General features: G+C 39.6%; 45 protein-coding genes and 1 rRNA gene (1 of these 46 only partly in view). 32 read left to right on the top strand and 14 right to left on the bottom strand.

The annotated features are described in order from the left end of the window. The first annotated feature begins 92 nt into the window (after window positions 1–92). Window positions 93–207, top strand: a 5S ribosomal RNA gene (rrf, locus tag H5115_RS11695). Between the two features lie 331 nt (window positions 208–538). Then, the gene (locus H5115_RS11690; protein WP_182755409.1) at window positions 539–1,132 is read left to right on the top strand and encodes a hypothetical protein; all 594 of its coding nucleotides are present in this window, start codon (window positions 539–541) and stop codon (window positions 1,130–1,132) included. 2 nt (window positions 1,133–1,134) lie between these two features. On the opposite strand, the gene H5115_RS11685 is transcribed toward H5115_RS11690, so the two are convergent. After that, entirely contained in the window at window positions 1,135–1,515 is a 381-nt protein-coding gene (locus H5115_RS11685; RefSeq protein WP_182755407.1) for a hypothetical protein, read from the bottom strand. A 99-nt stretch (window positions 1,516–1,614) separates the two neighbouring features. Here H5115_RS11685 and H5115_RS11680 point away from each other — a divergent pair, with 99 nt between their 5' ends. Continuing rightward, window positions 1,615–2,055: a TerB family tellurite resistance protein gene (locus H5115_RS11680; protein WP_002959645.1), complete on the top strand. Its 441-nt coding sequence runs from the start codon at window positions 1,615–1,617 to the stop codon at window positions 2,053–2,055. 17 nt (window positions 2,056–2,072) lie between these two features. Here H5115_RS11680 and H5115_RS11675 read toward each other — a convergent pair whose 3' ends face one another. Continuing rightward, window positions 2,073–2,639 (bottom strand): NADPH-dependent FMN reductase, encoded by a 567-nt coding sequence (locus H5115_RS11675; protein WP_002959643.1) that lies wholly within the window; start codon window positions 2,637–2,639, stop codon window positions 2,073–2,075. Between the two features lie 119 nt (window positions 2,640–2,758). Here H5115_RS11675 and H5115_RS11670 point away from each other — a divergent pair, with 119 nt between their 5' ends. After that, complete coding sequence (locus H5115_RS11670) at window positions 2,759–3,643, top strand: LysR family transcriptional regulator (RefSeq protein WP_182755405.1); 885 nt, start codon at window positions 2,759–2,761, stop codon at window positions 3,641–3,643. 36 nt (window positions 3,644–3,679) lie between these two features. Here H5115_RS11670 and norR read toward each other — a convergent pair whose 3' ends face one another. Continuing rightward, window positions 3,680–5,236 carry a nitric oxide reductase transcriptional regulator NorR gene (gene norR, locus H5115_RS11665; protein WP_182755403.1) on the bottom strand — a complete coding sequence of 519 codons (1,557 nt, stop codon included), beginning with the start codon at window positions 5,234–5,236 and terminating at the stop codon, window positions 3,680–3,682. Window positions 5,237–5,515: 279 nt separating this feature from the next. Between norR and H5115_RS11660 the strand changes: the two genes are divergently transcribed. Beyond that, a complete protein-coding gene (locus tag H5115_RS11660) occupies window positions 5,516–6,748 on the top strand; it encodes an NnrS family protein (protein ID WP_182755401.1) in 1,233 nt (410 codons plus the stop codon). Window positions 6,749–6,769: 21 nt separating this feature from the next. After that, complete coding sequence (hmpA, locus tag H5115_RS11655; protein ID WP_182755399.1) at window positions 6,770–7,951, top strand: NO-inducible flavohemoprotein; 1,182 nt, start codon at window positions 6,770–6,772, stop codon at window positions 7,949–7,951. Between the two features lie 71 nt (window positions 7,952–8,022). Here hmpA and H5115_RS11650 read toward each other — a convergent pair whose 3' ends face one another. From H5115_RS11650 to H5115_RS11640, 3 genes are all read right to left on the bottom strand, one after another. Further along, window positions 8,023–8,394, bottom strand: a complete 372-nt coding sequence (locus tag H5115_RS11650) for a hypothetical protein (protein WP_039489149.1) — start codon at window positions 8,392–8,394, stop codon at window positions 8,023–8,025. Next, window positions 8,394–10,001: a S41 family peptidase gene (locus H5115_RS11645; RefSeq protein ID WP_165724160.1), complete on the bottom strand. Its 1,608-nt coding sequence runs from the start codon at window positions 9,999–10,001 to the stop codon at window positions 8,394–8,396. Before H5115_RS11645 ends, H5115_RS11650 begins: the two co-directional genes overlap by 1 nt. Window positions 10,002–10,101: 100 nt before the next feature. Next, the gene (locus H5115_RS11640; RefSeq protein ID WP_029753119.1) at window positions 10,102–10,755 is read right to left on the bottom strand and encodes an endonuclease; all 654 of its coding nucleotides are present in this window, start codon (window positions 10,753–10,755) and stop codon (window positions 10,102–10,104) included. A 231-nt stretch (window positions 10,756–10,986) separates the two neighbouring features. Between H5115_RS11640 and H5115_RS11635 the strand changes: the two genes are divergently transcribed. Beyond that, window positions 10,987–11,955, top strand: coding sequence for a DnaJ C-terminal domain-containing protein (locus H5115_RS11635; RefSeq protein WP_182755397.1), 969 nt, complete (start codon window positions 10,987–10,989; stop codon window positions 11,953–11,955). Continuing rightward, window positions 11,955–12,275 carry a chaperone modulator CbpM gene (locus H5115_RS11630; protein WP_002959626.1) on the top strand — a complete coding sequence of 107 codons (321 nt, stop codon included), beginning with the start codon at window positions 11,955–11,957 and terminating at the stop codon, window positions 12,273–12,275. The genes H5115_RS11635 and H5115_RS11630 overlap by 1 nt, the downstream gene beginning before the upstream one ends. Before the next feature lie 62 nt (window positions 12,276–12,337). Here H5115_RS11630 and H5115_RS11625 read toward each other — a convergent pair whose 3' ends face one another. Beyond that, on the bottom strand, window positions 12,338–13,063 hold the full coding sequence (locus tag H5115_RS11625) for a hypothetical protein (RefSeq protein WP_182682738.1): 726 nt from the start codon (window positions 13,061–13,063) through the stop codon (window positions 12,338–12,340). 313 nt (window positions 13,064–13,376) lie between these two features. On the opposite strand from H5115_RS11625, the gene H5115_RS11620 reads away from it, so the two are divergent. Next, window positions 13,377–13,757: a hypothetical protein gene (locus H5115_RS11620; protein WP_024595094.1), complete on the top strand. Its 381-nt coding sequence runs from the start codon at window positions 13,377–13,379 to the stop codon at window positions 13,755–13,757. Here H5115_RS11620 and H5115_RS11615 read toward each other — a convergent pair whose 3' ends face one another. Next, entirely contained in the window at window positions 13,758–14,198 is a 441-nt protein-coding gene (locus H5115_RS11615) for a PaaI family thioesterase (RefSeq protein ID WP_002959621.1), read from the bottom strand. 167 nt (window positions 14,199–14,365) lie between these two features. Here H5115_RS11615 and lexA point away from each other — a divergent pair, with 167 nt between their 5' ends. The 5 genes from lexA (at window position 14,366) to H5115_RS11590 (ending at window position 19,643) form a co-directional block, all read left to right on the top strand. Further along, window positions 14,366–14,983 (top strand): transcriptional repressor LexA, encoded by a 618-nt coding sequence (lexA, locus tag H5115_RS11610; protein ID WP_007584941.1) that lies wholly within the window; start codon window positions 14,366–14,368, stop codon window positions 14,981–14,983. Window positions 14,984–15,467: 484 nt separating this feature from the next. Further along, a complete protein-coding gene (gene coxB / locus H5115_RS11605; protein ID WP_138489793.1) occupies window positions 15,468–16,610 on the top strand; it encodes a cytochrome c oxidase subunit II in 1,143 nt (380 codons plus the stop codon). Continuing rightward, on the top strand, window positions 16,610–18,202 hold the full coding sequence (ctaD, locus tag H5115_RS11600) for a cytochrome c oxidase subunit I (RefSeq protein ID WP_182755395.1): 1,593 nt from the start codon (window positions 16,610–16,612) through the stop codon (window positions 18,200–18,202). Before coxB ends, ctaD begins: the two co-directional genes overlap by 1 nt. After that, window positions 18,202–18,732 (top strand): cytochrome c oxidase assembly protein, encoded by a 531-nt coding sequence (locus tag H5115_RS11595; protein WP_182755393.1) that lies wholly within the window; start codon window positions 18,202–18,204, stop codon window positions 18,730–18,732. The genes ctaD and H5115_RS11595 overlap by 1 nt, the downstream gene beginning before the upstream one ends. Before the next feature lie 35 nt (window positions 18,733–18,767). After that, window positions 18,768–19,643 (top strand): cytochrome c oxidase subunit 3, encoded by an 876-nt coding sequence (locus tag H5115_RS11590; protein WP_002959610.1) that lies wholly within the window; start codon window positions 18,768–18,770, stop codon window positions 19,641–19,643. Here H5115_RS11590 and H5115_RS11585 read toward each other — a convergent pair. After that, window positions 19,546–19,854, bottom strand: a complete 309-nt coding sequence (locus tag H5115_RS11585; protein ID WP_081824568.1) for a DUF2909 family protein — start codon at window positions 19,852–19,854, stop codon at window positions 19,546–19,548. The two genes, H5115_RS11590 and H5115_RS11585, sit on opposite strands and share 98 nt — an antisense overlap. Before the next feature lie 14 nt (window positions 19,855–19,868). Here H5115_RS11585 and H5115_RS11580 point away from each other — a divergent pair, with 14 nt between their 5' ends. The 13 genes from H5115_RS11580 to H5115_RS11520 all read left to right on the top strand — a co-directional run bounded on the left by H5115_RS11580 (window position 19,869) and on the right by H5115_RS11520 (window position 31,952). Continuing rightward, entirely contained in the window at window positions 19,869–20,609 is a 741-nt protein-coding gene (locus tag H5115_RS11580) for an SURF1 family protein (protein WP_182755391.1), read from the top strand. After that, complete coding sequence (locus H5115_RS11575) at window positions 20,599–21,093, top strand: transmembrane cytochrome oxidase associated protein (protein ID WP_182755389.1); 495 nt, start codon at window positions 20,599–20,601, stop codon at window positions 21,091–21,093. Before H5115_RS11580 ends, H5115_RS11575 begins: the two co-directional genes overlap by 11 nt. A gap of 28 nt (window positions 21,094–21,121) precedes the next feature. Continuing rightward, window positions 21,122–22,111, top strand: coding sequence for a heme A synthase (locus H5115_RS11570; RefSeq protein ID WP_138489789.1), 990 nt, complete (start codon window positions 21,122–21,124; stop codon window positions 22,109–22,111). A gap of 12 nt (window positions 22,112–22,123) precedes the next feature. Further along, window positions 22,124–23,053 carry a heme o synthase gene (cyoE, locus tag H5115_RS11565; protein ID WP_182755388.1) on the top strand — a complete coding sequence of 310 codons (930 nt, stop codon included), beginning with the start codon at window positions 22,124–22,126 and terminating at the stop codon, window positions 23,051–23,053. Continuing rightward, window positions 23,050–23,667, top strand: coding sequence for an SCO family protein (locus tag H5115_RS11560; protein ID WP_182672562.1), 618 nt, complete (start codon window positions 23,050–23,052; stop codon window positions 23,665–23,667). Before cyoE ends, H5115_RS11560 begins: the two co-directional genes overlap by 4 nt. Before the next feature lie 151 nt (window positions 23,668–23,818). Beyond that, window positions 23,819–24,091: an STAS domain-containing protein gene (locus H5115_RS11555; RefSeq protein WP_182755386.1), complete on the top strand. Its 273-nt coding sequence runs from the start codon at window positions 23,819–23,821 to the stop codon at window positions 24,089–24,091. A gap of 8 nt (window positions 24,092–24,099) precedes the next feature. Further along, window positions 24,100–24,462 (top strand): response regulator, encoded by a 363-nt coding sequence (locus H5115_RS11550; RefSeq protein WP_002959593.1) that lies wholly within the window; start codon window positions 24,100–24,102, stop codon window positions 24,460–24,462. A gap of 10 nt (window positions 24,463–24,472) precedes the next feature. After that, window positions 24,473–26,563: a chemotaxis protein CheA gene (locus tag H5115_RS11545; protein WP_182755384.1), complete on the top strand. Its 2,091-nt coding sequence runs from the start codon at window positions 24,473–24,475 to the stop codon at window positions 26,561–26,563. Then, complete coding sequence (locus tag H5115_RS11540; RefSeq protein WP_002959588.1) at window positions 26,560–27,045, top strand: chemotaxis protein CheW; 486 nt, start codon at window positions 26,560–26,562, stop codon at window positions 27,043–27,045. Before H5115_RS11545 ends, H5115_RS11540 begins: the two co-directional genes overlap by 4 nt. A gap of 45 nt (window positions 27,046–27,090) precedes the next feature. Then, window positions 27,091–29,397: a methyl-accepting chemotaxis protein gene (locus H5115_RS11535; RefSeq protein WP_182755382.1), complete on the top strand. Its 2,307-nt coding sequence runs from the start codon at window positions 27,091–27,093 to the stop codon at window positions 29,395–29,397. Window positions 29,398–29,480: 83 nt separating this feature from the next. Then, entirely contained in the window at window positions 29,481–30,305 is an 825-nt protein-coding gene (locus H5115_RS11530; protein WP_182755381.1) for a protein-glutamate O-methyltransferase CheR, read from the top strand. After that, a complete protein-coding gene (gene cheD, locus H5115_RS11525; RefSeq protein WP_039489124.1) occupies window positions 30,295–30,912 on the top strand; it encodes a chemoreceptor glutamine deamidase CheD in 618 nt (205 codons plus the stop codon). The genes H5115_RS11530 and cheD overlap by 11 nt, the downstream gene beginning before the upstream one ends. Window positions 30,913–30,920: 8 nt before the next feature. After that, window positions 30,921–31,952 (top strand): chemotaxis response regulator protein-glutamate methylesterase, encoded by a 1,032-nt coding sequence (locus H5115_RS11520; RefSeq protein ID WP_182755379.1) that lies wholly within the window; start codon window positions 30,921–30,923, stop codon window positions 31,950–31,952. Here H5115_RS11520 and H5115_RS11515 read toward each other — a convergent pair. After that, a complete protein-coding gene (locus H5115_RS11515; protein ID WP_024596108.1) occupies window positions 31,942–32,979 on the bottom strand; it encodes a polysaccharide deacetylase family protein in 1,038 nt (345 codons plus the stop codon). The two genes, H5115_RS11520 and H5115_RS11515, sit on opposite strands and share 11 nt — an antisense overlap. Window positions 32,980–33,021: 42 nt before the next feature. On the opposite strand from H5115_RS11515, the gene H5115_RS11510 reads away from it, so the two are divergent. Further along, entirely contained in the window at window positions 33,022–34,293 is a 1,272-nt protein-coding gene (locus H5115_RS11510) for an MATE family efflux transporter (protein WP_182755377.1), read from the top strand. Window positions 34,294–34,302: 9 nt separating this feature from the next. On the opposite strand, the gene H5115_RS11505 is transcribed toward H5115_RS11510, so the two are convergent. Then, window positions 34,303–34,572, bottom strand: coding sequence for a hypothetical protein (locus H5115_RS11505; RefSeq protein WP_002959572.1), 270 nt, complete (start codon window positions 34,570–34,572; stop codon window positions 34,303–34,305). Window positions 34,573–34,581: 9 nt separating this feature from the next. Continuing rightward, the gene (gene nfuA, locus H5115_RS11500) at window positions 34,582–35,157 is read right to left on the bottom strand and encodes a Fe-S biogenesis protein NfuA (RefSeq protein ID WP_002959571.1); all 576 of its coding nucleotides are present in this window, start codon (window positions 35,155–35,157) and stop codon (window positions 34,582–34,584) included. A 146-nt stretch (window positions 35,158–35,303) separates the two neighbouring features. On the opposite strand from nfuA, the gene H5115_RS11495 reads away from it, so the two are divergent. After that, window positions 35,304–37,859 carry a M14 family zinc carboxypeptidase gene (locus tag H5115_RS11495; protein ID WP_182755375.1) on the top strand — a complete coding sequence of 852 codons (2,556 nt, stop codon included), beginning with the start codon at window positions 35,304–35,306 and terminating at the stop codon, window positions 37,857–37,859. A gap of 223 nt (window positions 37,860–38,082) precedes the next feature. Here H5115_RS11495 and H5115_RS11490 read toward each other — a convergent pair whose 3' ends face one another. Then, window positions 38,083–38,760: a ComF family protein gene (locus H5115_RS11490; RefSeq protein WP_182755374.1), complete on the bottom strand. Its 678-nt coding sequence runs from the start codon at window positions 38,758–38,760 to the stop codon at window positions 38,083–38,085. A gap of 74 nt (window positions 38,761–38,834) precedes the next feature. Between H5115_RS11490 and bioH the strand changes: the two genes are divergently transcribed. The 3 genes from bioH (at window position 38,835) to H5115_RS11475 (ending at window position 40,830) form a co-directional block, all read left to right on the top strand. After that, window positions 38,835–39,572, top strand: coding sequence for a pimeloyl-ACP methyl ester esterase BioH (gene bioH, locus H5115_RS11485; RefSeq protein WP_182755372.1), 738 nt, complete (start codon window positions 38,835–38,837; stop codon window positions 39,570–39,572). 90 nt (window positions 39,573–39,662) lie between these two features. Then, the gene (locus H5115_RS11480) at window positions 39,663–39,971 is read left to right on the top strand and encodes a hypothetical protein (protein ID WP_182755370.1); all 309 of its coding nucleotides are present in this window, start codon (window positions 39,663–39,665) and stop codon (window positions 39,969–39,971) included. 4 nt (window positions 39,972–39,975) lie between these two features. Next, a complete protein-coding gene (locus tag H5115_RS11475) occupies window positions 39,976–40,830 on the top strand; it encodes a putative metalloprotease CJM1_0395 family protein (RefSeq protein WP_182755368.1) in 855 nt (284 codons plus the stop codon). Between the two features lie 72 nt (window positions 40,831–40,902). Here H5115_RS11475 and H5115_RS11470 read toward each other — a convergent pair whose 3' ends face one another. Further along, window positions 40,903–42,893, bottom strand: partial view of a Tex family protein gene (locus H5115_RS11470; RefSeq protein ID WP_154904138.1) — the 3' portion only. 337 nt of this gene lie beyond the right edge of the window; 1,991 of the gene's 2,328 nt are visible here — the last part of the coding sequence; its start codon lies beyond the right edge, outside the window — the gene reads right to left on this strand; the stop codon is at window positions 40,903–40,905.

Genomic DNA, 42,893 nt, shown 5'->3' with positions numbered 1-42,893 from the left:
AAGTAGATATTTACTGAAAGACTTAAAAAATATTATCAGATATTTTCCAAATTCAGTTAGTGCGTAGTAATACGGATTAACGCCCAAATTTGCTTGGTGACAATAGCGTTTTGGACCCACCTGATTCCATGCCGAACTCAGTAGTGAAACGAAACAGCGCCGATGATAGTGTAGCATTTGCTATGTGAAAGTAGGACATTACCAGGCTTCAAATTGAAGAGAGCCCGATTCGAAAGAGTCGGGCTTTTTTACGTCTGCAGAAAAATGAAATACGCGTAATTAACATCCACTTACAGCAACACACATCACGTAGGTCGGGCGAGCGTAGCGACTCCCGACGCTAAAATCACATCTAGAAGTGTGCAATTAATATTTTAAAAGTAGGATTGTTAATGAAGGCTGAGATATTTAATTGTTAATCGCTACTTAAAATTTTATCTAGTTGTCCTGTTCTCAGTTTTATATAGATACTTCTAATAAAGTACTTAAGAAAACTGTACTATTACAGGTGCTTTAAAATAACTATTACGAGAAACATATGAAATTATTAACTGCAGCAACTTTAATACTTGCCTCATCGACAGCTTTTGCTCGCCCTGCACCGTTAGTGTCTATTCCTACTCATGATGCCTTTTTTAATAGTATAGCAGCGCATTGCGGTAAAGCTTTTGAGGGTGGAGTAGCGGTAGATAATGCAAAAGGGCCAAGCTCATTTACAGATAAAAAACTGGTTATGCATGTACGTAAATGTAGTGAGACTGAGTTACAAGTACCGTTTCATGTAGGAGACGATGCATCACGTACGTGGATCATAACTAAAACGGGTAGCGGCTTGAGTTTAAAGCACGATCATCGTCATAAAGATGGAACAGACGACGCATCAACTATGTATGGTGGCCATACGCTTGATGCAGGGTCTGCGCAGATACAGTCGTTTCCAGCAGACCAATACTCTAAAGAGTTATTTGTAAAACAAGGTCTTGCGCAGTCTGTAGGTAATACATGGCAAATGTATATTTACCCAGAAGTATTTACTTATCGATTAATTCGCCAAGGACGTGAGTTTAAGGTGGATTTTGATTTAACTAAACCGATTACTCCACCATCAGCACCTTGGGGTTATAAAGACTAAGGTTACTTACCCTTACTTGTATTTTCTTTAGTTTCGCATTGGAGTAAAACACTTAAATCTGGTTGGTAAGCGCGTGGTTTTGTTGGAAAGCGTTCGTACTCTTGCACGCCTTCAAGTACTTTCAACATAAAGGTATTGCCGCGGCATAGACGGTCAGCATGACGTAACAAAAATACACTTTGATTGGTAAAGTGTTTGTAATCGTCTGACTGGATTTCTATTTTATAGTTGTCTTCGCCAATTTGTGTTTGGTAGTAATGTACTTTGTTATCGAAGTCGTAGAGCTTCTCGGTTTCGGCTTTTTCAGCAAGTGCAGTATTTGCACTCGAAAGGGCCACCAGCGTAGCGCCTATAAATAAGTGTGGTGTGTTTATTCCTTTCATAGAATGTATCCTTTAATTTGCGAAATTTATACCCATTAATAAGAGTAATAAGGTCGATTTCTTTACGTATTAGTCTAACACCCAAAAAGGGAAAGTGTGATGTTCAAACAAATAAAACAACTTTTTGCTGTATTCGATGAACAGCAGCCAAGTATGCAAGAGCACGATTTAAAAACAGCGGTTGCTGCATTATTAATTGAAGTTATGCGCGCAGATACCAAGCTTGAACATGATGAACAACGAACCCTGACTGTAACCTTAAAAAAGTACTTTAATTTAACAGACACTGAGGTTAATGAGCTTACTAATAATGCGGCAAGTAGCTTAGATGATTCGATAGATTACTTTCAGTTTTCAAAGCAGATTAATGAGCATTGTAGCGCGGCGCAGCGAATAGAAATAATAGAGTTATTATGGCGCTTAGCGTATGCCGATGGAGAAATAGATCCCCAAGAAGACTACGTTATACGTAAAGTAGCAGGGCTTTTATATGTAACGCATACCGACTTTATCGCCGCCAAAATAGCAGCGACAAAGTAAGTAGGCGTGCGTGCAAGTTATTTTAACTTACTTGCAACGCTTACTAACTGATGAGCGAGGGCTGATATTTTTTCAGCCGTTACAGGTTCATTTATTTGCCCATTTTCATTAAACAATGTGTGCACAGCGGGTACTGCAAGTTGATCGGCAAGTACTAACGATCCAATGCCGCTTAATATATCACGCACATGATTTAAACCGCGTAAGCCGCCAAGCCCACCAGGCGATGCTGCAAACAAAGCAACCACTTTATTACGAAAAGCAGGAACAGCACCTTGTTCTGTGCGCGATGCCCAATCAATCGCATTTTTTAGTGCTGCGGTAATAGAGCCGTTGTACTCTGGGCTTGCTAGTAAAATACCGTCGGCTGTACGTAGCTTATCTTTTAAAAGCTGTACATCGCTTGGTGTACCTTGCGCTTCAATATCTTCGTTAAATAGTGGGATGTTTAATTCGTTTAGTTTTATTACTTCTACTTCAGCACCTGTTTGTAGAGCAAAGCGTGCTGCCTCATTAATAATTTTTTGATTAAAGCTTTCTTGGCGAAGGCTTCCAGCTAGGGCGATAATTTTTGGTGCTGACATGGTAGTGGCCTTTTAATGATTTAAGTTACATGACTAATGTAGCAAAATTTCACTTGTAGAAAACCCTAATAAGCGCAACACTTGTGTGCGTATATGCACATAAGTAAAAGGTAGGCAGCATGGCGATAAAATTTGAAGATTGGCAAGACGTTAAAGTTGCGTTTGAAGTGGCACGGTTAGGCACGCTAACAGCAGCGGCCGAGGAGCTTAATGTGCACCACAGCACAGTGCTTAGGCGAATTAATAATCTTGAAAAAAACTTAAATGCACGGCTTTTTCATCGCCATGCTCGTGGCTACAAGGTTACTGAAATTGGCACCAAGTTATTTGCAACAGCACAAACAATCCATAGCTCCTTAGAGCAGTTACATAACGATATAGTAGCGGCCGATAGCACCCTTAGAGGTAGTTTGTTGCTAACGACGGTAAGTGGCTTCATGGATGTCCTTGGTGATGTATGTGAGCAATTTCAGGCGCTACATCCACAAGTGCAGCTTGAGGTTATTTTAGAACAAAAAAGGCTAAGGCTCGATCACGGACAAGCACATATTGCAGTACGTGCAGGCCCAAGACCTGATGAAGGCGATTATATTGCTCAGCATTTGGCGCAGCTTTCATCGGGTTTATACGCTAATAAACGTTACATTAATAAATACGGTATGCCTAAATTATTAATTGATTTACAACAACATAACTTTGTATCGGGCGTGGCAGGTTTTAATGCCCGCGTGCCTTATTTTGCATGGGCTGATGAGCACATTCCTGCATCGCAAATAAAGCTGCGAGTATCTGAAACTGCAGAAGCGACTCGTGCAATCATTAAAGGGCTAGGCATTGGCGGATTACAACATGACGTAGCGGCGCAATATCCTGATTTAGTGCCTATATTGCACAGTGAGTTAAGCTGGCCTACCGATGTATGGTTAGTCACGCATCACTTAGTGCATCGTACTGCTAAAGTACAAGCTTTTGCAGGGTTGTTAAAAACACACTTTAGTAAGTGAGCTGCTAATCAATAGTTTTAGCTGTATTTTAAATGATTATAGTATTTTTTTTACTTCTATTCCTAGGCGTTTAGCCAAGCGTACTAAGTTTGCTCTATCTAATTCAAGTACTCTTGCTGCTGCCGACCAGTTGTAGTTATGCTGTTTTAATTGCTCGGTAATTATGTTGTATTGCAACGATTCTACAGCTTGTTTTAAAGGTTGGTTGATTAAGGCGTTCGCTGTACTTCGGCTCTCTGCTATAGGGGGTTGCAGCGCACTCGGTGTTAAATCACAGTGCTCGCTTGTAATGGTTATTATTGGATTTTGCCATTGGCTTTGTTTTGCTTTTAGGGCGCTGCGGCTAATGACATGTTCAAGCTCGCGAACGTTACCTGGCCAGTTGTACTGATTAAGCAATGCTTGCGCTTCGGGGCTTAGTTTTAATTGTTTTATCCCTAATTTACGGGCAGTTTGCTCAATAAAATAACCAGCTAAGAGTGTTATGTCGTGCTCGCGTTTACTAAGTGGTGGCACAGTAATAGGGTAGACACTGAGGCGATGGTATAAATCGGCTCTAAAGCGACCTTGAGCTACTTCTTCTTTTAAATTTCTGTTGGTTGCAGCAACGACGCGTACATCTACGTACTTTGGCGTGTCTTCTCCTACCGTTTGTATTTCACCACTTTGTAGCACTCGTAATAGTTTACTTTGCATGGCCAGGGGCAGTTCGCCAATTTCATCTAAAAATAACGTGCCGCCATCAGCTAATTGAAATTTACCTTGGCGCGAATTTTGTGCGCCTGTAAAAGCCCCTTTCGCATGACCAAAAAATTCACTTTCGGCAAGATTTTCGGGAAGCGAGGCACAATTTAAGTGAATAAGCGGTTGATCTTTTCGGGTTGAGTTTAAGTGAATGTTACGCGCAACAAGTTCTTTCCCTACCCCTGTTTCACCTAATATCAGCACGCTAAAGTTAGATGCTGCAACGAGTTTAATGTCGTTTTTAAGTGTTTGCATTAGCGGACTTTGGCCAATAATTTCACCGCCGTCCCGTGTTAATGCTTCACGATTTAGTTCTTGTACTAATGCACTTGAGTGCTGTGCATGCTGTTTGTAATGGGCAAGTTCTAAGGCCGTTTTAAAGTGCGCGCTACACAGCGTTTGTAAGGTATTGAGTGTATCAGCGCTTATGCTGTTAAATGCATTGGCGTTAAGGCTATCAAACGTAAGTACGCCAAGTAGCGCGTTTTTATCATAAAGAGGTAAACCTAAACATGCATGTACCGGTATGTCGCCGGTTTTAGCTAATAGCAATCCGTCGTATGGATCGGGTAGTGGGCAGTCGTGCGCAAATTGAAGCGCGAGTGTGCTTTTGCAAATAGCTTCTAGGCGAGGGTGTTCTACTATTTTAAATCGTCTGCCTAAACTGTCGGGCATTAATCCTTTAATTGCCAGGGGTTTTAATTGTTCGCCCTGAAGCACTAATAACGCACTTGCATCACTAGGAATAACCCGCTCAACCGTTGCTAGTAATTGATCAAAGCTATGCTCGTGTAGTGTACTTTGAGCAAGCTCTAGAGCAACTTGTGTAAGGTTGAATTGCTGGTTCACGTCAAAATGACCTATTTGTGTTTTTATGAGTTAATTTATAGTAGGTCATAAAGACTCACACTGTAAAGTGATTTAATTTAACTTGTTGAATTTAATTAATTAAACTTGTTGGCACAGTATGTGTAATAGCTAAGTAACGTAGTTAGTTACAGAGATCGCCATGACCACACTAATGCTGAATAATTTAAATAATCAAACACAGTTTAGTTCACTGCATGAGGCACTAGCGTGCGCTGAATACTTTTTTGCTCAGTATGGTGTAGGGCAGGAAATAAAATAATGCGCCCTATAAACTTAACAGAGCCAATGCCAGCACGCGTTGCTATTCATCAAGTATCTCAATGGCCGTTATGGATGCTAGCTTTTAGGCCTTTCTTTTTAGGCGGTGGCTTATTGGCATTTTTGTCAGTGGGGTATTGGCTACTTATTTTAACAGGCCATACAAGTTGGCACTTATCGATACCTGCGACATTATGGCACGCGCACGAAATGCTGTTTGGCTTTGCAGGAGTTGTAGCTGTTGGCTTTTTACTTACCGCAGCACAAACGTGGACAGGCGTGCCGAGCATAAGTGGCAAAGCCCTTATGTGGCTTACGTTTATATGGCTTGCAGCGCGCTTAGCATTTTTTGTAGCACTGTCAGATATTACTCATTTTAATTTATATGCTGCACTTACATTACAAGTTATTTGGTGGTTAGGCGCCATAGCCGCGTTGGCTAATATGTTATTAAAAGCCAATAGCAAAAGTAACTATCCGTTTTTAGCTATTTTAGCTGTGCTTTGTGGGCTCAATGTATTGTATTTAATACTTGTTTTACAACAAAACATGCAGCTTGCACTTGGTGTGGTTGATACCGCAGTACTGGTAATTACTTTACTAGTTGGCATTGTTGCGGGCCGCGTTTTACCATTTTTTACCGCTAAAGGTCTAGGTTTAGCCGCACAAGTTCGCACTCCTAAAATAGATAAAGCGGTGATGTATTTATCTATTGTGGCTATCACTTTATTTTTCATTAACAAGTTGTTTTTGAACACGATTAATCCTGCGTTAGTTGTGGCAACTATTGCTGCGCTTCACCTGCTTAGGGCTGGTTGTTGGTGGGATAGCAAGGTATTGAGAGTGCCGTTGTTATGGTCTTTACATTTTTCCTACTTAGCGTTAGGCGTAGGATTAATGATGGTTGCATTTAGCTTTTATAGCAGTGCAATGCAATTTAAAGATGCGCTGCACTTAATCACTATTGGCACAATAGGTATGATGATTTTAGCAATGATGACGCGTGTATCGCATGGTCATACAGGGCGTACACTCGCTATTCCTCATTACATGGCTGTTGCTTTTGCACTTGTGTTAGTAGCCGCTATTACTCGCTCATTACTCCCTTTTGTTATTAGGCCTCACCTTGCTTGGCAAATAAGTGCTTTGCTGTGGTTAGTAGCTTTTTCATTATTTTTAATTCACTGCACACCTATATTAACGCGGCGTCGTGTTGATGGGCGTCGTGGTTAGTTCACCCATAGGAAAACACATATGTTATCTGATAAAACCATTGAGATCGTAAAAAGTACTGTTCCGTTATTAGCGCAGGCGGGTACGGTTGTTACCAATCATTTTTATAAGCGTTTATTTAGCCATAATCCTGAGCTTAAAAATATTTTTAATATGGTGAATCAAGATACAGGTCGTCAGCAATTTGCACTTTTTAATGCGTTGGCTGCGTATGCACAAAACATTGATAATTTAGCTGTATTAAAAGAAGCACTAACGCGTATTAACCATAAACATACCAGCTTAAATATTTTGCCTGAGCATTACCCTATTGTAGGTGCACACTTAATTGGTACGCTTAAAGAGCTTCTTCCTGAGCAATTTACTCCCGATGTTGAATACGCTTGGCGCGAAGCTTACGGCGTACTTGCTGATATTTGTATAACCGAAGAAGCTGCTTTGTATGAGCACAGTAAAAATAAACACGGTGGTTGGGCGGGAACTCGCCAATTTAAAATAACCAACAAACAGGCTGAATCAGAACTAGTAACAAGCTTTACACTTACGCCAGTTGATGGCGAAGCTGTTATTACACATAAACCAGGACAGTATTTAGGTATTAAAGTTAAGCCAGAGGGCGCTGAATATGAAGAAATTCGCCAGTATTCTATTTCGCAAAAAAGTAACGCTAAAAACTACCGTATTAGTGTTAAAAAAGAGCTACAGCCAAAGCCTGGCATGGTGTCTAATTATCTACACTCATTAGAGCAAGGCACTATTGTTGAGTTATACCCGCCAGCAGGAGACTTCTTTTTACGCAATAACACAAACCCAGCGGTACTCATTTCAGCAGGTGTTGGGCAAACGCCAATGCTGGCTATGCTTGAAACGCTATTAAGTGACAACTCTAATCAAGAGATTATGTATTTACATGCCTGCGAAAATACTCAGCAGCACTCGTTTTCAAAATATTTATATGATCTAACAGCGCAGAATAACCGCTTGAAAACAATAACGTGGTTTAACCAAGCGACAGAGGGCGCTGACTTTACTGGGTTAATGAACCTAAATGCAGTACAAGCACAGCTACCATTAAGTAATGGCGACTTTTACTTATGTGGTCCTGCCGGTTTTATGGCATTTATAAAAAACCAGTTACTTGAACTAGGTGTTAAAAACGAGCAGATTCATTATGAAGTGTTTGGTCCGCATGAAGACTTGTAATAACGCTTTAAAATAGAAAAAGGCGTACAGCGATGTGCTGCGCGCCTTTTTATAAACGCTAATAAAGTGCCTTATAACTCTTTACAGGTCACACCTTCAAGTACTGTAGTAAGCTCTTTTTTAGGATAGTAAAGCTCGCATTGGTTATTACGTAGTTGCAAAATAAACTTCTCAGATTTTATATTATGCGCGCCCATAATTACTCTGCCATCAGACCCTTTACTCATTGCATGATCAATTAGCAGTTCGCTACGTTTAGTAAATACGGAATCGGAAAGTGTTACTAATGCACCTCCCTTAGCTTGTTGAATTGCCTGTTGTAGTGTTGCAATAACGCTGGGATTAACGCTCGTTAATATAGCGGGTTTAGCGGGCTCACTATTTACACTTTGGCATCCTCCCAAAGCGAATAAGGTGGCTAATGGGAGTAATAATTTAGCCATTACCTTTCCTCACTCAGTGTTGGCCAAGTTAAGTCCATATTACGCTGGGTAAATTGCTCAGGCATATTTAAAGGAATGAGAGATTCACGAGAGCTTGAAAAAGTAGCTGGCTCTGCTTTTGCAGCAGCCGTTCTAATTGGGCAACTGCCATTTTCAACATGAAACAATGCGGTGGCTAAAACGGCCTCGTCACTGTCGCCTAACTGATGATCAAAGTCGTCCTCAATTTCACAACCTTGAACATCAGCATCAAATTGTGGCGTAGGGGTTGGTGTAAAACCCGCAGCGTATTCGCCAAATCCTTTGCTATTTACCCCACTAAATTGAATAGTGTAATAGGTTGTTGCGCAGTTATGAGTTGGGGTAAAGCCATAGGGCTTACCGCAGGTTGTATCGCCAATTAAAATAACTTCTGCATCTATACCTTTTAAACCATTAATAAAAGCTTCTGATGCCGAACAGGTGCCTGATGTGCTTAATACATAAACCTTCGATAAGTTTAAATCAGGTAGGTTTTCACCTGTGCTAAAAAAAGTAGAGTAATCTATTTCTTCATCAATAAATGGGAAAGGCGAATCAACGGGTTGTTTATCGTTTTGTTGAGTTTGATAATAAAAGCGGTTGTTAACGTTGGCATTACCGGCAACCATATAAGCCAATTGTGCCGACAGTGCTAATAAACCACCACCGTTATATCTAAAGTCGATTACAAGCTCATCAATACCATCGGTTTTAAACTTATTTACTGCATCAATAAGCCCTTCTTGGGCAATGCTTATATGACTATTAAATTGCATGTAACCCACGCTTGAACCATTTGCGGTTGTAATCGTTTTAACATTTTGAACCGGTGTTTGTTCAATATTGCCAGCGGTTACATTAAATGTTTTTTCGGCGCCATCGTTACTGCGTACAACAATAGTATGTGAGTCGCCGTTAGTAGGACTAAATAAGCCTTCGTTAAGCGTATCTACACCCGACTGTGTATTGGTATTAATGCTAACACCGTCAACTGAAAGTACAGTATCACCACGTTGAAAGCCTATTTGGCTTGCAGGTGAATCATCTTCAAGATAAGCGACGCGTAAAATACGGTCGGCTGTATCGCCAATAAACGCCCAATTTATACCGTAACCAGAAGTAACGCCCGATTGCGCTTCTTGAAAGTAATCTTCAGTAGGTTCTGAAAAATGAAAGTTATCTTTTTTTGCCCCTGAGTCGGTAAGCTGCTCTGTTTTTAATTGGGCAAAATAATCGGCTACTGTGGCAAAGCTTTCAGGATCGTTATCGGCAATCTCATCATACCAAAGGTAGGTTTCGTCGCTCCAAGAGCGAAGCCAGAGTTTTTCGTAAAGGGCAGAACCGGCTTGATCTGGGTAAGGCTCGTTGTTATTAAAGGGATCGTTACCCGTACGCGGGGTTTCGCAAAAGTTTTTTAAATCGTTAGAGGGTTCAAATACACCCGCAGTCCATGTTGGACTGCTACTAACAGGTGTTGTAACTACAGGGGCTGAGTCGATGCCGCTACCACCGCCGCCACAACCGGTCAAAGCAAAGCCCGCAAATGCAGTGAAAATGGCAAGCGAGGTTTTATTATTTTTAAACATAGGTAAGGGCTTTTTTGTAAATAAGTTGTTTAAAATATTACAACACTCGCTCGTTTATTCAACATTTATAACTTTGATTTATGTAAATGAGTGTTAAAGCTTAGAGCTTACTCGCACTACTTGTATCTGCGAATGCTTGCTTTTGCCATGCATTAAATAACTTTTGCTGTTTATCAGAGATTTTTAAACCGTATGTTTTTTGCATGTAAGCGTAGGTGTCAGCTATACGTTTTCGTGCATAAACAGGCGGTTCAACTACACGTTGCTTAAAGTTTACTTTTACTTCGCAACGACCATATTGTGTGGCGTTTTCGCTAAGCATACCAAAACGATAATTAGAGCGATCGGCATTAATTTCGCCAATAGCTGGCGCTAAGTTATTTATATCAGCTTCCATTTTTCTAAATTTAGCACTTACTTTACGGCAGTTTTTACGCCCGCCATCTTGCCAGCATTGTAGCTGGTGACCAAATTCCCACGCCGGAACAATGTGCTCCCACTCAATGCGTAGTGCTCGCACATTTACTTTGCCTGAGCGGGTAAGGGTATTTCGAGGAATGTAACCACAGTTAGACGGATCAGGAACGAGTTTTTTGCCTTCTTTTTTAATGTCGCAACCGCAGTAAATGCTTTTGGCGTTGTCAGGTAGGGTTTTAATTAAATGTCTTTTAGCCGTTGAAAAACGGGTAAATTGTTCGGCTGATACCGAAGCGCACACACAACAAGCCAATAAGGCCAGAATAAATCGAGTCATATCCATCACAAATGTGAACTACAGGAATAGGCAGTTTAAAGCCTTGAAGATAAAAGATAAAGTTAACTTAAGGCCTACGCTTATATTACTAAAAAGTGCCTGATTAATTTTTTACTCAAAGTTATTTTCACTATTCATTTATTTCTCACTATTTATCGTATTTTAACCACACAAGGTTACCCGTTAAGGAGTATGCTTAAAGCTTACTCAATATGAGGATTTGGATTGCAAATGAAATTTGTTGATTATTATGCAGTGCTTGGAATATCGCCTGATGCAGATGATAAAGCGGTTAAAGTAGCTTATAAAAAGTTAGCCAGAAAATATCACCCAGATGTAAGCAAAGAGCCTCAAGCAGAAGATAAGTTTAAAGAAATAGCAGAAGCTTACGAAGTCATTCATAACAAAGAAGAACGTGTAAAATACGACGAGTTACGTCGTCACCAACAAAATCGTGCTCGTCAACAGCAAGGCCATTATGGTGGTAATAATGCCTCTTCGCAAAGTAATTACCAGCAAAGCGATCCTCAAACCGACCAAGAGTTTTCTGACTTTATTAATTCAATGTTTGGCGGGGCTGGTGGATTCGATCGTTCTGGGCAAAGCAGAAGTAACGCCGCTCGCGCGCAAAAAGGACAAGATGTGGAAATAGAGTTCCTAATTTTTCTTGAAGAGACTTTAGTTGATACCGTGAAGCCTGTTGAGTTTATGTTACCGCAGCGAGACAGCAGTGGCCGTGTTACTGAAATTAAAAAATCACTTAAAGTGAAAATTCCTGCAGGCTCAGTAAATGGCGAGCGAATTCGACTAAAAGGGCAAGGCGGGTTAGGGTCAGCGAATGGGCAAAATGGCGACTTGTATTTACAAATTAGTTTAGTGCCTCACCCATTATTTGATGTTGAGGGTCATAACCTAAATATAGTTGTCCCTCTTGCACCATGGGAAGCGGCTCTTGGTACAAAGCTAAATTTACCTACGTTGACAGGTAATATCCAATTAACTATTCCTTCTAATAGTCAGTCTGGTCAACGCTTGCGTATTAAAGGTAAGGGATTAATGAGTAAAAAAGCTAAAGGTGACTTATTTGCTGTGCTTAAAATTGTTAATCCAACATCTGTTGATGATACCAGTAAAAAACTGTGGGAAGAATTAGCCGAAAAAGCTCACTTTGATCCCCGTAATAACTGGAGCAAGCCATAATGCAAATTATCGTGACACAAAAAGACGATTTACTTACTAGCAAAGAGCTATGTTTGAGCAGTGATATTAGCGAAGCAATTTTATATGAGCTAGTTGAGCATAATATTGCGGTTCCAATTGAGGGGGAGCATGTTACGCAGTGGCAATTTACGGTATCTGCAGTGACCTTAGTTAAAAAAGCGGCCCGTATCCAGCATGACTTTTCGTTAGATTGGTCGGCAATAGCTTTAGTTTTACAATTGCTGGATGAGCGTGATGAGTTGATTTTCGAAAACGAAATGTTAAAGCGACATTTGAGTCGATTTAAGCACTTGGAATAAAATAAGCCCTAGGCTTATTTACTCTTTGATAAGTGGGCGCTAGCTCTCAAAAACCAATATGACTACTTTGATTTATTCTTATTTTTAATTCGGATAAATCGTTTTAGTCGTATATTTTGTATAAGTAATAATATTCCACTTAAACAAAAAAGTACGCTGGTTGCTGCAAAACTAATAAGCAGCGGATTATTAAAATCCTCTCGCTCATCGTAATCCATAATATGTAACATCCAAAAAAAGTCGAATATTCGCCATAGCGTGCTGCGAACGGTGACAACTTTGCCGTTATTTTCTGACAAGTACAGTGTTGTGTTAAATGTGTCGTCAAATTGTACCTGCCAAACATTGGTTTTATATCCAACTTCTCGCGTACCTTGCTTTAGTAGTACAGCGCTTGTTACTTGAGCATCAATAAGTAAGTGTGCTTTAGCATTTGCGGTAATTTGTATTTTAGTTGGCGGTTCAAATGGTCGGCCTGTTATGCCATTGAAGCTTTGCTGCTCGTTATTACTAAAGACAGTAATAAGTGGTGTAGTTAAGAAGTTCTCAAAAATTATTTGTGTTGGATTAACCACCTGAGAGGCAATATCGTCAAGGGAAGCAATATAATCAGCCTGCGTAAATGGATTATTGAGAGTACGTGTAGCAAGATGCTCCCCATGAACTTTATCAAGAGGGATTGCACTCATAATCAAACCACCTAGTAACCATGCTAAAATTTGTAGTGCTAATAAATAACCTAACCATTTATGTAACTTGCGAGCATGCTTAAATATTTTTTTATTCATGTTTTAGTCTTATTATTTTTAGAGGCTAGTTTATTACATTAATGGGATAAGTTACTGCGACATTTTGTCGCAGTTTAAACTATAGCTTACTGTAATCATTTAAAAATAAAAAAGATTACACTTAAATTCCTAACATGACTTATCTGTTTAATTGAGCTGAATATTTGATATCCAGCTAGCTTTAAATGCTAAAAAATACTTAAAAGCTGCGAAATATCCATATAAAGTGGTTAATAGAGCATAGTTGATTTGGTATAACGGTAAAACTGCGTTAAAGTTTGCAATGAAATTATTAGAGGATAAATACGAAACGATGTCGGAAATTCAATTTTTAAATGTAGATCTTGAGCTTGAATCAAAGCAAGATATTAGTTTGCTAGTGGCGGACTTGAAAAAAGTCGCGACGATTTTACATTATGACAAAGACGAATACCGTCAACTAGCGCGTATTGAAGCTACAGGTGAGGTGAGCACACCTGATAAAGCCATAAACCATATATGTGAGCTTATTGAATCGTGTTCGCGTAATGCGCTAAAGCAATGGTTAAGCTGTTCACGTAGAACGTTTGATATTGGTTTTGAATCAGGGACTTCTCCTAAGTGCTTTAATCAAGCCTTAGATGCAGATACATTATTGCGTATATCTGCGATTGGTGCGGGTATGGAAATTACCATTTACCCAATCGAAAAGTAACTATCTTCGCTCTACGACTGCTGCGGTCATTTTTGATACGCAGCACAGCTCATTGCGGCTATTTGTAATTTTTATTTCCCATACTGAACTACGTTTGCCAATATGAAACGCTCTAGCCGTTGCTGTTAAAGTGCCGTTGCGAGATGCTTTTAAATGACTTGCGCTAATTTCCTGCCCTACACAGTAAAATTTAGTAAAATCGACAACAAAGTTAGCGGCATAGCTGGCAACTGTTTCGGCAAGTACAACGTTAGCACCGCCGTGAACCATCCCCATTGGGTTATGATGCTCAGGAATTGCCGGCATTGTGGCAACCAAATAATCATCGCCAATTTCTGTGACTTCTATCCCCATAGTTTTCATTAATGTTCCTTGGCCATTAACGCCTTGCTCTAACTGCTTGCACAGCTCTAAGGTGATGGGCTGGTACCAAATACTCATAATGTCTCCTTTGCATTTTTAATCATTTATAAACTCAGCTTTAGTTATATCCCTAAAATGTACACAAGTGAAATTACTTTAGCTATTTTAAGGCTTAATTTAAATTTGCGATTTTTATTTAACTGTATATACTCACAGTTAAATGTACTGTATGGAAAACCAGTTGTATGCGACCATTAACGAACCGCCAAGCTCAAATACTCGAACTAATTAAAGTTTTTATTAAAGACACTGGTATGCCTCCTACACGTGCTGAAATAGCGCAAACATTAGGTTTTAAAAGTGCCAATGCTGCTGAAGAACATTTAAAAGCACTTGCTAAAAAAGGCGCAATTAAAATGAAACCAGGTGCAAGCCGTGGTATTCAATTAATTGAAGAAGAAGAGCCAGAACAATTAGGTTTACCGCTTATAGGGCGTGTTGCTGCTGGTTCACCTATTTTGGCGCAAGAGCACGTTGAAAGTCACTGCAAAATCGATCCATTAATGTTTAAACCGGCTGCAGATTTTTTACTACGCGTTAACGGTATGAGCATGAAAGATATTGGTATTATGGATGGTGATTTACTTGCTGTACATCGTACTCAAACCGCTGAAAACGGACAAGTTGTTGTTGCCCGCCTAGACGAAGACGTAACTGTAAAACGTCTTGAGAAAGCGGGTCGTAAAGTATTACTTCATGCTGAAAACGACGATTTTGAATCTATTGAAGTAGATCTTGAGAATGAGTCTTTTAATATTGAAGGCTTAGCCGTTGGCGTTATAAGAAACGCTGATTGGATGTGACTTTAAAAATAGCTTTTAAACAAGCAGCTTTATAAATGCGTACTAATTAGTACGCATTTTTGTTTTAAAATTTGTACTAAAAAATAGGGCGTAAACAGCCCACTGACTATTTAAGCTGTAAACTTTTTTGCACTTATATTTTCCCCCTCCGAATGCGTTAAACCCCTTTGTTTTGCTCATATTTTGAACTTCCTGTTGCCTAGTTGATTACCGATTTTTTATTAATTATTCAATATCACCTGATTGTTTTTTATACTAAAACTTGCTTGTTGTTCGTTTTTTAGCTAATTGTTAATGTGCTGAGCTAATAATAACTCACAGCTTTTTAGTTTTGAGAACACACAATATACACAAACCCGTTGTTGGCGCAGCAAAACCAATCAATATTAAATGAGATTGGCTAAAAAAATAAAAATAACGAATTGGCGTTTAAGCCGTATGCCTCTTCGCTTTGCATTCGCAATAGCATCAAAGGAGCCGTCACATGGGTAAACTGACCTCTACCTTGTGGCTTATATTATGTGTTTTTACGCACCCAGTTTTGGCTAATAGCCAATACAATATGCGCAAAGGCGTAACCGATATAAGCAATAATGTATATCAGCTGCACATGACCATATTTATAATATGTTGTGTGATTGGGGTGATAGTGTTCGCAATTATGTTTTGGGCACTTATTCATCACCGTAAATCTAAAGGGGCTGTACCTGCCCAATTTCACGAAAGCACTAAAGTAGAAATACTTTGGACTGCAATTCCGTTTGTTATTTTAATTGCTATGGCAGTACCAGCCACTAAAACCCTTATTGCAATGGAAGATGCCAGCAAAGCTGATCTCACTATTAAAATTACGGGTTCGCAATGGAAATGGCATTATGAATATATGGGCGAAGATGTAGAGTTCTACTCTATTTTATCTACCCCGCAAGATGAAATAGCGAATCTTGCAGATAAAAACCCTAACTACTTACTTGAGGTTGATAAGCCTCTTGTACTGCCAATAAATCAAAAAGTACGATTTTTAATGACTTCTGATGATGTTATTCACTCTTGGTGGGTACCTGATTTTGCAGTTAAAAAAGATGCGAACCCCGGCTTTATAAATGAAACATGGACGAACATAAACGAAGAAGGTACTTACCGAGGCCAATGTGCTGAGTTGTGTGGTAAAGACCATGGCTTTATGCCCGTTGTGGTGGTCGCTAAATCTGAAGCTGATTTTAAAACATGGCTTGCAGATGCAAAGCAGGCTAAACAAAAAGCAGCATTAGCAGATGCCGCATTACTTGATAAAACCCTCCCAAAAGAAGAGTTAATGACTTTAGGCGAACAAGTATATATGGCTAATTGTGCTGCATGTCATCAACCTACTGGCATGGGGTTACCGGGTGTCTTTCCTGCACTTAAAGGCAGCCCGATAGTGCTTGGCGATATAAAAGATCACATTGATGTAGTTATCCATGGACGACCCGGTACGGCAATGCAAGCATTTGCCAAACAGTTATCTATAAAGCAATTAGCTGCGGTTATTACTTATAAACGTAATGCGTGGGGTAATGATACGGGTGATGTTATTCAACCGAGTCAAATACAGGCAGCTCTTGATGCCAAAGTGGAGGCGAACTAATGAGTAGCATAGTAGAACAACCTAACGCCAATGAAGCTCATCATGCTCATCACCCAGCTAAAGGTTTTAAACGCTGGCTTTACACAACTAATCATAAAGATATAGGTAGTTTATATTTAATTTTTTCGCTGACCATGTTCTTAATTGGTGGTGGAATGGCCATGGTGATCAGGGCTGAATTATTTCAACCAGGTTTACAGTTGGTCGACCCTCACTTTTTTAATCAAATGACCACAGTGCATGGTTTAATTATGGTGTTTGGTGCGGTTATGCCCGCCTTTACAGGCCTTGCTAACTGGATGATACCACTCATGATTGGCGCGCCAGATATGGCATTGCCAAGAATGAATAACTGGAGCTTTTGGATTTTGCCGTTTGCGTTTTTAATCCTATTGGCATCGTTATTTATGCCTGGTGGGGGGCCTGCATTTGGTTGGACTTTTTATGCACCACTGTCCACAACATACAGTAATGATAATACTGCATTGTTTGTATTTGCCGTACATATTATGGGAATTAGCTCAATAATGGGCGCAATCAATGTGATTGTAACCATAGTGAACTTACGTGCCCCCGGCATGACATGGATGAAGTTGCCCTTATTTGTATGGACGTGGTTAATTACTGCCTTTTTATTAATAGCCGTAATGCCAGTGCTTGCAGGGGCTGTCACTATGGTACTTACCGATAAGTATTTTGCGACCAGCTTTTTTGATGCCGCAGGCGGTGGCGACCCGGTGATGTTCCAACACATTTTTTGGTTTTTTGGTCACCCTGAAGTATACATAATGATTCTTCCTGCCTTTGGCATTATATCGACCATAGTGCCTACCTTTTCTCGTAAAAAACTTTTTGGTTATGCATCAATGGTCTACGCCACATCCTCAATTGCGCTACTTAGCTTTATTGTTTGGGCGCATCATATGTTTACCACTGGGATGCCGGTGGCTGGCGAGTTGTTTTTTATGTACGCGACCATGCTTATATCGGTACCTACAGGAGTAAAAGTATTTAATTGGGTTGCCACAATGTGGAAAGGCTCAATAACTTTTGAGGTGCCAATGCTTTTTAGTATTGCGTTTATTGTGCTGTTTACCTTAGGTGGTTTTTCGGGATTGATGCTGGCAATTACACCTGCTGATTTTCAATATCACGATACTTATTTTGTAGTGGCGCACTTTCATTATGTATTAGTAACAGGGGCTGTATTTTCGATAATGGCAGGGGCTTATTACTGGCTGCCCAAGTGGACAGGCAACATGTTTAATATCACATTGGCTAAATGGCATTTTTGGCTATCGCTGGTGAGCGTGAACGTACTGTTTTTTCCTATGCATTTTGTAGGACTTGCCGGTATGCCGCGTCGAATTCCTGATTACGCTCTTCAATTTGCCGACTTTAACGCAATCATAAGTATTGGTGGGTTTGCCTTTGGTTTATCGCAATTGTTGTTTGTAGCTGTGGTAATTAAATGCGCGCGTTGCGGTGATAAAGTGCCTGCAAAAGTATGGGAAGGGGCAGAAGGCCTTGAGTGGGAAGTTGACTCTCCAGCGCCATATCATACTTTTTCTACGCCGCCGGTTATTAAGTAATGACACACGCACCGCTACTCAAACGTTTGGTACTTATTTGCATAGGCATGTTTGCCTTTGCCTTTGCTTTAGTACCTTTGTATGACGTGTTTTGTGATGTAACAGGGCTTAATGGAAAGCCTTCGCTTGAGCAAGCAGAGCAAAGTACAAAAATAGTACAAAACCGAGAAGTTGGCGTTAGCTTTACTACTCACGCACAAAGTGGTGCACCGTTTGAAGTTAAATCAAAAGAATACAGTGTAGTGGTAAAACCCGGTGCAATGCGTGAAGTAATGTTTAGTGCTAAAAATAACAGCAATCTAGATAAAGTAATGCAGGCTGTACCATCAGTCTCGCCAGGTAAAGCGGCAAAGTATTTACATAAAATAGCTTGTTTTTGCTTTGATCAGCAACCTCTAAAAGCAGGGGAAGAGCTTGAATTTAAATTACTTTTTTATGTTGATACCGCATTGCCAAGCGACATTGAAGAATTAACTTTATCTTATACCGTATTTGATATTAGTGAACAGCTGGTGGCAAGTAATAACTAGCTTTTTAAACTAGTGTGAAACTAGGAGTAAATAAAATGAATCAAGAATATGAGCATTATTACGTACCTGAGCAAAGCCCGTGGCCTATTGTAGGTGCTGTTGCATTGTTTTTTATTGCAGTAGGGGCAGGCTTGACTGTTATGAGTGTAGGTAAAGAAGGTGGTAGCGGGGTTTATCTGCTTTATGCCGGTATTGCTGTGCTTGTGTATATGTTGTTTAGCTGGTTTAAAAATGTAATTAGTGAATCGGACCAAGGTTTGTACTCAGCACAAATGGATCGCTCTTTTAGACAAGGTATGAGCTGGTTTATTTTTTCTGAAGTTATGTTTTTTATGGCCTTTTTTGGTGCGCTTTTTTATGCACGGGTATTGTCGGTACCTTGGCTTGGAGGTGCAGGCAATAATGCAATGACTAACGAGGTTTTATGGCCAACTTTTGAAGCTGTTTGGCCGCTAGTTTCAACACCTGCTGGCGAAACTACTCAGGCTATGGGCTGGCAAGGCTTACCACTTATAAATACCTTAATACTGCTTACTTCCTCAGTTACTTTACATTTTGCCCACGTAGCGATGGAAAACAATAAACGTACTCCACTTAAGGTTTTTTTAGGCGCTACTATTTTATTGGGTGTTTGCTTTTTAGGGCTGCAAGTTGAGGAGTACATGCATGCATATAATGACCTTAACCTAACGCTAGATGCGGGTATTTACGGTAATACGTTCTTTTTATTGACTGGTTTTCATGGCATGCATGTAACGCTAGGAACCGTACTTTTATTTGTAATATTTTTACGGATATTAAAAGGGCACTTTACTAAAGATAAGCACTTTGCTTTTCAAGCAGCTGCTTGGTATTGGCACTTTGTAGATGTGGTGTGGCTGTGTTTGTTTGTATTTGTATATGTGCTGTAGCGTTTATTGGCGAATTATTTGCTTTAATAAAACCAAGTTTAAGCGCTGCAATAACAACAACTAAAACAACGACCGAAAACAATACGCGACGACCTAAAAAGTGAGACATAGGTCGTCCCTCAGTTTTCCCTGACACCATAATAAACAATGCTCTAAATAAGTTAAAAAGTATAAATATTAACAACAGTACGATAATAATTTTAATAATCACTGAGTTGACCCTTTATGCAGTTAGTTTTATGGCACAAACAAAAGCTTAGCTCACTAATCACAATTTGTATGGTTGTGGTTGTTGTACTTGTGTGTGTGCGATTAGGGTTTTGGCAGTTGGAGCGAGGTGAGCAAAAGCAGCAACAACTAACCGCCATAGCTAAGCAACAGACTCGTGGTGTGATGAGCTGGTCTCAATTACTTAACTTGCCTGATAGCTGGAACAAAACTGGTGTATTGGTTGAGTTAAAAGGGCGGTTTGTACAAAACCAATATTGGCTTTTAGATAATCAAGTTTATAACGGACAAGTAGGGTACGACTTACTTGCTTTACTAAAGCCAGACACCGAAGAAAAAGTGATTTTAGTTAATTTAGGATGGGTAAAAGCGCCTATATCTAGAGATACACTGCCAAAGGTTACTCTGCCTACAGGTGGTTTTATTCTTAAAGCGCAAATAAAAGAAAATAACCTAAGTAGCTTTACGCTTGAAGATAAAACGACAAATAACGACTTACCTACAAGAATCCAATCTATCGACTTGAATATGCTGAGCACCCAAAGCCAGCAATCATTAATTAATTTTATGGCTTACAGACAAGGTACTGGTGATGAGATTGCAACACCTCATTATGAGGCCGTTGTTATGAGCCCTCAAAAGCATAATGCCTACGCCTTGCAATGGTTTTTAATTGCTATTGCATGTGCTGTTGTGGCTATTTTTGCGAGTAAAAAAAGGACACATAATGAAAAATAATCCCCTTTTGTTGTTTGTGGGTTGCTGCGCTATCCCATTAGTTTTGGCATATGGCGCATTAAAGTTTGATTGGTTGCCTATTGCAATTACTAATAATGGCGAGTTTTTAAGCCAAGAAATAAAACTTAAAAATTGGCCGCAAAATAATCCCAAACAATGGACTATCGCACTTAATTATTCAAACGAATGTAACACCCCATGCAGCGAACAACTCAATGCACTTAATAACTTATATGTGGCACTTGGTAAAAACCAAGGCAAGGTTGATATGGCTGTAATGGGAAGTCCCGACAATAAAAATCTACCATGGAAAATTATTACCGAGCAACAGAGTTTAAATCCTGCAAGTTTATATTTAATTGATCATATGGGGTTAGTGGTACTTGAATATCCCTTTAAGGTCGAGCCACAAGAAAACCGTTTAGTACAAAAAGGGTTATTAAAAGATCTAAAAAAATTACTTAACTATTCTCGTTCTAGCTAATTAAGTTGAGCTTAAGTTGGAGTATCTGATGTATAAAAATTATAAAAAATTAGTATTAATAACAGGATTACTCGCTTTGATTGTAGTTGCTTTAGGTGCGTACACCCGCTTAAGTGATGCAGGTTTAGGGTGCCCCGATTGGCCTGGTTGCTATGGCTTTTTAACGGTACCTAAGCATGAGGCTGACATAGCCTTAGCAACTCAAAGCTACCCCGATATGATGTTCGAAACCGCAAAAGCGTGGAAAGAAATGATTCATCGCTACTTTGCAGGTGCTTTAGGCTTACTTATTTTAGGTTTATTTGTGTTGGCTTTTTTAAAACGCCAATATCCAACTACGCCAGTTAAATTGCCTTTGGCTTTACTTCTACTAGTGGTGTTTCAGGCTGCTCTTGGTATGTGGACAGTAACCATGAACCTTCAGCCGCTTATTGTAATGGGCCACTTATTAGGTGGCTTTAGTATTTTGTCACTTATAACGCTTTTATATTTACGGCTAACCGCAAAACCTATTATGGGTGGCGATAGCGGCGCAAAACGCTATTTCGGTTTAAGTTTAGTAGCGCTCAGTGTATTAATTATCCAAATTGCACTTGGTGGTTGGCTGGCTGCAAATTACGCCGCTCCTCATTGTAGTGGTTTGCCATTGTGTAATTACGCACAACCGTTTTCATTGAGTAGCGTATTTCAATTACCACTTGAGCACAGTAATTATGAATTTGGTGTGTTATCGCAGCAAGCGCGTATGTCTATTCATTTATTACACCGCATTTGGGCACTGGTTACTTGCATCGTTCTGGCGCTAATTATGTGGAAAATATACAGCCAAGCGTACTCTAAAAAAATTAAAAATTGCGTGGTGAGCGTATTGCTTACCCTGCTTTGCCAAATTAGCTTAGGGCTTATTTTAGTACATTGGCATATTCCGTTGGGAGTTGCACTGGCGCATAACTTGATGGCTGCCATACTATTATTAAGCATGGTTAGGTTGTGTTATTACCTAAAATCACGCACATAAAGGGGAAATATAATGGCACTTATAATTGATAAAAAAATACTGCTACCCGTTAATGCTCAATCGCTAATTTCGCGTACTCATAATTTGCTACAAGACTACTTAGCAATTAGTAAATTTAAAGTGGTAGCTATGCTGGTACTAACAGCTTGGGTTGGTTTAGCGCTGGCTCCTGATGTAGGGCGAGGCATGGCTGTACAGTTTATTAGCTTGTTAGGTATAGGGCTACTTTCTGCTGCTGCAGCGGTTATTAATCATGTGGTTGATAGTGAGATAGACTCAAAAATGGCAAGGACTCGTCATCGTCCTGTGGCTAAAGGGCGTTTAAGTAAAACACATGCGCTTAGTTTTGCAGCTGTTATTGGGGTTGCTGGTTTTATTATGCTAATGGTGTGGGCTAATACCTTAGCCGCTATATTAACGTTATTTGCATTGGTAGGTTATGCATTTGTTTATACATCATTTTTAAAGCGTGCTACACCGCAAAATATTGTTATAGGTGGGTTGGCTGGCGCAATGCCTCCATTATTAGGTTGGGTGTCAGAAACAAACCAAATGGCAGCAGCCCCTTGGTTACTTGTAATGATAATATTTACCTGGACTCCGCCACACTTTTGGGCGCTGGCTATAGCACGAAAAAGTGATTATGAACGCGCTAAAATTCCTATGTTACCAGTAACCCATGGAATCGACTTTTGTAAAACGTGCGTCGTTGCCTACTCCGTTTTACTCGCTGTTGTTTGCGTATTGCCTTATTTAATTGGTATGTCTGGATTAATATATTTAATAGGTGCGTGTGTATTAAATGCAGTGTTTATATATAAAGCCGTCAAATTAAAAATTGCTGGAAATGATGAGACTGCAATGGACTTATTTCGTTTTTCGATTATTCATTTAATGGTACTCTTTGTAATCTTATTTATAGATAAATGGCTCCCTTTATGAAGCAGTTATGGCTTGGATTAATTGTTGTTTTAGTTTTGTTTTTATCAGCATGCTCAAATGAAAATAGTCCGCCAGATGTAGATGCATTAGTTTACGAAAATGCAAAGCCACTGTCTGATTTTACGTTAAATGATCAGCGTGGTGAATTAGTGACTAAGCAACAATTTGTAGGACAGTGGAATTTAGTATTTTTAGGCTACACAAGCTGTCCAGATATTTGTCCATTAACACTTGCTAAGTTAAATGCTGTTTATAAAAACTTACAAGCAGATTATCCGCTACAAATTTGGTTTTTATCGGTTGATCCAAAACGCGATACACCAGCTAAACGAAAGCAATATATAGATTACTTTAATCCTGACTTTTTAGCTGTATCAGGGGAACATAAACACCTTTTTCCTGTTGTTAGAGAGCTTGGTTTAATTTACGCGATTAGCGATAGTAGTGAATCAGAATATGCAGTTGATCATAGTGCTTCGGTCGCTATGGTTGATCAAAATGGAGCCGTTAGAGCTATTTTTAAACCAGAATTTAAACAAGGTAGTGTGCCATTAATTAACGCGACGATTTTAACGCAAGAGTTTAAAAAAATAGCCGATTACTACAAAAACTAGTTTTTACTTTTTACCAATTTGAAAGGAGCTTTAGGCTCCTTTTTTTGTTTTTTAACGATGATTTAAATTTAATTAAGCATTTTATGGCAATTTTAATAACTAGGGCTAAGCTTTTGTTATGAATTGAATTGACAGGGAATGCACCTACTAAATGCTAAAACTTCCAAGCGAACTTGCTATTACGCAAGTTGAAACACTACATCAAGATTTACTGCACGAAATCAATAGCAACGATGATATCTGTCTTGATATTAACGATGTAATTTCTGCTGATACTGCCTCAATTCAACTTTTATGCGCCTTACAAAAACACCTACTTACCATACAGCACAAAATCATTTGGGTAGGCAGTAGCGAGGCCTTAACACATACAATTAATAAACTTGGCTTAAGCCAATACTTAACAACCGAAAGTAAAAGTTAGGGGTATATATGAAAAGAATTTTAGCGGTTGATGACTCAGCATCGATGCGTCAAATGGTGAGCTTTACATTAAAAACCGCAGGGTTTGATGTAACCGAAGCTAAAGATGGCAGTGAAGCTCTCGCTATTGCCAAGCAGCAAGACTTTGATGCCGTGATCTCAGATGTAAACATGCCAATAATGGATGGAATTACATTAATACGAGAGCTGCGTACTTTGCCTAGTTATAAATTTACACCATTACTGATGCTTACAACTGAGTCGGGTTTAGAAAAAAAAGTAGAAGGTAAAGCTGCTGGGGCAACAGGCTGGATTGTTAAACCATTTAATCCCGATCAGCTACTAGCGGTAATTAAAAAAGTTATTCGCTAAGGAGCGCAGTGTGAGTATAGATTTAAGTCAATTTTTTGAAGTTTTCTTTGAAGAGAGTTTTGAAGGCCTAGATACCATGGAGGCTGAGCTATTAAACTTAGTGCCAGGTGAGGAAGATTTAGAAACTATCAACACTATTTTTAGAGCTGCTCACTCAATAAAAGGAGGCAGTGGGACATTTGGTTTTAGCTCCGTTGCTGACTTTACTCATGTACTTGAAACATTACTAGATCAAATTCGCCAAGGTGAACGAGAGCTTAGTACCGAGCATGTTAATTTATTACTCAAAGCTGTGGATTGCTTACGCGCTTTACTTGCTGCACTTCAAGGTGAACAAGAGCCAGATTTAACCGAAGCAGATTTGTTAAAAGTACAATTTGAACATGTACTTGGAATGAAAAACGAAACACAAGAGAATAAAACTCAAAGCTGTGAAGAGCAAACAAGTAGTAATACCTATCAAATAGACTTTAAACCTCACCATCATTTATTTAAAACAGGAAACGAGCCACTGTATATGATCAGTGAGCTTGAAGAGCTAGGTGAGTTAGAAACCACAGTATTTTACGATGAAGTTCCAGAAATCACCGATTTAAGTAGTGATGAATGTTTTTTACATTGGCGCTTTTTTTTAAGCACTAGCCATGATGAAAAAGCCATAAAAGAAGTGTTTGAATGGGTTGAAGACGATGCCGATATAAAAGTTGAATTATGTGGCGGCTTATTTGGCAATGATGAGCCAATACAACCTAATCAAGATGAGATACCTAAAGCTGTTGAGCTTGAAGAACCCGATTCAATAAAAGTAGCTGAGTTACCAAGTAAGCCACAGCAACCCGTTGCTAATAAAGATAAAAAACCTGCAAGTGCACCAGAATCTACCTCTATACGTGTCGGCATTGATAAAGTTGATTCGTTAATAAATATGGTAGGTGAACTTGTTATTACACAAGCCATGCTAAATCAACTCAGCGAACAAGAAATCACACCAGCCACAATCACTTTACTACAAGAAGGCTTAGCACAACTTGCACATAATACGCGTGATTTACAAGAAAATGTGATGCGTATTCGTATGCTCCCAATTAATTTTGTATTTAGTCGTTTTCCTCGATTAGTGCGAGATATAGCGCAAAAGCTAAATAAGCAGGTTGAGCTAAAGCTGATTGGAGAGCAAACCGAGCTTGATAAAACAGTAATGGAAAAAATATCTGACCCTATGGTGCATTTAGTAAGGAACTCACTTGATCATGGGTTAGAGACTGTTGAGCAAAGACTGGCGGCAGGTAAAGATCCCGTTGGCACAGTAACCTTAAATGCATTTCATCAGGGTGGAAACATCGTTATTGAAATAATGGATGATGGGCAAGGATTAAATACAAAAAAAATAAAAGAAAAAGCCATCGCTAACGAATTAATCTCAGCTGATAACCATCTCAGTGACGATGAAATAAATGAGCTTATTTTTATGCCCGGCTTTTCGACAATGGATGAGGTAAGTGACTTATCTGGACGTGGAGTTGGGATGGATGTTGTTAAGCGAAATATCCAATCATTAAATGGCTCAGTGGAAGTAACCTCAGCGCCCGGTGTTGGTTCTACATTTACTATTAGATTACCCCTTACTCTCGCTATTTTAGATGGGCAATTAGTTAAGGTGGCTCAGCATACTTATATTATTCCGCTCATTTCTATTGTGGAGTCACTGCAAATTGATATTGCAAAAGTGAGTCGAGTGGGTAAAAGCCTTGATGTATTGAGGCTTCGAGACGAATACATTCCTATATTAAGACTCTACGATATTTTTAATCATAAAAATGCTATTGAATCACTCGATAAAACGCTGCTTGTTGTTGTAGAAACAGATAACCAAAAGGTGGGTTTATTAGTTGATGATTTGCTGTCTCAACAGCAGGTTGTTATTAAAAGTTTAGAGGCAAACTACCATAAAGTGGATGGCGTATCGGGAGCCACTATTTTAGGAGATGGGCGTGTATCGCTGATTGTGGACATTAGCGGCTTGATAAAGCTCTCAGGCTTAAAAAAGCCAGGTAGCCAAGAACTAACTATTGAAACGCAAGCCACTTTGGAGGCGTTATGAGCTCAGATCAAAGCCAGTTAAGTAACCAATTAAATCTTCAGCAACAGCAAGGTGTAAAACAGTTTTTAACTTTTATTATGGCTGATGAAGAATACGGCGTTGATATTTTAACAGTACAAGAAATTCGCAGTTGGGAAGAAATTACAGTACTGCCCAATGCACCTGAATTTGTAAAAGGCGTTATTAATTTACGCGGAACAATAGTGCCAATTATTGATTTACGGTTGCGCTTTGGATTACCAAGTGTCGACTATGGACCATTAACGGTGGTTATCGTTGTCAAAATAGAATTTGAACTAGGTAGTAAAATTATAGGTGTTGCTGTTGATGCCGTTTCTGATGTTTACAGTATTGCGGAGCAAGATGCGAAAGCGGTTCCTAGTTTGTCTGAATCGAGTAATTGTGAATATGTAGCTGGGTTGGTGAATGTTGGTGAAAAAATGGTAGCGCTAATTGACCTGCAAAAAACAATGAATATTTAGCAAATAGAAACTAAATGAATAATAAACTTAAAGGTGGTGATGGGCATGGGATGGTTTAGTAATCCAAAGCAGTCAAAATCAAGTAATGATTTAATTGTAGACGCATTGAATAAATCATTAGCGGTGATTGAATTTGAACCTAACGGAAAAATAATTACTGCAAATATGAATTTTCTAAACGCGATGGGCTATCGTCTTGAGGAGGTTCAAGGCCAGCATCACTCGATGTTTGTTGACCCAGATGAAGCTCAGGGCAACGATTATAAGAACTTTTGGCAACGCCTGCGTAATGGCGAGTTTATCTCAGATGAGTTTAAGCGTAATGCAAAAGGTGGAGCTGAGGTATGGATCCAAGCAACTTATAACCCAATTGTTGATGAGCAAGGGCAAGTATTAAAAGTAGTTAAGTTTGCCACCGACGTGACCGAGCAAAAGTTAATAACAGCAGAAGCTTCAGGGCAAATTAGTGCTATAAGTAAATCTCAAGCGGTTATCGAATTTAATTTAGATGGCACTATTATTGATGCCAATGATAACTTTTTAAATGCGCTTGGCTATCAACTTAGCGAGATTAAAGGCCAGCATCATAGGCTTTTTATTGATCCCGAACATGCAAATAGTATCGAATATAAAGAATTTTGGGCCAAACTAGGTCGCGGTGAATTTGATTCAGGGGAATATTTAAGAATAGGAAAGCAGGGTCAGGAGGTTTGGATTCAAGCATCTTATAATCCAATTTATGATATGAACGGCAAGCCGTTTAAAGTGATTAAATATGCATCTGATATTACTGAACAAAAAGAGCTTGAAAAAGCATCTCGCAAAGCAGCCGATTTAGCAAATGCGCTTAAAGTTTGCCAAGCAAACGTAATGATTGCTGATGAAAACCTTAATATAGTATTTGTGAACGACCGTGTTCAGCAAATGCTAAAAGTCCGCGAAAAAGAATTACAAACCGTATTGCCAAGCTTTTCTGTTGATAATTTAATTGGCACCTGTGTTGATGATTTTCATAAGCACCCTAGTCATCAACGTGATTTATTAAAAAACCTAGATAAGCCCTATAAAGCCGAGCTACTGTTAGCAGGTGTCACTTTTACCTTGATTGCTTCACCTTGGATCAGTCAAGACGGAAAGCATTTAGGCACCATTGTTGAGTGGGAAGATAGAACCAATGAAGTTGCGCTTGAAAAAGAAATCGCTGAGCTTATTGGCGCTGCAGGTAATGGGGAATTAGATACAAGAGTTGCGGAAGATGGGAAGGAAGGGTTCTTTTTACGTTTGGCTCAAGGGTTAAATAGCTTAGTTAAAATAGTTGATGATGCCGTTGCCGACACGGGCAATATGCTCGATGCGATGGCAAGTGGTGATTTATCAAAACGTATTGAACAAGAATACAAAGGTTCATTTGATAAACTTAAACGCGACGCAAATGCAACGGCAGATAAATTAACAGAAGTGATTAATCGCATAAATTCATCGGCAACGTTAGTAGCCAGTGGTGCAGAAGAAATTTCTCAAGGTAATGCTGATTTAAGCCAACGTACAGAAGAGCAAGCCTCGTCACTTGAAGAAACAGCGTCAAGTATGGAAGAGATGACCAGTACCGTTCGCCAAAATGCTGATAACGCAAAAGTAGCGAACGATCTAGCAGAAGAAACATGCGAAAAAGCGATTCAAGGTGGTGAAGTTGTTAATAGAGCAGTTACGAGCATGTCGGCAATTAATGAGTCGAGCAAAAAAATTGCAGATATTATCGGTGTCATCGATGAAATAGCATTTCAAACTAATTTATTAGCGCTTAATGCTGCAGTAGAAGCTGCAAGAGCGGGTGAGCAAGGTCGAGGCTTTGCAGTTGTTGCAGGTGAGGTTCGTAACTTAGCGCAGCGCTCTGCGGGCGCAGCGAAAGAAATTAAAGAGTTAATACGAGATAGTGTAGGCAAAGTAGCTGATGGCTCTCAATTAGTTAATGAGTCGGGCGCTACACTTAAAGAGATTGTTGTGTCAGTGCAAAGAGTGACGCAAATGATTTCTGATATTACAGAGGCATCTGAAGAGCAAAGTGCAGGTATTGAACAAGTTAATAAAGCTATTTCTCAAATGGACGAAATGACGCAACAAAATGCCGCTCTAGTAGAGCAAGCCTCTGCTGCTGGTGAGTCTATGGCTGAGCAAGCTAATGAGATGCGCCGATTACTTAACTTTTTCTCAGTAGATCAGCAAGAGATGACAATGATGTCATCAACTATGCGAACCCCTGAACTATCTCATAAGCCGCAAAGTCGTTTTGTGAGTAATAAGCCCAGGGGCGATAACTTTGTAGACTCAGCTGATGAGTGGGAAGAGTTTTAATATTTAGCCTTGTTATGCCTCGTCTAATAAATAGTTACAGCGAGGCACTACTTGTTAGCGTTAGGTTTAATTGAGAGCGAACAATGAAAGAGTTTTTGTGTACCGACCGCGACTTTAAGGAAATTGCCAGTTTAGTTTACAGCGCATGTGGAATTGTATTAGGGGATCATAAGCGAGAGATGGTTTATTCACGCTTAGCAAGACGTATTAGGGAGCGTAAATTAACTGATTTTAAAGCTTACTTAGAGTATCTGAATAGTCATAAAGATCAGGAATTTGATGCCTTTATTAATGCAATAACAACGAACTTAACGTCTTTTTTTCGTGAAATACATCACTTTGAATTTATAAAAACTGAGCTTGTACCTGCTCTTTTAAAGGCAAATAAAAACAGTAAACGAGTAAGAATCTGGTCTGCAGGTTGCTCCACAGGGGAAGAGCCTTACAGTTTGGCGATGACTTTAAATAACTCATTTCCGAGCAATTGGGATGTAAAAATACTAGCAACCGATTTAGATTCTAATGTATTGGCAAAAGCACAAAAAGGTATTTACACCGCGGCGAATGTTAATGGCTTAGATGACTTGCAACTTAAGCGTTGGTTTTTAAAAAGTAAAGACGGTGAAAACTATAAAGTTAGAGATAAACTAAAAGAGTCTATTTCTTTCAAGCGTTTAAACTTATTGCAAGACTGGCCAATGAAAGGATCATTTGATCTTATTTTATGTCGTAATGTTGTTATTTACTTTGATAAAGAAACAAAAGATCAGCTTTTTAAGCGCTACGCTAATATATTAAATGAACAAGGTTATTTGTTTTTAGGTCACTCAGAAAGTATGGGTAAAGAGCATTCACAATTCAAAAACTTAGGGAAAACTATGTACCAAAAGGGACAAAATGCACGCTGAGTTTAGGCCGGTATTACCTAACTTTGAACACATTAAACGATATTGGGATTCGGGCCGAGGTAGCGTTGTTGCTAAAGTACTTCCGGGTGAGTTTTATGTTTCTAAAAATAATGAACTGATCTCTACAGTTCTGGGTTCGTGTATTGCGGCTTGTGTATACGATGAAGTACTTGGTATTGGCGGGATGAATCACTTTATGTTACCAATTCAAAAGGGAGTAGAACTTAAAAATGCGCATAGTTTAAGTTGTCGGTACGGTAATTGGGCTATGGAGTATCTTATAAACGAAGTTTTAAAAAATGGCGCGTCTCGGTGTAACCTAAAAGTAAAACTTTTTGGCGGGGGGAAAATTATTAGTGCGATGACTGATATAGGGTTGGGTAATATTAGTTTTGCAGCAGCGTATATTAAAGAAGAGGCATTAAATCTAGTTGCCCATGATATGGGGGGGCCGTGGCCGCGAAAAATATTTTTTCACCCGAACACTGGTAAAGTTCATATGAAAAAACTTAAAAACCTACATAATAATACGATTGAAAAACGCGAAGTCCGTTACTTACAAAACCTTAAAAAGCAAGAAGTAGTAACCGATATAGAGCTGTTTTAGGAGTATGCATGATTAAAGTATTAATAATTGACGACTCCCCTTTAATTAGGCGTTTACTCACTGAAATATTACAACAAGCTAAAGACATTACAGTAGTGGGGAGTGCTGAGGATCCCTATGAAGCTCGCGAAATGATAAAAAAACTCAGTCCTGATGTATTAACGCTCGACGTAGAAATGCCAAAAATGGATGGTATTAGTTTTTTAAAAAACCTAATGCGATTAAGACCAATGCCAGTAGTGATGATTTCAACACTGACACAAAAAGGCTCTCCTATCACACTAGAAGCACTCGAATTAGGGGCTGTTGATTTTATAGCTAAGCCTACTAATAACGTAAGAGAGCAATTGAGCCAATATGCATCACTTGTCCAACAAAAGGTGCGAATAGCTGCTGGAGCAAGAGTAAGAAGCTATAAAAAAACGGTCGTCACAAATGAGCCTATTAATACTCATTCTCAGTTTTTACTTAATAAAGTAATAGCGATAGGTGCTTCAACGGGGGGGACTGAGGCTATAAAAGAAGTGCTTATTAAAATGCCACAAAATTGCCCGCCCATTGTAATTACTCAGCATATTCCTCCTGTGTTTAGCGCTTCATTTGCTGAGCGAATGAATCGTACATGTACAATAAATGTGAAAGAAGCTGAACATGGCGATAAGCTTAGCGCGGGCTGGGCTTATATAGCACCGGGTGGGTTTCATTTAAGTATTAAAAAACGAGGTGTTAGCTTGTATTGCCAGCTTGATGATGGCGAGCCGGTGAACAGACATAAACCTGCGGTAGATGTGTTGTTTAACTCATTAGTTGAAACTGGGGCTAAAAACGTAGTTGCAGCCATACTAACAGGAATGGGGAGTGATGGCGCAAAAGGGTTGCTTGCACTAAAACAAAACGGAGCATATACCTTGGCTCAAGATGAGTATTCGTCTGTGGTATGGGGTATGCCTAAAGCAGCTGCTGAGCTAAATGCAGCTGACGAGATAGTTGCGCTGGATAAAATAACCCAGCGGCTTTTACATCAGGCTGTTAAGGTTTAGATGCTTCAATTACCCAAGGCTGCGAAAACCAAAAGTAATCACCAGGGCTTGAAATAGAAGGGGCCGTGCAATTAAAACGAGAACGCCCTTTATTAAGCACCTTTGGTGAGGTGATTTCGACAGTATTTTTAGTTATCCATTTTAAATCTGCTTGGCCTACGCTTGATACATAACAGGCAAATTGGCTCTTATGAAAATCACCCATCTTAAATTCCATTGTGAGCGTGGGTGGATTTTGCTGTGTAACGCTATCTTGATAAGTTAAATTGGTGATATTAAACGCGCGTGAGTTGAGCTTAGTAATAAGGGTTTCTAGCTTGCTGTAAAAGCCTGATGCAGGAAAACGCGGCAAGCGGCTAAAATTAGAATCTTTATTTACAGCGCCTGAGTGCTGGCCAATACCCACAAAACCAAGCTCTGTCACGAGTGCTTGCAGCTCGTTATTAAACTCACCATACGGGTATGCTAAGTATTTATAGTCGTGGCCTATTTCTTCTTTTATGCGCTTTTGAGAGTTAAGAATATCTTGCTTAATACGTGATTGCCATTGTGCATCGGTTTCGTTTTCAAGCTTAAGGTGTAAGTAATCATGTTGTCCGCTATGATTGGCTATTAATGCCCCTTTCTTAGATAATTCTTTGAGCTTATCCCACCCCATTACGTAACTCATACCTTCGTCTATTAATTTAGGATTTACAAAGATAGTGTACGGGTAGCCAAACTTTTCTAAAATAGGTGCGGCTTGTTCATAGTTATTGTTATAACCATCATCAAAGGTGATGGCGAGAGTTTTATCAGGTAAAGTTTCACCTTGTTGAAGCGCGCTAATTAACTCATTAAGAGGAATAACGTTAAAGTTGTGCTCTTTTAAATAGCTTAAATGCTCCGTAAATGTATTTGCGCTAACGCTCGTGACAGCGGGTAGGGTTTCACTAACATGATGATACTGTAAAATAACGGCTGCTTGAGCCCGCACAGATACACTAATGAGGATAAATAACACTAAATGAAACAATTTCTTATACATAATAAGGCACACCATAAAAGCTTGCTGTTGTTAGCGGGTCCGATGATACTATCAAATATCACAGTGCCGTTGTTAGGAATTGTTGATACTGCTGTAATTGGGCACTTAGGAAGCGCTCATTACTTAGCTGGAATTGCCCTTGGCTCTGCTGTTATATCTATTTTATTTTGGCTTGCTGGTTTTTTAAGAATGAGCACCACGGGACTCGTGGCACAAGCATACGGAAAAAACGATTTAACCCAACTTGCCGCTTTACTTAAACGAAGCCTATTGCTTGCAAGCGCAGTGGCCGTGCTATTAATTGTGTTATCCCCATTAATAAAGCACGCTATAGCTTACCTCTCCGCAGCCAATAGCGACGTACTTACCCAAGCTTATCAGTATTTTAGCATTCGTATTTTTAGTGCTCCAGCAGCATTATGTAATTTAGTGTTACTGGGTTGGATGCTTGGTGTGCATTATGGTCGAGGCCCATTTTATTTATTACTCGTCACTAATATCGTTAATATAGTGCTCGATATTTATTTTGTTGTTTATTTAGATTGGGCAGTTGCAGGCGCTGCATGGGCGTCACTTATTGCTGACTATACAGCACTAGTATTTGCACTGTTTTTAGTGGCTAAACTAGCTAAAAAACAAGACATTGATCTAAATGTACCGAACTGGTTGAGTATTAGCAAAATGGCTGAATTATTGAGTTTGAATAGAGATATATTTATTCGCTCTTTAATACTGCAATTATGCTTTAGTTTTATGACATTTTACGCGGCGCGTATAGGCGAAACCACATTAGCTGCTAATGCTGTCTTACTTAACTTTTTAATGTTGGTGAGCTTTGCTCTTGATGGCGTTGCTTACGCCTCTGAGGCAAAAGTAGGGCAAGCTAAAGGCCAAGGAAGTGTTAAGAATATAGAGCTGTGGGTTAAAATAAGCGTATTTTGGGGTATGCTTTTTGGTGTGTTATATAGCCTATTTTTTGCATTATTTGGCAACACCATAATCAAGCTTTTAACCAATGTGCCAGAGGTTATTCAAGAGGCAACGCATTATTTACCATGGATAATAGTATTACCAATTTTGGCCATGAGCTGCTTTTTGTTTGATGGTGTTTTTGTAGGGCTTACGCGAGCAAAGAACATGCGTAACAGTATGATACTTTCAGCTGGAGTTGGCTTTTTTGGTGTGTTTTGGGTGTTTATAGACTTGCAAAATAACGGGTTATGGCTGGCTATGAGCTGTTTTATGTTAATGCGCGGGGTTACATTAATAATTAAATATCACCTCTTAAAAATAAATAATCAGCTATTAGATTAAATAAATGGTTTATTTCCAGAGATCGGGGTCGTGGTGTTTAGGGCCCATATCTTTTAAAACTTGTGAAAAACGATTGGCAAAAATACCGCAGTAGCCCCAACCGGCAAAAAATAATGCGGGGAGTAAAATTATAACGCCAATTATTTGTAAGCTGTAGTGGGTGTAATACCCAATAGATATGAATATCACGGCTAGCACAAACAGTGCTAAGCCGCGAAAAAAGCGCTTTAAGCTCAGCTTAGGATTGCTCCCTAAGCGATAGATAAGCTGCTTTAGCATTTACAAGGCCTAATAGTAAGAGTGATCGCCCGCTTCGTGTTCTGTTATATCAGCAACACCGGTGATTTCTTCAAACTTAGCTATCATTTCTTTTTCAATGCCTTCTTTTAGTGTTACATCGATCATAGAACAACCGTTACAACCACCACCAAACTGAAGTATAGCTATACCTGCAGCTGTAATCTCAACAAGGCTTACTTGACCACCGTGGTTAGCAAGTTGTGGATTTACTTCGGTTTCTAGCATGTGCTGTACACGTTCGTTTAACGATGCATCGTCACCTATTTTACGCGCCTTTGCATTTGGTGCTTTTAGCGTTAACTGAGTACCCATTTTGTCGGTAACAAAATCGATTTCAGCTTCTTCTAAAAATGGAGCACTTTCTGCATCTACAACGGCATCAAAACCGTTAAAGTTTAGGCGAATATCGCTCGCTTCTACAGCGTCTTCTGGACAATAAGACACACCACATTCCGCTTGTGATGAACCAGGGTTTACAACAAACACACGAATATTGGTTTGTTGTGATTGATCTGCTAATAGTTTAGCAAAATGCGCTTGCGCTGTTTCGGAAATAGAAATCATAAAACCATCTATACTTGACTAAATTACTCGGATACTGCGTATCATACTCCGCTCATCGTGTTGCGGCTAGTGTTGAGCGTAAAAAGTTGGCATCTATTTTAAGCAATGGTAGCGTGCAAACAACGAACATTTTTTGAGTAATTTATATGCGTTTGGTATTAACATTAATGGTGGTGTTGCTTAGCTTTTCAAGTGTAGCTAAGCCACTTTCGTATTATTTTGAACAAGATGTAAAATTTGACCCTTCAATTCCTACTCCTGAGCAAGTACTCGGTTACGAAGTAGGAGAGTGGCACGTGAGACACGATCAGCTCGTACGTTATATGGAAATACTTGCTGATAAAAGCGACCGTATAAATTTTGAAGTGATTGGCCGCACACATGAACAACGCCCCCTTGTCATGCTAACAATTACAGCAGCTGACAAGTTATCAAGCATAGAGCAGACACGCCAAGCTCACTTAGCGCGCTTAAGTAACGATGGATCAGATGCTAATTCTACAAAGCAGCCTGCCGTTGTATGGATGGGGTACAGTGTGCATGGTAATGAGTCATCAGGTAGTAACTCATCTTTGCTGGTGGCATATTACTTAGCTGCTGCACAAGGTGCTGAAATAGATGAGTTATTAAACAACACGGTTATTTTACTCGACCCTTCGCTTAATCCTGACGGACTTGCTCGTTTTGCTAACTGGGCCAACAGTAACCGAGGTATGAACTTATCCAGCGACCCTAAAACCCGTGAACATGTTGAAAGCTGGCCAAGTAGTCGTACCAATCATTACTGGTTTGATTTAAATCGTGACTGGTTATTACTACAACATCCTGAATCGCGTGCGCGTATTGCTAAATTTCATCAGTGGAAACCAAATGTTTTAACCGATTTTCATGAAATGGGACCAAACAGCAGTTACTTTTTTCAGCCAGGTATCCCTAGTCGTAAGCATCCTATAACACCGGATGAAAATGTAACGTTAACTAAAGCGATTGCTAACTATCACGCAAAAACGTTAGATGAAAACAACGCACTGTACTTTACCGAAGAAAGCTTTGACGACTTCTATTACGGTAAAGGTTCAACCTATCCCGATGTAAATGGTGGTGTAGGTATTTTATTTGAGCAAGCAAGTTCTCGCGGGCATATCCAAGACACCATAAATGGATCTTTGAGCTTTCCCTTTACTATTAAAAATCAACTATTAACGAGTTTATCTACCTTTAAAGCCGCTGTTGATAACCGCCAAGCATTACTTGATTACCAAGCTAAGTTTTATAATCAAGCTACTGATTTAGCCAGTGATGAAAGCTTTGAAGGTTATGTAATTGAGGGCGCGGATGACAACACTCGTATTAAAGATTTTTTAGGGTTGTTAAAACAGCATCAAATAGATGCTTTTTCGCTTACTAAATCACTCAAGGCAAATGGCAACAACTATACAACCAATAGCTACTTTGTGCCCTTAGCCCAGCCACAGTACCGCCTAATAAAAGCTATTTTTAGCGAGCAAAAAAACTTTGCTGATAACACCTTTTATGACGTATCTGGCTGGACTTTAGCGCATGCGTTTAACTTACCTTTTGCAAAAGTAAAAAGCAGTTGGGGTTTAGAGGTTGCAAGTAAACCGTGGCAAAAAGCGGTAAAACCTTCTTTTGCTTCACTTGAGCAAGGCTATGCGTTTGGCTTTTCGTGGGATGATTACCTAGCACCTAAAATGCTAAACAGCCTGTTAAAGCAAGGTATTAAAGCGCGTGTAGCGCTAAGCCCATTAACAGCCAAATCAAACTCAAGTGAAGTAAGCTTTGATGCTGGTAGTATTATTGTGCCAGCAGGCTTACAAACGAATAATGATTGGGTGGGAATATTAAATAAAGCACAAAACGAGTTTGGAATTGCAATCAAGCCTATTAACTCAGGGCTTACAAGCAAAGGAGCCGATTTAGGGTCTCGTACAATGGCGGTTGTTAGCGAGCCAAAAGTATTATTGGTAGGTGGTAAAGGTGTAAGCCAGTACGAAGCTGGGGAAGTATGGTATTACCTCGATCGCTTTGTAGGTGTTGCGCCAACAATTGTTGAAATGGAGCGTTTAAACTCTATTGAACTCAGTAATTACAGCCATATAGTACTTGCTCATGGTAACTACAATAGCTTATCTGATACCGACAAAGTGGCTATAAAAAGCTGGGTAAGAAAAGGCGGCGTTATTTGGGGCCATAAAGGCGGTGCTAAATTTTTAGCTGATCAGCAATTACTCAAAGCAAGCTATCTATCACGACAAGATGTAGCGAGTGCATTTAAAACAAAAGGTTTAAGCTACGCCGATAAAGACCATTTAGCAGGGCGTCAGCGCATTGCAGGAGCTATTTTTAATACTAATGTAGATTTAACTCACCCACTTACATTTTCACTTAAACGCAATACATTGCCCGTATTCAAAAACAGTACTTGGTTGCTAGAAGCTTCCGATGCACCGTTTGTAAATGTACTTACCTATACTAAAAAGCCATTGTTAGCGGGTTTTACCGATGCTGTTAATGTTGAGCAAGTTGCTGGCGGCGCAGGTTTAATTGCGCACTCATATGGACGAGGTACAGTAATAGGCATGACCGACGATCCTGTATTTAGGGGTTACTGGTATGGGACTAGTCGACTACTAAGCAATGCGTTATTTTTTGGTCATACGTTTCGTGCAAATGGCGAATAATACCAATTAGCTTAATTAAGTAATCTATTTTGAGGATGGAAAAACGTGTTGATAGCTAGGCAAAAAATTCGCTAATTAGTTGTTCTCGGCAATTGCTCCTGGATTGCTCTACCTTCTGCATCCATGCTGTCGTAAATGAGAATTTTTTAACACAGGTAGCGACACGTTTAGCCCCGCAAAATGATTAAGTATTATTGCGGATTGGTTTAATACTTTTTAATAATTAAATAGGCGTTAAGCAAGTTGTAAAAGCCCACACTTGTTTAGCGCCTGCTTGTTTTAGTGCACTAGTAGCTGCGTTTAATGTTGCCCCTGTCGTCATCACATCATCAACAATAGCGACTGTTTTACCTGCCATGTCTTGTGTACAAATAAAGGCATTTTTTAAGTTTCTTATACGCTTTGCTTTGGATAGCTCCGACTGAGCTTGTGTTTTTTTATCGCGAATAAGAACATTACTTAGTGGGGCGTAATTAGCTAAACAGGGTTGCCATACTTGGCTTACCTGATTAAATCCGCGAGTAATAAAGCGGCTTTTATGAAGAGGTAAAATAATAAAGGTATCTGGCAAGTTAGGGCATTGCTCAAAAAACTGCGTTAACTGTTTTTGTATAATTTGCTGCAATGCCTTTTTATAATGAATTTGATTATTAAATTTTAGCCTTTTAAGCCAATGCTCAAAGGGAGGTTGATAAAAAGCGCATGCAAATAATTTATCAAACTCGCAATTAGGAAACATCTCAATAATATCAGGTCGATGCAATAAACTCGTATGCTTACTAAAATCAAACAATGGTAAATCTTCAAGGCAATAATCACATAGCCCTAAAGAGGTCGTAATCGAGTTTTGACACTGCACGCAATAAGAGGGAAATAACCAATTTAAAACGGCTTGTTTCACAGACTCGCTCCTTGCATTGCAATCGCCTTTTTAAACGTTATGATGAGCCTAAGTTTGGTAAAGGTTAGGCAAATATGCAAAATGAGTTAGTGTTATTACATGGTTGGGGAATGAATCAGGGCGTATGGCAGTTAGTACAGCCAGAACTTGAGTTTTTATATTCAGGAAATATACGTAGCCTTGACCTACCTGGGTTTGGTAATAGCCATGATTGCCCAAGCCCTTATACTTTGCATGATGCAGCAGTAATTTTAAGTAAGCAATTAAAGCCAAAGAGCATTTTAATGGGGTGGTCGTTAGGTGGTTTATTTGCACTTTATATTGCTAAGCATTGGCCTGAAAAAGTATCTAAAGTTATTTTAATAGCATCGACTCCTTTTTTTGCGGAGGCAGATAATTGGCCCGGAATAAAAGCGAATGTATTGGCGCAGTTTAAAGAGCAATTAGTTAATCATCGAGAAAAAACAATAGAGCGCTTTTTAGCTATTCAAGCAATGGGTAGCGAGTCGGCGCGTGATGATATAAAGCAACTTAAACAATTGCTAAATCAGTACAGCGCACCCCAAAGCGATGCCCTGAGTGCTGGTTTAGATATTTTACAAAACGACGATTTACGTGACTTATTTACTCATTGCCCAGTCCCTATTAGAGGAGTATTTGGCCGCCTTGATGCTTTAGTACCTTATAAAGCTATTAGCAAAATGTCAGCACTAAATGCTGAGTTTGAATATGAAGTACTAGATAAAGCGTCCCATGCACCATTTATTTCTCATAAAAGTGAGTTCTTATCTGTCGTTAAATCAATGCTTTAAAATAGAGCTAAAAATAGCGCTGTTTAAAGCTTTATTTTGAGCAGAACCTGAGCGATAATTAAACAATGTTTATTTGGTGGAGGTTTTAATATGCCAATCGGATCAGTATTTAATAGTGGTATAGAAGGGTTTAACCGAGCTAGCCAAGGTATTGAAAAAGCCAGTGCTGAGATTAACCGTGCCAGTATAGAACAACAAGATGACGCGCAATTAGCGCAGCAACGTCAGCTTAGCGCAGCACGCCCTGAAGAAGCGATTACTGCACCAGTAGCACAACCAGCTCGTGTTGATGAAGCGCTTGTTAACTTAAAAGTTGAAGAGTTTAATGCCAAGGCAAACACGCAATCAATTCAAACGGCCGATGATGTACTTGGCACGTTAATCGATATTAAAGTTTAGTATTATGAATATTGTCACGCCATTTCCGTCTATCAATATAAACACCGCAAATGTTTATACGGAAACCGCACGGCGTGACAACCAACTACGCGAAGTTATTCCCGCTCCCGCATCTAGTAGCGCAAGCAATACAGAAACCAAAGCGCAAAGTGATGCTGAAAAAGCAAAATTGCCAGGTAGTAGCGATGGTGCGACGTATAGCGCAACGGGAAAAATAGCAGGCGAAAAGTCAGTTCAGCAGCGCGATGGAAACTCAGAGAATCCTGAGGGCACTGAGCAAGAAAGTGAAGCAATTGAGAAAAAAGAATCTGAGCAAGAAGAGCTGCAATTAGAACAAGAACAACAACAAATTACAGAACTAAAAGCACGGGATACTGAAGTACGAATACACGAACAAGCACACGCTTCTGTAGGCGGGCAATATGCTGGCTCGCCAAGTTATGAGTATCAACGTGGCCCAGATGGTACTAACTACGCAGTTGGCGGAGAAGTACAAATAGATGTATCAGAAATTCCGGGTGACCCGCAAGCGACTATAGACAAAATGCAAACGGTACGCGCTGCCGCATTAGCGCCTGCAGAGCCTTCAGGAGCTGATCGCTCTATTGCCGCAGATGCTACGCAAAAGCTAGCAGCGGCTCAAGCTGAGCTTGCACAACCTGAAAAAGAAGACGACGAAGACGCAAAAAGTAAATTTGAAGCGTCATTCTCTAGCGATGAAAGCAGCGATACAAAAACAGCTAAAAGTGACGAGCAAACACGTGATGCCGATGTTGAGGCACGGGCGGGGCGTATTGCTAATTTTTACCAAATGGCTACATCGCCAGCGAGCCAAAGTAGTTTTTCAGCGTTAAGTTAATAATTTAGCAAAACATAACCACAAAAAAACCGCTTACGCGGTTTTTTTCGTTTTAGCTTAGCTGTACAAGTATTATTTTTTCACTTTAGCATTAGCGAACGCATCGGCAAATGCATTACCCATTAACGCATTACCGTTGTCACGTTTAGGCTTTGCAGCGCGAGGTTGCGAATTATTAGCACGTGCTTGTGGCTTTTGCGTAGCTGGAGCTGCTGACTTATTACTTGTGTCAATATCGTCATCTAAGCGCATAGTAAAGCTTATGCGTTTACGTGCAGCGTCTACTTCAACAACTTTAACCTTTACAATATCACCAGCTTTAACAACTTCACGCGGATCTGATATAAATTTATTCGTGATTGCTGAAATATGCACTAAACCATCTTGGTGAACACCTACATCAACAAACGCACCAAAATTAGCAACGTTTGAAACCACGCCTTCTAAAATCATACCTGGTTTTAGGTCACTAATTTTTTCAACACCGGCTTTAAACTCAGCTGTTTTAAATTCAGGTCGAGGATCTCGACCAGGTTTATCAAGCTCAGTAATAATGTCGGTAACGGTTGGTAAGCCAAACTTTTCGTCAGTGTAATCGTTAGCAGCAAGTTTAGTTAAAAAGTCGCTGTTACCAATTAGGTTACTGACATCTACGCTATTGCGTTCACAAATGCGTTTAACAACAGGATAAGCTTCAGGGTGAACTGATGAGTTATCTAGTGGATCGCTACCATTGTTAATACGTAAAAAACCAGCCGCTTGTTCAAATGCTTTTGGCCCTAAACGTTCAACCTTTTTAAGCTCACTACGTTTAGTAAATGTGCCGTTAGCATCGCGATAATTAACGATATTTTGCGCTAATGTTTTGTTTAAACCAGATACGCGTGTAAGTAGTGGTACCGAGGCCATATTTAAATCTACGCCTACTGAGTTTACACAGTCTTCAACTACTGAAATAAGGCTCTGGCCTAATTGGCTTTGCGATACATCATGTTGGTATTGGCCAACACCAATTGATTTTGGCTCAATTTTAACAAGTTCAGCAAGAGGATCTTGAAGGCGGCGTGCAATAGAGACAGCCCCTCGTATAGAAACATCTAAATCTGGAAATTCATTAGCTGCAAATTCAGAAGCTGAGTAAACCGATGCACCTGCTTCGCTAACCATAATTTTACTAAGTTTAAGTTCGCTGTTTGCTTTGATAAGCTCAGCAACCAACTTATCTGATTCGCGTGATGCAGTACCGTTACCAATCGCAATTAGCTCAACTTTATGCTGACGGCAAAGTTGCTCTAACGTACGCACTGATTTATCCCAATGATTTTGTGGTGCATGAGGGAAAATAGTTTGTGTAGCTAGTAATTTACCTGTGCTATCAACAACGGCAATCTTACAGCCAGTACGAAGGCCTGGATCAAGACCTAAAGTAGTACGAGGGCCTGCAGGTGCAGCCATTAATAAATCTTTTAAGTTTTTAGCAAATACATCGATTGCACCGGCTTCTGCTTTTTCGCGCATTGCTGCAAAAAACTCATTCTCTAGGTGTAACCCTAGCTTAACTTTCCACGCCCATTGAACAACGTTTAATAACCAAGGACTTGCCGCTTTATATTTAATATCTAAACGGTAATGCTCAGCAATCATGTTTGCACATAATTGTGCTGAATTTTCAGCACTAGGCTCTGGGTTTATATTTAACTGAAGTACACCTTCATTTCGGGCTCTAAGCATTGCAAGCGCACGGTGAGAAGGTACTTTTTTAAGAAGTTCTTGATGCTCAAAGTAATCACGGTATTTTGCACCGGCTTGCTCTTGGCCTTTAATCACAGTACTTTCAATTGCGCCATTTTGGCTAATGTGGCTTCTAAATTTAGCAAGTAATTTTGCGTCTTCAGCAAAGCGTTCCATTAAGATGAATTTAGCGCCTTCAAGTACCGCTTTTGTATCTGCAAAACCTTTTTCAGCACTTACAAACTGCTCTGCTTGTTGCTCTGGGTCAAGGTTAGCATCTTTAAATAGTGCATCTGCAAGAGGCTCTAAACCAGCTTCAATTGCTATTTGGC

The organism is Pseudoalteromonas sp. SR44-2 (assembly GCF_014163745.1).
GTDB lineage: Bacteria > Pseudomonadota > Gammaproteobacteria > Enterobacterales > Alteromonadaceae > Pseudoalteromonas > Pseudoalteromonas distincta.
Note: the sequence above shows the minus strand (reverse complement) of the source record. Positions and strands in the feature narration are given on the sequence as shown.

Bases quoted from the DNA above. Each gene is read 5' to 3' on its own strand.
- H5115_RS11615 (WP_002959621.1), bottom strand. From the start codon at position 14,198: ATGAGTATTTGGTACCAGCCCATCACCTTAGAGCTGTGCAAGCAGTTA.
- H5115_RS11475 (WP_182755368.1), top strand. From the start codon at position 39,976: ATGAATATTGTCACGCCATTTCCGTCTATCAATATAAACACCGCAAAT.
- H5115_RS11515 (WP_024596108.1), bottom strand. From the start codon at position 32,979: ATGTATAAGAAATTGTTTCATTTAGTGTTATTTATCCTCATTAGTGTA.
- H5115_RS11520 (WP_182755379.1), top strand. From the start codon at position 30,921: ATGATTAAAGTATTAATAATTGACGACTCCCCTTTAATTAGGCGTTTA.
- cyoE (WP_182755388.1), top strand. From the start codon at position 22,124: ATGGCACTTATAATTGATAAAAAAATACTGCTACCCGTTAATGCTCAA.
- H5115_RS11480 (WP_182755370.1), top strand. From the start codon at position 39,663: ATGCCAATCGGATCAGTATTTAATAGTGGTATAGAAGGGTTTAACCGA.
- H5115_RS11580 (WP_182755391.1), top strand. From the start codon at position 19,869: ATGCAGTTAGTTTTATGGCACAAACAAAAGCTTAGCTCACTAATCACA.
- cheD (WP_039489124.1), top strand. From the start codon at position 30,295: ATGCACGCTGAGTTTAGGCCGGTATTACCTAACTTTGAACACATTAAA.
- H5115_RS11650 (WP_039489149.1), bottom strand. From the start codon at position 8,394: ATGGCTAAATTATTACTCCCATTAGCCACCTTATTCGCTTTGGGAGGA.
- H5115_RS11570 (WP_138489789.1), top strand. From the start codon at position 21,122: ATGTATAAAAATTATAAAAAATTAGTATTAATAACAGGATTACTCGCT.
- H5115_RS11510 (WP_182755377.1), top strand. From the start codon at position 33,022: ATGATACTATCAAATATCACAGTGCCGTTGTTAGGAATTGTTGATACT.
- H5115_RS11540 (WP_002959588.1), top strand. From the start codon at position 26,560: ATGAGCTCAGATCAAAGCCAGTTAAGTAACCAATTAAATCTTCAGCAA.
- H5115_RS11645 (WP_165724160.1), bottom strand. From the start codon at position 10,001: ATGTTTAAAAATAATAAAACCTCGCTTGCCATTTTCACTGCATTTGCG.
- H5115_RS11640 (WP_029753119.1), bottom strand. From the start codon at position 10,755: ATGACTCGATTTATTCTGGCCTTATTGGCTTGTTGTGTGTGCGCTTCG.
- H5115_RS11670 (WP_182755405.1), top strand. From the start codon at position 2,759: ATGGCGATAAAATTTGAAGATTGGCAAGACGTTAAAGTTGCGTTTGAA.
- H5115_RS11530 (WP_182755381.1), top strand. From the start codon at position 29,481: ATGAAAGAGTTTTTGTGTACCGACCGCGACTTTAAGGAAATTGCCAGT.
- H5115_RS11595 (WP_182755393.1), top strand. From the start codon at position 18,202: ATGACACACGCACCGCTACTCAAACGTTTGGTACTTATTTGCATAGGC.
- H5115_RS11495 (WP_182755375.1), top strand. From the start codon at position 35,304: ATGCGTTTGGTATTAACATTAATGGTGGTGTTGCTTAGCTTTTCAAGT.
- H5115_RS11635 (WP_182755397.1), top strand. From the start codon at position 10,987: ATGAAATTTGTTGATTATTATGCAGTGCTTGGAATATCGCCTGATGCA.
- H5115_RS11505 (WP_002959572.1), bottom strand. From the start codon at position 34,572: ATGCTAAAGCAGCTTATCTATCGCTTAGGGAGCAATCCTAAGCTGAGC.
- coxB (WP_138489793.1), top strand. From the start codon at position 15,468: ATGGGTAAACTGACCTCTACCTTGTGGCTTATATTATGTGTTTTTACG.
- ctaD (WP_182755395.1), top strand. From the start codon at position 16,610: ATGAGTAGCATAGTAGAACAACCTAACGCCAATGAAGCTCATCATGCT.
- H5115_RS11575 (WP_182755389.1), top strand. From the start codon at position 20,599: ATGAAAAATAATCCCCTTTTGTTGTTTGTGGGTTGCTGCGCTATCCCA.
- H5115_RS11620 (WP_024595094.1), top strand. From the start codon at position 13,377: ATGTCGGAAATTCAATTTTTAAATGTAGATCTTGAGCTTGAATCAAAG.
- H5115_RS11630 (WP_002959626.1), top strand. From the start codon at position 11,955: ATGCAAATTATCGTGACACAAAAAGACGATTTACTTACTAGCAAAGAG.
- H5115_RS11555 (WP_182755386.1), top strand. From the start codon at position 23,819: ATGCTAAAACTTCCAAGCGAACTTGCTATTACGCAAGTTGAAACACTA.
- H5115_RS11660 (WP_182755401.1), top strand. From the start codon at position 5,516: ATGCGCCCTATAAACTTAACAGAGCCAATGCCAGCACGCGTTGCTATT.
- H5115_RS11685 (WP_182755407.1), bottom strand. From the start codon at position 1,515: ATGAAAGGAATAAACACACCACACTTATTTATAGGCGCTACGCTGGTG.
- H5115_RS11590 (WP_002959610.1), top strand. From the start codon at position 18,768: ATGAATCAAGAATATGAGCATTATTACGTACCTGAGCAAAGCCCGTGG.
- H5115_RS11550 (WP_002959593.1), top strand. From the start codon at position 24,100: ATGAAAAGAATTTTAGCGGTTGATGACTCAGCATCGATGCGTCAAATG.
- H5115_RS11690 (WP_182755409.1), top strand. From the start codon at position 539: ATGAAATTATTAACTGCAGCAACTTTAATACTTGCCTCATCGACAGCT.
- bioH (WP_182755372.1), top strand. From the start codon at position 38,835: ATGCAAAATGAGTTAGTGTTATTACATGGTTGGGGAATGAATCAGGGC.
- nfuA (WP_002959571.1), bottom strand. From the start codon at position 35,157: ATGATTTCTATTTCCGAAACAGCGCAAGCGCATTTTGCTAAACTATTA.
- H5115_RS11560 (WP_182672562.1), top strand. From the start codon at position 23,050: ATGAAGCAGTTATGGCTTGGATTAATTGTTGTTTTAGTTTTGTTTTTA.
- H5115_RS11535 (WP_182755382.1), top strand. From the start codon at position 27,091: ATGGGATGGTTTAGTAATCCAAAGCAGTCAAAATCAAGTAATGATTTA.
- H5115_RS11680 (WP_002959645.1), top strand. From the start codon at position 1,615: ATGTTCAAACAAATAAAACAACTTTTTGCTGTATTCGATGAACAGCAG.
- hmpA (WP_182755399.1), top strand. From the start codon at position 6,770: ATGTTATCTGATAAAACCATTGAGATCGTAAAAAGTACTGTTCCGTTA.
- H5115_RS11625 (WP_182682738.1), bottom strand. From the start codon at position 13,063: ATGAATAAAAAAATATTTAAGCATGCTCGCAAGTTACATAAATGGTTA.
- H5115_RS11675 (WP_002959643.1), bottom strand. From the start codon at position 2,639: ATGTCAGCACCAAAAATTATCGCCCTAGCTGGAAGCCTTCGCCAAGAA.
- lexA (WP_007584941.1), top strand. From the start codon at position 14,366: ATGCGACCATTAACGAACCGCCAAGCTCAAATACTCGAACTAATTAAA.